This is a genomic window from Stappia sp. TSB10P1A (genome assembly GCF_900185725.1).
Classification (GTDB): domain Bacteria; phylum Pseudomonadota; class Alphaproteobacteria; order Rhizobiales; family Stappiaceae; genus Stappia.
The window spans coordinates 1-56,362 of the sequence record NZ_FYAU01000036.1 but is presented as its reverse complement, the minus strand read 5'-3'; the positions used below and the strand labels follow the sequence as shown (position 1 = coordinate 56,362).

Annotated in this window: 50 protein-coding genes and 1 tRNA gene (1 of these 51 cut by a window edge); 25 read left to right on the top strand and 26 right to left on the bottom strand. The window is 66.9% G+C overall.

Features of this window, described 5'->3' with window-relative positions; genetic code table 11:
• Positions 1–1,782, bottom strand: partial view of a M3 family metallopeptidase gene (locus tag TSB10P1A_RS18915; protein WP_186389509.1) — the 5' portion only. The gene continues 279 nt to the left of window position 1, outside the view; the window shows 1,782 of its 2,061 coding nt (coding positions 1–1,782); its start codon is at positions 1,780–1,782; its stop codon lies beyond the left edge, outside the window.
• Positions 1,783–1,900: 118 nt separating this feature from the next.
• Entirely contained in the window at positions 1,901–2,830 is a 930-nt protein-coding gene (locus TSB10P1A_RS18910; protein ID WP_186389508.1) for an AEC family transporter, read from the bottom strand.
• A 111-nt stretch (positions 2,831–2,941) separates the two neighbouring features.
• On the opposite strand from TSB10P1A_RS18910, the gene TSB10P1A_RS18905 reads away from it, so the two are divergent.
• A complete protein-coding gene (locus tag TSB10P1A_RS18905) occupies positions 2,942–3,274 on the top strand; it encodes a hypothetical protein (RefSeq protein ID WP_186389507.1) in 333 nt (110 codons plus the stop codon).
• 36 nt (positions 3,275–3,310) lie between these two features.
• Here TSB10P1A_RS18905 and TSB10P1A_RS18900 read toward each other — a convergent pair whose 3' ends face one another.
• Entirely contained in the window at positions 3,311–4,321 is a 1,011-nt protein-coding gene (locus TSB10P1A_RS18900; RefSeq protein ID WP_186389506.1) for an NAD-dependent epimerase/dehydratase family protein, read from the bottom strand.
• Positions 4,322–4,329: 8 nt separating this feature from the next.
• On the bottom strand, positions 4,330–5,211 hold the full coding sequence (galU, locus tag TSB10P1A_RS18895; protein ID WP_186389505.1) for a UTP--glucose-1-phosphate uridylyltransferase GalU: 882 nt from the start codon (positions 5,209–5,211) through the stop codon (positions 4,330–4,332).
• Positions 5,212–5,498: 287 nt separating this feature from the next.
• On the opposite strand from galU, the gene kdsA reads away from it, so the two are divergent.
• The 3 genes from kdsA to TSB10P1A_RS18880 all read left to right on the top strand — a co-directional run bounded on the left by kdsA (position 5,499) and on the right by TSB10P1A_RS18880 (position 9,870).
• Complete coding sequence (gene kdsA / locus TSB10P1A_RS18890) at positions 5,499–6,350, top strand: 3-deoxy-8-phosphooctulonate synthase (RefSeq protein ID WP_186389504.1); 852 nt, start codon at positions 5,499–5,501, stop codon at positions 6,348–6,350.
• Between the two features lie 110 nt (positions 6,351–6,460).
• A complete protein-coding gene (gene eno, locus TSB10P1A_RS18885) occupies positions 6,461–7,735 on the top strand; it encodes a phosphopyruvate hydratase (RefSeq protein WP_186389503.1) in 1,275 nt (424 codons plus the stop codon).
• A 410-nt stretch (positions 7,736–8,145) separates the two neighbouring features.
• Positions 8,146–9,870, top strand: coding sequence for an ATP-dependent endonuclease (locus TSB10P1A_RS18880; RefSeq protein WP_186389502.1), 1,725 nt, complete (start codon positions 8,146–8,148; stop codon positions 9,868–9,870).
• A gap of 28 nt (positions 9,871–9,898) precedes the next feature.
• Here the strand turns inward: TSB10P1A_RS18880 and TSB10P1A_RS18875 are convergent, their stop codons facing one another.
• Genes TSB10P1A_RS18875 through TSB10P1A_RS18860 form a run of 4 tightly spaced genes read right to left on the bottom strand, consistent with a single transcriptional unit; the run spans position 9,899 to position 15,355 of the window.
• Positions 9,899–10,609, bottom strand: a complete 711-nt coding sequence (locus TSB10P1A_RS18875; protein WP_186389501.1) for a DsbA family oxidoreductase — start codon at positions 10,607–10,609, stop codon at positions 9,899–9,901.
• Between the two features lie 57 nt (positions 10,610–10,666).
• Positions 10,667–11,854 carry a hypothetical protein gene (locus TSB10P1A_RS18870; RefSeq protein ID WP_186389500.1) on the bottom strand — a complete coding sequence of 396 codons (1,188 nt, stop codon included), beginning with the start codon at positions 11,852–11,854 and terminating at the stop codon, positions 10,667–10,669.
• Complete coding sequence (locus TSB10P1A_RS18865) at positions 11,851–13,473, bottom strand: class I adenylate-forming enzyme family protein (protein WP_186389499.1); 1,623 nt, start codon at positions 13,471–13,473, stop codon at positions 11,851–11,853. Before TSB10P1A_RS18865 ends, TSB10P1A_RS18870 begins: the two co-directional genes overlap by 4 nt.
• A gap of 19 nt (positions 13,474–13,492) precedes the next feature.
• Complete coding sequence (locus TSB10P1A_RS18860) at positions 13,493–15,355, bottom strand: extracellular solute-binding protein (protein WP_244293183.1); 1,863 nt, start codon at positions 15,353–15,355, stop codon at positions 13,493–13,495.
• 205 nt (positions 15,356–15,560) lie between these two features.
• Here TSB10P1A_RS18860 and TSB10P1A_RS18855 point away from each other — a divergent pair, with 205 nt between their 5' ends.
• Positions 15,561–16,325 carry an invasion associated locus B family protein gene (locus TSB10P1A_RS18855; RefSeq protein WP_244293182.1) on the top strand — a complete coding sequence of 255 codons (765 nt, stop codon included), beginning with the start codon at positions 15,561–15,563 and terminating at the stop codon, positions 16,323–16,325.
• 96 nt (positions 16,326–16,421) lie between these two features.
• On the opposite strand, the gene hspQ is transcribed toward TSB10P1A_RS18855, so the two are convergent.
• The 3 genes from hspQ to TSB10P1A_RS18840 all read right to left on the bottom strand — a co-directional run bounded on the left by hspQ (position 16,422) and on the right by TSB10P1A_RS18840 (position 18,923).
• The gene (hspQ, locus tag TSB10P1A_RS18850) at positions 16,422–16,745 is read right to left on the bottom strand and encodes a heat shock protein HspQ (protein ID WP_186389498.1); all 324 of its coding nucleotides are present in this window, start codon (positions 16,743–16,745) and stop codon (positions 16,422–16,424) included.
• 110 nt (positions 16,746–16,855) lie between these two features.
• Entirely contained in the window at positions 16,856–17,899 is a 1,044-nt protein-coding gene (locus TSB10P1A_RS18845; RefSeq protein ID WP_186389497.1) for a CoA ester lyase, read from the bottom strand.
• Positions 17,900–18,017: 118 nt separating this feature from the next.
• Positions 18,018–18,923: a lysophospholipid acyltransferase family protein gene (locus TSB10P1A_RS18840; protein ID WP_186389496.1), complete on the bottom strand. Its 906-nt coding sequence runs from the start codon at positions 18,921–18,923 to the stop codon at positions 18,018–18,020.
• Positions 18,924–19,089: 166 nt separating this feature from the next.
• On the opposite strand from TSB10P1A_RS18840, the gene TSB10P1A_RS18835 reads away from it, so the two are divergent.
• Positions 19,090–20,043, top strand: a complete 954-nt coding sequence (locus TSB10P1A_RS18835; protein ID WP_186389495.1) for an AEC family transporter — start codon at positions 19,090–19,092, stop codon at positions 20,041–20,043.
• A gap of 41 nt (positions 20,044–20,084) precedes the next feature.
• A complete protein-coding gene (locus TSB10P1A_RS18830; RefSeq protein ID WP_186389494.1) occupies positions 20,085–21,167 on the top strand; it encodes a CaiB/BaiF CoA-transferase family protein in 1,083 nt (360 codons plus the stop codon).
• A 13-nt stretch (positions 21,168–21,180) separates the two neighbouring features.
• On the opposite strand, the gene TSB10P1A_RS18825 is transcribed toward TSB10P1A_RS18830, so the two are convergent.
• Positions 21,181–22,416, bottom strand: coding sequence for a UbiH/UbiF family hydroxylase (locus TSB10P1A_RS18825; protein WP_186389493.1), 1,236 nt, complete (start codon positions 22,414–22,416; stop codon positions 21,181–21,183).
• 184 nt (positions 22,417–22,600) lie between these two features.
• Here TSB10P1A_RS18825 and TSB10P1A_RS18820 point away from each other — a divergent pair, with 184 nt between their 5' ends.
• The 17 genes from TSB10P1A_RS18820 (at position 22,601) to TSB10P1A_RS18740 (ending at position 41,701) form a co-directional block, all read left to right on the top strand.
• A complete protein-coding gene (locus tag TSB10P1A_RS18820) occupies positions 22,601–23,572 on the top strand; it encodes a DUF2182 domain-containing protein (protein WP_208987152.1) in 972 nt (323 codons plus the stop codon).
• A 157-nt stretch (positions 23,573–23,729) separates the two neighbouring features.
• On the top strand, positions 23,730–24,455 hold the full coding sequence (locus TSB10P1A_RS18815; RefSeq protein WP_186389491.1) for a phosphatidylcholine/phosphatidylserine synthase: 726 nt from the start codon (positions 23,730–23,732) through the stop codon (positions 24,453–24,455).
• Between the two features lie 132 nt (positions 24,456–24,587).
• Complete coding sequence (locus TSB10P1A_RS18810; RefSeq protein ID WP_186389490.1) at positions 24,588–25,565, top strand: quinone oxidoreductase; 978 nt, start codon at positions 24,588–24,590, stop codon at positions 25,563–25,565.
• 8 nt (positions 25,566–25,573) lie between these two features.
• Positions 25,574–26,515: a LysR family transcriptional regulator gene (locus TSB10P1A_RS18805; protein WP_186389489.1), complete on the top strand. Its 942-nt coding sequence runs from the start codon at positions 25,574–25,576 to the stop codon at positions 26,513–26,515.
• Between the two features lie 112 nt (positions 26,516–26,627).
• Complete coding sequence (gene uraH / locus TSB10P1A_RS18800; RefSeq protein ID WP_186389488.1) at positions 26,628–26,981, top strand: hydroxyisourate hydrolase; 354 nt, start codon at positions 26,628–26,630, stop codon at positions 26,979–26,981.
• Between the two features lie 3 nt (positions 26,982–26,984).
• A complete protein-coding gene (gene xdhA / locus TSB10P1A_RS18795) occupies positions 26,985–28,472 on the top strand; it encodes a xanthine dehydrogenase small subunit (RefSeq protein WP_186389487.1) in 1,488 nt (495 codons plus the stop codon).
• Positions 28,462–30,801, top strand: coding sequence for a xanthine dehydrogenase molybdopterin binding subunit (gene xdhB / locus TSB10P1A_RS18790; RefSeq protein ID WP_186389486.1), 2,340 nt, complete (start codon positions 28,462–28,464; stop codon positions 30,799–30,801). Before xdhA ends, xdhB begins: the two co-directional genes overlap by 11 nt.
• On the top strand, positions 30,801–31,820 hold the full coding sequence (gene xdhC / locus TSB10P1A_RS18785) for a xanthine dehydrogenase accessory protein XdhC (protein ID WP_186389485.1): 1,020 nt from the start codon (positions 30,801–30,803) through the stop codon (positions 31,818–31,820). The genes xdhB and xdhC overlap by 1 nt, the downstream gene beginning before the upstream one ends.
• Positions 31,821–31,839: 19 nt before the next feature.
• Positions 31,840–33,420 carry an ABC transporter ATP-binding protein gene (locus TSB10P1A_RS18780; protein ID WP_186389484.1) on the top strand — a complete coding sequence of 527 codons (1,581 nt, stop codon included), beginning with the start codon at positions 31,840–31,842 and terminating at the stop codon, positions 33,418–33,420.
• Positions 33,410–34,489 (top strand): ABC transporter permease, encoded by a 1,080-nt coding sequence (locus tag TSB10P1A_RS18775; RefSeq protein ID WP_186389483.1) that lies wholly within the window; start codon positions 33,410–33,412, stop codon positions 34,487–34,489. The genes TSB10P1A_RS18780 and TSB10P1A_RS18775 overlap by 11 nt, the downstream gene beginning before the upstream one ends.
• A gap of 1 nt (position 34,490) precedes the next feature.
• Complete coding sequence (locus TSB10P1A_RS18770; RefSeq protein ID WP_186389482.1) at positions 34,491–35,411, top strand: ABC transporter permease; 921 nt, start codon at positions 34,491–34,493, stop codon at positions 35,409–35,411.
• Between the two features lie 104 nt (positions 35,412–35,515).
• Entirely contained in the window at positions 35,516–36,583 is a 1,068-nt protein-coding gene (locus TSB10P1A_RS18765; protein ID WP_186389481.1) for a BMP family ABC transporter substrate-binding protein, read from the top strand.
• A 155-nt stretch (positions 36,584–36,738) separates the two neighbouring features.
• The gene (locus TSB10P1A_RS18760; protein WP_186389480.1) at positions 36,739–37,206 is read left to right on the top strand and encodes an HIT family protein; all 468 of its coding nucleotides are present in this window, start codon (positions 36,739–36,741) and stop codon (positions 37,204–37,206) included.
• Positions 37,207–37,276: 70 nt separating this feature from the next.
• Complete coding sequence (locus tag TSB10P1A_RS18755) at positions 37,277–37,834, top strand: helix-turn-helix domain-containing protein (protein WP_186389479.1); 558 nt, start codon at positions 37,277–37,279, stop codon at positions 37,832–37,834.
• An 11-nt stretch (positions 37,835–37,845) separates the two neighbouring features.
• Positions 37,846–38,388: a GNAT family N-acetyltransferase gene (locus TSB10P1A_RS18750; protein WP_186389478.1), complete on the top strand. Its 543-nt coding sequence runs from the start codon at positions 37,846–37,848 to the stop codon at positions 38,386–38,388.
• 362 nt (positions 38,389–38,750) lie between these two features.
• Positions 38,751–40,691, top strand: coding sequence for a diguanylate cyclase domain-containing protein (locus TSB10P1A_RS18745; RefSeq protein WP_186389477.1), 1,941 nt, complete (start codon positions 38,751–38,753; stop codon positions 40,689–40,691).
• Positions 40,692–40,762: 71 nt separating this feature from the next.
• Positions 40,763–41,701, top strand: coding sequence for a hypothetical protein (locus TSB10P1A_RS18740; RefSeq protein ID WP_186389476.1), 939 nt, complete (start codon positions 40,763–40,765; stop codon positions 41,699–41,701).
• 52 nt (positions 41,702–41,753) lie between these two features.
• On the opposite strand, the gene TSB10P1A_RS18735 is transcribed toward TSB10P1A_RS18740, so the two are convergent.
• From TSB10P1A_RS18735 to TSB10P1A_RS18695, 9 genes are all read right to left on the bottom strand, one after another.
• Positions 41,754–42,290 (bottom strand): regulatory protein RecX, encoded by a 537-nt coding sequence (locus TSB10P1A_RS18735; protein ID WP_186389475.1) that lies wholly within the window; start codon positions 42,288–42,290, stop codon positions 41,754–41,756.
• A complete protein-coding gene (locus TSB10P1A_RS18730; RefSeq protein ID WP_186389474.1) occupies positions 42,287–43,111 on the bottom strand; it encodes an MBL fold metallo-hydrolase in 825 nt (274 codons plus the stop codon). Before TSB10P1A_RS18730 ends, TSB10P1A_RS18735 begins: the two co-directional genes overlap by 4 nt.
• A 5-nt stretch (positions 43,112–43,116) precedes the next feature.
• On the bottom strand, positions 43,117–43,917 hold the full coding sequence (locus tag TSB10P1A_RS18725; RefSeq protein ID WP_186389473.1) for a TatD family hydrolase: 801 nt from the start codon (positions 43,915–43,917) through the stop codon (positions 43,117–43,119).
• A complete protein-coding gene (gene metG, locus TSB10P1A_RS18720; protein WP_186389472.1) occupies positions 43,917–45,482 on the bottom strand; it encodes a methionine--tRNA ligase in 1,566 nt (521 codons plus the stop codon). The genes TSB10P1A_RS18725 and metG overlap by 1 nt, the downstream gene beginning before the upstream one ends.
• Positions 45,483–45,558: 76 nt before the next feature.
• Complete coding sequence (locus tag TSB10P1A_RS18715) at positions 45,559–46,629, bottom strand: DNA polymerase III subunit delta' (RefSeq protein WP_186389471.1); 1,071 nt, start codon at positions 46,627–46,629, stop codon at positions 45,559–45,561.
• Complete coding sequence (tmk, locus tag TSB10P1A_RS18710; protein WP_186389470.1) at positions 46,626–47,321, bottom strand: dTMP kinase; 696 nt, start codon at positions 47,319–47,321, stop codon at positions 46,626–46,628. Before tmk ends, TSB10P1A_RS18715 begins: the two co-directional genes overlap by 4 nt.
• On the bottom strand, positions 47,314–48,552 hold the full coding sequence (locus TSB10P1A_RS18705; RefSeq protein WP_186389469.1) for a D-alanyl-D-alanine carboxypeptidase family protein: 1,239 nt from the start codon (positions 48,550–48,552) through the stop codon (positions 47,314–47,316). The genes tmk and TSB10P1A_RS18705 overlap by 8 nt, the downstream gene beginning before the upstream one ends.
• Positions 48,553–48,642: 90 nt before the next feature.
• A complete protein-coding gene (locus TSB10P1A_RS18700; protein WP_186389468.1) occupies positions 48,643–49,752 on the bottom strand; it encodes a septal ring lytic transglycosylase RlpA family protein in 1,110 nt (369 codons plus the stop codon).
• A gap of 606 nt (positions 49,753–50,358) precedes the next feature.
• On the bottom strand, positions 50,359–50,757 hold the full coding sequence (locus tag TSB10P1A_RS18695) for a hypothetical protein (RefSeq protein ID WP_186389467.1): 399 nt from the start codon (positions 50,755–50,757) through the stop codon (positions 50,359–50,361).
• A gap of 554 nt (positions 50,758–51,311) precedes the next feature.
• Between TSB10P1A_RS18695 and TSB10P1A_RS18690 the strand changes: the two genes are divergently transcribed.
• Positions 51,312–51,401, top strand: a tRNA-Ser gene (locus TSB10P1A_RS18690).
• Positions 51,402–51,583: 182 nt separating this feature from the next.
• On the opposite strand, the gene TSB10P1A_RS18685 is transcribed toward TSB10P1A_RS18690, so the two are convergent.
• The 5 genes from TSB10P1A_RS18685 to TSB10P1A_RS18665 all read right to left on the bottom strand — a co-directional run.
• Positions 51,584–52,291: a site-specific DNA-methyltransferase gene (locus TSB10P1A_RS18685; RefSeq protein ID WP_186389466.1), complete on the bottom strand. Its 708-nt coding sequence runs from the start codon at positions 52,289–52,291 to the stop codon at positions 51,584–51,586.
• Positions 52,291–52,422: a Com family DNA-binding transcriptional regulator gene (locus TSB10P1A_RS24015; protein WP_208987150.1), complete on the bottom strand. Its 132-nt coding sequence runs from the start codon at positions 52,420–52,422 to the stop codon at positions 52,291–52,293. The genes TSB10P1A_RS18685 and TSB10P1A_RS24015 overlap by 1 nt, the downstream gene beginning before the upstream one ends.
• A gap of 186 nt (positions 52,423–52,608) precedes the next feature.
• The gene (locus TSB10P1A_RS18675; protein WP_186389465.1) at positions 52,609–53,238 is read right to left on the bottom strand and encodes a DUF4376 domain-containing protein; all 630 of its coding nucleotides are present in this window, start codon (positions 53,236–53,238) and stop codon (positions 52,609–52,611) included.
• The gene (locus TSB10P1A_RS18670; protein WP_186389464.1) at positions 53,235–54,266 is read right to left on the bottom strand and encodes a hypothetical protein; all 1,032 of its coding nucleotides are present in this window, start codon (positions 54,264–54,266) and stop codon (positions 53,235–53,237) included. The genes TSB10P1A_RS18675 and TSB10P1A_RS18670 overlap by 4 nt, the downstream gene beginning before the upstream one ends.
• The coding region (locus tag TSB10P1A_RS18665; RefSeq protein WP_186389463.1) for a hypothetical protein at positions 54,259–56,362 on the bottom strand (2,104 nt) is incomplete at its 5' end. The genes TSB10P1A_RS18670 and TSB10P1A_RS18665, both read right to left, overlap by 8 nt.

Here is a 56,362-nt window from a genome sequence, read left to right as displayed (position 1 = left end):
TTCCGCCGGCATGCCGATACGGCTGAGCGTCTCATGTTCCAGCGCCTCGATATCGGCCTCGCCGTCCGCCTGGCGAGTGTGGACGTCGAGGTCGAAGAGCGCGGAGGAGAGATACTCGACCGTCGCGAATCCCTGGTTGAAGTTGCGCGCCGCCAGAACCCGCTCCATCAGGTCTGCCGGCATCGGTTCGCCGGTCTCCACATGCACGGCGAAGCGCGAGAGCACTTCCGGCTCGGACAGCCAGTGCTCGTAGAGCTGCGAGGGCAGTTCGACGAAGTCGCGCGCCACGGACGTGCCGGAGATCACCGGATAGGTCACGTCGGAGAGCAGCCCGTGCAGGGCATGGCCGAATTCGTGGAACAGCGTGCGCGCATCGTCAAAGGTCAGCAGCGTCGGCTGCCCCTTGGGCGCCTTGGCGAAGTTCATCACGTTGACGATGATCGGACGGATGTCGGCCGCCAGCTTCTCCTGCCGGCGATAGGCACTCATCCAGGCGCCGCTGCGCTTGGTCGAGCGGTTGAAATAGTCGCCGAGAAACAGGCCGACATGACCGCCATCGGCATCCAGCACCTCGAAGGCGCGCACATCCGGGTGATAGAGCTTCAGCCCGTCGACCTCTCGAAAGATCAGACCGAACAGGCGCCCGGCGGTGTGGAACGCCGCCTCGATCATCTTCTCCAACTGGAAATACGGCTTCAGCTCTGCCTCATCGAGCGCATGGTCGCGCAGGCGCAGCTTCTCCGCGTAGAAGCGCCAGTCCCAGGGGGCAATGGCGATATTGTCCCCCGTCTCGGCGGCGAGCCGCTGCAGAGCCTCCGCTTCCTTGCGGGCCTGCGCCACCGCCGGGCTCCAGACAGTCTCCAGCAGGTCGCGAACCGCATCCGGTGTGCCGGCCATCGTGTCGTCCAGCTTGTAGGCGGCGAAGCTGTCGAAGCCCAGCAGCCTGGCTCGCTCGTCGCGCAGCCTCAGGATCTCGGCGATGACCGCGCGATTGTCCGTGTCGCCGCCGGTCTCGCCGCGCGAGATCCAGGCCTTGAACGCGGTCTCGCGCAGGTCGCGCCGCGTCGAGAACTGCAGGAACGGCTCGATCAGCGAACGCGACAGGGTGATGACGTGCTTGCCCGGGTGACCGCGCTCGCTCGCCGCCTCGGCCGCCGCCTGGCGCAGGAAGCCGGGCAGACCGGCGAGATCCTCCTCGCTCTCCAGCAAAAGGTGATATCCGGCCTCATCGGCCAGCACGTTCTGCGAGAACCGCGTCCCCAGCACGGCAAGCCGCTGCGAGATCTCGGCCATGCGCTGGCGTCCGGCCTCATCGAGGGCCGCGCCGGCGCGAGTGAACATGCGGTGGTAGCGTTCCAGAACGCGCGCCTGTTCCTCGTTGAGGCCGAGGCTGCCACGCGCCTCCCACAGCGCGGCGACGCGGGCGTAGAGCGCCTGGTTGAGCAGGGTTTCGCTGGAATGGCGGGCCAGCTTCGGGGCGATGTCGCGCTCGATGCGCTGCAATTCCTCGGATGTGTGACTGCCGGCGAGATTGAAGAAGACGGAAGCGACGCGCGTCAGTTCCCGGCCTGACAGTTCCATCGCCTCGATCGTGTTGGCGAAAGTCGGCGCCTGCGGGTCGGCGGCAATCCGGTCGATCGCTTGCCGCGCCAGCTTCAATGCCGCCTCGAAGGCCGCCTCGTAGTGCCAGGGCTCGATTTCGCCGAAGGGCGGCAGCCCGAAGGGCGCGGTCCATTCGGCAAGCAGCGGATTGCGGTCGGCGACTGCGGCGGCGTCGGTCATGGGGGTCCTGAAAGATCTCACGAGGAAGGAAGCGGGCCAATTCCCGAGAATCCGGCCCTGTCGCGGACAATATGGGACGGCGAGGCGCTTCTGTCAGCCCCCGTGGAGCGGCCTTTGCTCACAATCCCGCCCACATCAAAGCGAGGGACACGGTGACCACGCCGGCTGTGGTCGACAACAGGATCGCCGCCGACAGTTGCTGGATGAAGATGCCATAGCGCTCGGCAACGACGAAGACATTGCCGGCGATCGGCAGCGATGCAACCACCACCAGCACCGCCGTGCGCGCCGCATCCAGGCCAAACAGTGTCGCAGCGGTAAGGACGGCGAGCGGATGCACAAACAGCTTCATCACGATCATCAGCGAGATCGCCCGTGCCTCGCCCTCGACCCGCCGCGCGGCAAGCTGCACCCCAAGCGAGAAAAGGGCGGTGGCGCCGGCTGCATCCCCAAGGAAGTTGAGCAGGTTCTCTCCCGCCTGCGGCAGTTTCCCTCCCGCCAGCGACAGGAGCGTGCCGCCGACGATGGCGAGCACGAACGGGTTGAAGATCACGCCTTTCGCCACGGTGACGACCAGCCGCCAGCTCGCGCCCTTGCCGGAGGACCATTCCAGCAGCCCGATGCAGAGCGGAATGAAGATCGTCAGGTCCAGCACCAGCACCACCGCCATCGGCGCGGCGGCCCGGTCGCCGAACGCCGCCAGCATCAAGGGCAGACCGAGAAAGCCGATATTGCCGATGGTGGCGGCCTGGCCGCTGACCGCCATTTCGGCGAGGCCACCGCCGCACAGGATGCGCATGGCCAGCATGGCGAGGGCGAAGGTCACGGCTCCGGCCAGGATCCACACCGGCACCATCGGCCCGGTCAGGGCCGCGATGATGTCCTGTCCCGCCAGCGCCCGGATCACCAGCGCCGGCATGGCGAAGTTGAACACGAAGACATTCAGGCTGCGCACCGCTCCGTCCGGCATCCAGCCTCGCTTCGCGGCGAAGAACCCGAAGGCAATGACAGCGAAGAACGGACCGGTAATCGAGAGCGTCAGGAGCATGGCATTGCAATCCTTGGTTGAAATGACACTGGCGGCTTTGGCGCGCCTGGCTCGAATGCGAGGGAATGGACTCAGGATTCGTTAAGAGGGGACGGGGATACTGTGCAGATCATGTCTGCCCTGTCCATCTCCCTTTCAGGCCTACAGGCCGCCGGTCAGCGCTTCGAGGCGTCCGCCCGCCGCATCGTTGCGGCCGGAGCCGAAGCGGGCAATGCGTTGCTCGCCGCGAGCGGCCACGAGACGACGGACGGACAGAGCGCAGACGGCGACCAGTCGCCCGCCACCGGCGCGCCGGCAATCGGTTTCTCGCCCGACATGGTCGGGGCCATCGTCGACATGATGCAGGCGGAAAATGCCTTCAAGGCCAATGCGCGCGTCGCCGGCCGCATCAGCGACATGCAAAAGGCCTATCTCGACATGTTGGGCAATCGGTCCACACGCTGATCGACGCCGGCTTCTGCAGCCGGCCGCCTGCAGGCCTCAGACCTTATAGAAATCCCGATACCACTCGACGAAGGCACGCACGCCGTCCTCCACCGAGGTGCAGGGGCGGAAGCCCGTCGCCTGGGTCAGGTCTTCGACATCCGCCCAGGTGGCCAGAACGTCGCCCGGCTGCAGCGGCATGTAGTTGCGGACCGCCGTGACGCCGCAGGCCGCCTCGATGGCGTCCACATAGCGCAGCAGCTTCACCGGCTCGGAATTGCCGATATTGTGGATCCGATAGGGGGCGGAGCTGGTCGCCGGGTCGGCGGCGGCCGCGTCCCAGTCCTCGTTGACCGCCGGCGGCCGGTCGGCGATGCGCACGATGCCCTCGACGATGTCGTCGACATAGGTGAAGTCGCGCAGCATCTCGCCATTGTTGTAGATGTCGATCGGCTGGCCCGACAGGATCGCCCGGGTAAACTTGTAGAGCGCCATGTCCGGCCGCGCCCAGGGGCCGTAGACGGTGAAGAAGCGCAGGCCGGTGAGCGGAATGCGGAAGAGGTGGGCGTAGCTGTGCGCCATCGCCTCGTTCGCCTTCTTCGTCGCCGCATAGAGCGAGATCGGATGATTGCCGCCGCGATGCGGCGACAGCGGCATCGTCTCGTCCAATCCATAGATCGAGGAGGTGGAGGCGAAGACCACATGGTCGACGGTGTGGGCGCGCGCCGCCTCCAGCACCGTCAGGAAACCGGTGACATTGGCATCCACATAGGCCTGCGGCGCTTCCAGCGAGTAGCGCACGCCCGGCTGCGCCGCGAGATGAATGATCCGTTGCGGCGCGTGCTCGGCCATCAGCGCCATCACCGCCGCGCGGTCCTCCAGCGAGATCCGCGCCTCGATGAACTGGGGATGCTGGCGCAGGATCTCCACCCGCGCTTCCTTCAGCGCCGGATCGTAATAGGGGCTGACGCAGTCGAGGCCGATCACCTGCCATCCGTCGGCGAGCAGGCGGCTTGCCAGGTGAAAACCGATGAACCCGGCCGAGCCCGTGACGAGGATCTTGCGCATCGATGTCCTCAGGCGTCGAGCAGCGAGCGCAGCAGCGGCCGCAGCTCGCGGGCGAGCTCCTCATCCTCCAGCGCGAAGGCGATGTTGGCGGCAAGGAAGCCGGACTTGGAGCCGCAATCGTAGGTCTCGCCTTCGAAGCGCAGGCCGGTGAAGGGCTGCATGCCCATCAGCGAGATCATCGCGTCGGTGAGCTGGATCTCGCCGCCGGCGCCGGTCTCCTGGCTGCCGAGCAGTTGGAAGATCTCCGGCTGCAGGATGTAGCGACCGTTGATGAACAGGTTGGTCGGCGCCGTGCCCGGCGCCGGCTTTTCGACCATGCCGGTGATGGTGAAGGTCCGCGCGCTCGCATCGCCGTCGACCTCGACGATGCCGTAGTTCTGGGTCTGGTCCTCCGGTACGGCCTCGACCGAGATGACGTTGCCGCCGGACGCATTGTAGATCTCCACCATCTGCGACAGGCAGCCCGGCTCGGATTTCATCAGCATGTCCGGCAGCAGGATCGCGAAGGGCTCGTTGCCGATGATGTCGCGGGCGCACCAGATGGCATGGCCGAGGCCCAACGGCTCCTGCTGGCGGGTGAAGCTGGTGGTGCCGGGGGCCGGGCGGATCGCCTCGAGCAGCTTCAGCGCCGCCTGCTTGGAGCGGGCGCGCAGCGTGTCCTCCAGCTCGTAGGCGATGTCGAAATGGTCCTCGATCACATGCTTGTTGCGCCCGGTGACGAAGACGATGTGCTCGATGCCGGCATTGCGCGCCTCGTCGACCACATACTGGATGATCGGCCGGTCGACGATGGTCAGCATCTCCTTCGGCAGGGCCTTCGTCGCGGGCAGGAAACGGGTGCCGAGGCCAGCCACCGGAAGGACTGCCTTGCGGATCTTCTTGTTCTGCATGAAACGCATTTTCCGTGTCTGGTGGAATCGGGAGGCGGCACGGGCCGCAAGGTAACCTGAAAGGATGACGGAACCAAGTTGGCGAAAAGAATGTCGGCGCAACGACTTCGCGCCAATCCGCGCAAGCTTTGTCCCAGGATTGGGGCAAGGATTGGGCAAGGGAACGACCGCCCCAGACCGCCGAGGCGCTTGCGCGCGCGCGCCATGCGGACTACTGACGGGCGGAACGCGCCAGCGGGCGGGCGGCCCATGAGTTGGGGCTGGCCCAGCAGGAGAGACGAGCTGCCATGACCGAGACATGCAATCGAACCGTGACCGTCGGGAACGTCGCCTTCTCGCAGGACGCGCCGCTGTCGCTGATCGCCGGCCCCTGCCAGATGGAGAGCCGGGCGCATGTGCTGGAATGCGCCGCCGCGGTGAAGGAAATCGCCGACAGCCTCGGCATTTCCGTCGTCTTCAAGGCCTCCTTCGACAAGGCCAACCGCACCTCCATCGCCGCCTCGCGCGGCGTCGGCCTCAAGGAAGCGCTGCCGGTCTTCGCCGAGATCCGCGAGACCTTTGGGCTGCCGGTGCTGACCGACATCCACTCCGCCGACCAGTGCGCCCCGGTGGCCGAGGTCGTCGACGTGCTGCAGATCCCCGCCTTCCTCTGCCGCCAGACCGACCTCCTGGTCGCCGCCGCCAGGACCGGCGCGACCATCAACGTCAAGAAGGGCCAGTTCCTCGCCCCCTGGGACATGAAGAACGTGCTCACCAAGATCGTCGAGACCGGCAACCCCAACGTGCTCCTAACCGAGCGCGGCGCCTCCTTCGGCTACAACACCCTGGTGTCCGACATGCGCGCGCTGCCGATCATGGCGCAGACCGGCGCGCCGGTCGTCTTCGACGCGACCCATTCGGTGCAGCAGCCGGGCGGGCAGGGCACCTCCTCGGGCGGCGAGCGCCACATGGTGGCGGTGCTGGCGCGCGCGGCCGTTGCCGTCGGCGTTGCCGGCGTCTTCATCGAGACCCACCCGGACCCGGACAACACCATCTCCTCCGACGGGCCGAACATGATTGCGCTCAAGGACCTGAAGGAGCTGCTCGCCGACCTGATGGCCTTCGACCGCATCGCCAAGTCGCGCCCGCGCGGCATCTGACACGGCCTTTTCCTTGTCGCCCGCCTCGGCTAGGAACAGCCGGACGGCGGCAGGTCCAACCAGCCTTGGCCCACCCACTTTCACAAAGTCCCACCCGCAGGGAGACGAGAATGACCGCAATTGTCGACATCACCGCCCGCGAGATCCTCGACAGCCGGGGCAACCCGACCGTCGAGGTCGACGTGTATCTGGAAGACGGCGCCTTCGGGCGGGCCGCGGTGCCCTCCGGCGCCTCGACCGGCGCGCATGAGGCGGTGGAGCTGCGCGACGGCGGCGCCCGCTACCTCGGCAAGGGCGTGCAGAAGGCGGTCGACGCGGTCAACACCGAGATCTTCGACGCCGTCGGCGGCCTGGATGCGGAAGACCAGATCAAGATCGACGAGGCGATGATCGCGCTCGACGGCACGCCGAACAAGGCGCGCCTTGGCGCCAACGCCATCCTCGGGGTGTCGCTGGCCGTCGCCCGCGCCGCCGCCCAGTCGGCCGGCCTGCCGCTCTACCGCTATGTGGGCGGGGCCGGCGCGCGCCTGCTGCCCGTGCCGATGATGAACATCATCAACGGCGGCGCTCATGCGGACAACCCGATCGATGTGCAGGAATTCATGATCATGCCGGTCGGCGCCGACACGCTGGCGGATGCCGTGCGCATGGGCTCGGAAGTCTTCCACACCCTGAAGAAGGGCCTGAAGGATGCCGGCCACAACACCAATGTCGGGGACGAGGGCGGCTTCGCCCCGAACCTTGCCTCGACCGAGGACGCGCTCGGCTTCATCATGAAGTCCATCGAGAAGGCCGGCTACCGCCCGGGCGAGGACATTTGCCTCGCGCTCGATGCCGCCTCCACGGAGTTCTTCAAGGACGGCAAGTATCACATTTCCGGTGAGGGCAAGGTGCTCGGCCCGGACGAGATGGCCGCCTATCTCGCCGATTTCGTCGGCCGCTATCCGATCATCTCCATCGAGGACGGCATGGCCGAGGACGACTGGGCCGGCTGGAAGGCGCTGACCGATCTGGTCGGCTCCAAGTGCCAGCTCGTCGGCGACGATCTCTTCGTCACCAATTCGGTGCGCCTGCGCGAGGGCATCAAGAAGGGCGTCGCCAACTCGATCCTGGTCAAGGTCAACCAGATCGGCACCCTGACGGAGACGCTCGACGCGGTCGAGACCGCGCACAAAGCGGCCTACACCGCCGTCATGTCACACCGCTCGGGCGAGACCGAGGACAGCACCATCGCCGACCTCGCCGTCGCCACCAATTGCGGACAGATCAAGACCGGTTCGCTGGCGCGCTCCGACCGGCTCGCCAAGTACAACCAGCTCATCCGCATCGAGGAAGAGCTGGGCGAGCAGGCCCGCTACGCCGGCCGCAGCATCCTGAAGGGCTGATCGGCGCCTTACGCCTCAGCGCCTGAAACAACGAAACCCGGTGCGCTCCCCGCGCGCCGGGTTTTTGTTTGGGGAAGGGCGCTCAAGAGCTCGGCAAGCGACTCGAAGCGGCTACAGTGGCACTTGAAATGCGGGAACGTTCGGTATCAGCACCTCTACATGGACGGTGACAATGCGTACTCAATTCGTCTAGGTGACTGTCTGGATCTGGAGGCAGCGGTAGGCACGTGTCCCACAATGTAAAATCTATTGGCAAATTTATCCAAAATCTGCTCCAAATTACCCCTATGGAAACGGTGAATATTTACTCGCGGGGGAAGTCCTGTCGAAGGTCGCCTTCAAAAGATGAATTGTAACGTTGATCTAGATGCAAATTTCCTCGAAAAAAGTAAATTTTTAAGGTGAAAGATATGAGGCTCGTTTCTTTTTCTGTAGAAAATTATAGAAGTATTACGAACGCAAAAAAGATACCGCTTTCGGATTACTCTCTTCTGGTAGGAGCGAACAACGAAGGCAAATCCAATATATTGCACGCATTGGCGCTCGGCATGAATGCCTTGATCGAGTGGCATCGACAAGTACGGAGAACATCCGATGGGCGAGTTGTCAGGCTGCCCTCTAGTTTAATTCGATCACATAGAATCGGCTATGATTGGGACACTGACTTTCCTGTTAGAAAGCAAATCAAACCCAATGCTGGGATTGGGTCGAGCGTCACTCTGGAATTTGCGTTGAATGAAGCGGAGACGGCTGAATTCAAAGATGAAATAAAGAGTAATCTTAACGGAACTCTTCCTATTTTAATTTATTTTACCAAGGGTGATTTCGAGGTAACTGTAAAAAAACCCGGTCGCGGCCAAGCGATGCTCACTCGAAAGAGTACGCGAATTGCCGATTTTGTTTCAAAGAGGATTCGATTTGAATACATTCCTGCCATCCGAACGGCAGAATCGGCGGCGAAAGTTATTTCTCAGCTAGTAGATCGAGAATTACACCGCCTAGAAGGAGATCCAGAGTACGCTGAGGCTATTTCCAAGATTGAAGAGTTGCAGCAGCCTGTTTTTGATGAGCTGGCTGAGGCAATTAAATCAACTGTAGCGCGTTTTCTTCCTAGTGTGACGTCGGTTGAATTAAAGAGTCGGCGTGAGGCTCGCTACAAGTCTTTAAGGCGAGATTTCGAGATAATAGTAGATGACGGCCACTTAACACGCCTCGACAGAAAAGGTGATGGTGTTCAGAGTTTGGCCGCACTTGCCTTGATGCGACACGCTTCGGAACAAGTAGATGCTGACGTTAGCACTGTTATCGCAATTGAGGAGCCTGAATCCCACTTGCATCCGAGAGCGATACACGAACTTCGCGCTGTTATTAGTAATCTAGCATTAAGTAATCAAGTTGTCCTAACTAGCCACTCTCCTCTTTTTGTTAATCCGAACAACCTAAGTAATACGATTATAGTTAAGGGAAGTAAGGCGGCGCCTGCTACGCAGGTCTCGGCTGTGCGCGAAGCCTTGGGGGTTCGATTCTCAGACAATTTGCACAACGCTAGACTTGTGGTGCTAGTTGAAGGGGGGGATGATGTTACCGCTCTTAAGGCTATTACATCTTACATGAGCCCTTCGATCGCGCGGGCGCTAGATGATGGATCTATTTTCTTTGATCATCTAGGTGGGGCAAGTGGATTGAGGCAAAAAGCGTCTTTCTACAAGTCTGGCGCGTGTTTGATCCAGTGCTTTTTAGATGATGATGCAGATGGCCGTAAAGCTATGAAGAGGGCGATAGAAGATAAAGTTATCGAATTGAAAGATATTAATTTGAGCATAGTCCCCCATCTTGACGAGGCGGAAATTGAGGATATCTATGATAAAGCGATTTATGCGGCGGACTTTATAAAGAAATTCGGCGTTGATCCAGCCAAGAAAATAAAGATAAAATCAAAAGTAAAATGGTCTCAACGCATGAATCGAATCTTCTTGGAGGCCGGAAAGCCCTGGAATGATGACGTAAAATTTGAGTTAAAGAATTGGCTAGCGAAATTTGCTTCTGCTAATCCGGGTGTTATACTGAAAAATGAACTGTCAGGGCCTATTAGAAATTTCGTATCGTCGATTGAAGCAAAGTTGCCAGATGAGTAATTCCCCACTCTAGGCGATTTTATAGCCACTACCCCGTCTTCGTCTCATAGGCGTGCTTGATCGCGGCGGCGAGGGTTTCCGGCTTTTCCGCCCCCATGACGATGAAGCGCTCGTCGATGATGAAGGCCGGGACGCCGGTGACGCCGATGCGGTGGGCCTGTTCGACGGCGGCGGTGATCTTGCTGCGGTCGGAATCCGTCGGCAGCAGTTCGGCGACGAGATCGGCCATCATGCCGACTTCGCCGGCCGCCATGACCAGCGTCTGCGGGTCGCTGAGGTCGGCGCCTTCCAGGAAATAGAGGCGGAACAGGCGCTCGGCCATCTCGCTCTGCAGCCCGTCGGCGCGCGACCACAGCAGCAGGCGGTGGCAATCCAGCGTGTTGGGCGAGGTGCGGATGCGCTCGAAGGCGAAGGGGATGCCTTCCTGCAGGCCGGCGGCGGCGATCTGCTCGTGCAGCGCGTCGATGCGCGCCTGGCTGCCGAACTTGTCCATCAGATATTGCTGGCGGTCCTTGCCCTGCGGCGGGATCGTCGCGTCGAGCTGATAGGGCTGCCAGCGCAGGGCAACGGGAATGTCCGGCAGGCTCGCCAGCGCCTTTTCCAGCCGCCGCTTGCCGATATAGCACCAGGGGCAGACCACGTCGGAAATGACGTCGATGGGCATTGCGGCCTGATCGGCGGCGGTCCGGGCGGCTGCCTGCTGCCCGCTCGCGGTGTCGGTCTCCGTCTCGGCGTGCATGGGCAGTCCTTTCGTCGGTTGCGCCAGGAGCGCGAAGGGAGCGCGCCTTGGGACGCGTCAGGCAAAGGCGGTGCTGGCGACGATGGCGCCGATCCGCCGGCGGATGCGCTCCTGCGCCTCCGCATCCCGCAGCACGGCGATATCGCCCAGCCCCTCGACCGTAGCAACAAAATCCTCCTCGCGCGATGCAGCAAGCGTCGCCGAAAGGACGGGGTTGACGGCGGCACCTGCGAAGGGATCGTCATTCGCGGCCATGGAGGTGAGCGGCGGCGGGGCGATCTGCGCCAGTTGCAGGGTCAGCGGCTCTGCCCCGCGCAAGGCGAGCGCTTCGCCGAGCGCCGCCAGATAGCGCTCGAACGCCTCGCGCGGCAGCACCGGCAGGCCCTTGCCCGAACGATGGCGCGGGCGATAGCCGGTCAGCACCCGGTCGGCAAGCGCCCGGCGCGCGCCGGCCCGCAGCAGGCACAGGAGATGCCGGGCGAGGATCTGCGGCGCGGCCTTGCGCGGCACGCAGTCGCTGGCCCCACTCGTCAGCAGGGCTGCCGCCTCCGCCTCGTCGGCGCACAGCGCCAGCACGGGCAGGGCGATATGGCGCGGATCGGTGCGAAGGCGGTTCAGAAGCTCGGCCGCGCGGGGCGCGGGCAGGTCGCTCACCAGCAGCCGGGCAGGGGCCTCGTCCAGCGCGGCGAGCGCGGCCTCCGCCGTGAGGCAGCCGCGCAGGTCGAGCGCGGCAAGGCGACCGGACAGCGCCATGCCGATGCGCGCACTGTCGCCGGCAACCAGCACCGGAATGCCGCGGGCAAGACCGCCGGTCGGCGCCGCTACCAGCGAGGCTCCCGGAGCCAGCGGGCCGAAGGCCGCCCGGCGCAGCCGCGCCTCCTCCATCCGCCGGGCCTGGCGCACGGTCTCGGCCAGCCGCTCCAGCGCCAGCTCCGGCGGGCAGGCGGCGGAGATCATCGCATCCGGCAGGGGCGCTTCAGGGATTTCCGGGGCGGCACACAGCACGAGGCGCGGCACGTGCACGCCCCTTGCGCGCGCCTCGGCCAGGTGCCGGGCAAGGTCTGGGCAGGTGGTGGCGCCGGCAAGGCTCACCACCGCGTCGGGCAGGAGGGATCTCTGGTCGCCGGCCCATGAGAGGTCGGCAAGCTCGCCCCACGCTTCAGCAAGACGCGCGAGCGGATTGTCCGGACGATCCCTCGGCCCGTCCAGCAGCACCGACAGGCGGCGGGCGGCCTCCCGGCTCATGCGACCTGCGAATGGCCGAAGCCGGCGCGGGCGGCCAGCGCCTCGCGATCGACCTTGCCGGCCGCATTGCGCGGCAGGGCGGCGACGGGCAGCACCCGGTGCGGCACCTCGGCAAGGCTGGCGTGCTCGGCCTCCAGATAGGCATAGAAGCCCTCGACATCGAACAGCAGACCCTTCTGCGGCACCATCGCGGCATAGAGCCGGGCGCCGAGAATGCCGTCCTCGACGAGGAAGGCGGCGGCCTCGCGGATGCCGGGGAAGGCGGCATAGAGCGCGTCCAGCGTCGGCAGCGAGCCGACGCCCGGCGCCATCTGGCCGGGAATGCCGAAGCCGGTGATGCCGTTCTCCGTCTGGCGCAGCGGCAGCAAGGTGTCGACGAAGCCGGCCTTGTCGGTCGGCATGCGCACCTTGCAGGCGGGCCAGGCCGAATCCGGCACCATGGCGCCGCGCACCTTCAGCATTGCCGGGCTCGTTTCCGTATCGATGGCGATTTCCAGCAGTGCCGGCGCCTGCGCGGCGGCGGAAGGCGAGCCGATCCGCCCGCTCGGCAGCGGGCGGGGCAGGGCGCTGCCCTCTCGGGTGCGGGCGACCATGGCGAATTCGTCGGCGATATGCAGGTCGACCAGCTCGCGGTTGCTGCCATGCGGGGCAGGGGCGGGCGAATGCGCCTGCCAGACCGGCACGATGCGGCAGTCGGGCCGCTCGATCCGCCGGTCGAGCGCCGGCACCAGGGCGCCGGGGCACAGCACGATATCGGCGTCCGCCGCATCCGCGTGCGCGGCGAGCCGGCGCAGCGAGCCGGGGTGGTGCAGATGCAGCGTGCCGCCCGACAGTAGCCAGGGGATCAGGCCGGCGCCGATGCCGGCCATGCCGGTCAGCGCGTAAGGGAGCAGGACGTTCGGCGCCTGCGGCAGGGAGAGTTCCAGATAGGGCATCAGACCGCAGGCGATCCACTGGTTGTGGCTGCGGGCGATGGGCAGCGGCTCGCCGCTGGTGGAGCGGGTCCAGGTCAGCGTCGCCACATGGTCGGCAGCGTTCTGGTCGCGGCGGATCGGCGCCGGCTCCAGATCGTCGGGCAGTTCGCCAAGGATCTGCTCCACCTCCATCAGGCCGTCGGCGACATCGCGCCCCAGACCGAAGACGAAGCGCAGGGCGAAGAGATCGGCGGCGGTGTCGCGTGCCTCCAGGCCGATGGAGCGCCCGCCGAAGCTCTCGCCGGCGACCAGCGCCTTGGCGCCGGCGCGGGTCAGCGCCTCCAGCACGTTCTTCTGGCGCCAGTGCAGCGGCAGCGGCGCAATGACGAGCCCGGCACGCAAAGCGGCAAGGAACGTGATGACCGCGTCCACCGTGCCGGCGCTCTGCAGGCCGATGACATTGTCGTGCTTCAGACCGACGGCGGCGAAAAAGGCGGCGAGCCGGCTGATCTCGGCATCGGCCTCGCCATAGGTGAGGCGGCGCGGCACCTCGCGAAAGCCGCCGGCATCCTCATCGGCATCGCACAGGGCCAGCCGTTCGGGATGGGCGGTCGCGGTCTTGCGGAACAGCGCATCCAGCGTCACGCGGCCCCAGATGCCGCTCTGCCGGTGTGCCTCGATCGTCTTCAGCGGGGTCAGGATCATCTCGTCATTCCCAAGCCACTCAGCGCCTTGCAGCAGTGGACCACCAGGTTTCGAAGCGCGGTCCGGTGATGGACTGGACCTCGGGGCGGTCGATCGCGGTCCAGCGCGCCACCCATTTTTCAGGAAGATGGAACAGGGGCACCACATAGGCACCCGAAATCAGCGCCCGGTCGAAGGCGCGCACGGCGGCGATGAAGTCCTCCGCCTCGCGCGCGGCCAGCATGGCGTCGATCATCGCATCGACCGCCGGGCTCTTCACCCCGGCATAGTTGAACGACCCTTCCTGTCCGGCGGCCTCGCTGCCCCAGCGATAGCGCTGTTCGTTGCCGGGCGACAGGGAAACCAGCCAGGTGTTCAGCACCACGTCATAGTCGAAGGTCTGGCGGCGACGCTGATATTGGGCGCTGTCGACGGAGCGGATCCGCGCATCGACGCCGACGAGTTTCAGCGCCCGCTGATAGGCGATGGCGAGCCGCTCCTGGTCCTGCGATGCCACGAGGATCTCGAAGGACAGCGGCGCGCCGCCGGGGCCGCGCAGGACGCCTCCGTCGATGCGATAACCGGCTTCGCCGAGCAGTTCGACGGCGGCACGCAGCACCTTGCGGTCGCGCCCCGATCCATCCGCCTCGGTCGGTTGCCAGGTGCCGGCCAGCACGTCCGGAGCGATCTCGTCGGCGAAGGGGGCGAGCAGCGCGCGTTCCGTCTCGCTTGCCGGGCGGCCGAGCGAGGACAGGACGGAATTGTCGAAATAGCCGCCGGTGCGGGCATAGAGCCCGTGATAGAGGGTGCGGTTGACCCATTCGAAGTCGAACAGCATCGCCAGCGCCTGGCGCACCCGCACGTCGGAGACGACCGGGCGGCGGGTGTTGAAGACGAAGCCAAACATGCCGGCCGGGGTGCCGAGGCGGAAGCCTTCCTTGACCACCTTGCCACCGGTGACCGCCGGAAAATCGAGCGAGGTTGTCCAGCGGGCCGGGTCGGCGACGGGAAGCACCTGAACCAGACCTTTCTTGAAGGCCTCGAACAGGGTGTTCTCGTCGCGGTAGTATTCGATGCTCAGTCGATCGAAATTGTAGAGGCCGCGGCGGATCGGCAGGTCCTTCGCCCAGTAGTCGGGATCGCGGCGATAGACGATGCGGGTGCCCGGATCGACGCTGTCGATCACATAGGGCCCGGAGCCGATCGGCGGGACGAGCGTGCTGCGGTCGAAGGTCTCGGGATCGATCGTGTGCTTGGCAAGGATCGGCGACATGCCGACGAGCAGCGGCAGTTCCCGGTCGGCCCCATCGTCGAAGGTGAAGCGAAGGCTGCGGTCGCCGGTCTTTTCCATCGAGGCGATGCGGGCATAGCGGGCGCGAAAATGCGGGCGCCCCTTGTCGCGCAGGATCTCGAAGGAGAAGATCACATCCTCGACCGTGACAGGCGTGCCGTCGGAGAACCGCGCCTTGTCGTTCAGGCGAAACTCGATCCACTCTCGCGTTTCCGGCATGCGCACGGATTCGGCGAGCAGGCCGTAGAGGGTGAAGGGCTCGTCGAGATTGCGCTCCAAGAGGCTCTCGATCACCAGCGCTCCGAAATCCGTGTCGCGGATGCCGCGCGCGGTGGTTGTTCCCCCCTGGACGATGAACTGATTGAGGCTGTCGAACGAGCCCTGGACGCCATGGGTGACGGTGCCGCCGCGCGGCGCGTCGGGATCGGCATAGGGCAGATGAAGGAAATCGGCGGGCAGGGCGGGCTCGCCATGCATGGCGATGCCGTGGCTCCATGGCACACCGGTCTCCTCCGCCACGCCGGCAAGCGGCGCAAGCGCAAGCACGGCCGCCGCGAGAACGGCGGACAGCCTGGCCAGGGAGAGAATCGGGGCGGGTTTCATTTCGGTCATGCTGTCGAATCCTAGCGCCCAATCACTTTGTTATGGTTAACACAGTCTCAACGCCAGCCATGCCTCCGGCAGACCGCCCGGTGGAGCCGGGGACTGCGGCATTCGCGCAACAGCGTGGCAATCCCGCACGAATGAGGCGCCGTTGCGACTGCTCGCACCGCCGACAAACTGGATATTCCCTGCGCCAGACTGTAAAGATGCGCCCGTGATCGCACGGGCCAATGTCTTGCCGCATTCTTTGCGCACAGGTTTGGCAAGCGAGGACAGAGGTTTTCCCGTTGGTGGCGACGACGCGTTTCCATGTGCCCGCCGCAACGAAACAATGGACTTAGGGACGCATTGCATGGCTGAGAGACTGAAGAACCACTTGGCGGGTCTGGCCGTCGGCGTTGCGGCGAGCATCGCTTTCGCAGGCGGCGCCGTTGCGCAGACTGTCGAGCCTTCGGCGGATTCGCCCTGGGTGAAGATCTGCAACACCGACCCGCAGTCCAACAAGGAAATCTGCGTGGTGACGCAGGAACTGCGCACCGACACCGGTCAGTTCCTGGCATCCGTGGCGGTGCGCGAGATCGCCGGCGAGGCCCGCAAGACCCTGCTGATGGCCGTACCGCCGGGCATGCTGATCCAGCCGGGCCTGCGCGTGCAGGTCGACAACGGCAAGCAGACCGAAGCCAAGTACGGCATCTGCTTCCCGAATGCCTGTTACTCGGAACTGGTGATCGAGGATGCCTTCATCAGCTCTCTGAAGGCCGGCGGGAACCTGATTCTGACGACGCTGAACCAGCAGGCCAAGCAGGTTCCGTTCCAGTTGACGCTGACCGGCTTCACCAAGGTTTATGATGGCGCGGCGATTAATCCGGAGGAACTGCAGCAGAAGCAGCAGCAGTTGCAGTCCGAGCTGCAGAAGCGCGCCGAGGAAGCCCGTCAGAAGCTGATCGAGAAGCAGAAGGAAGTGACCGGCTCGAACTGAGCCGCGTTCACCTGCCGGCAGAACAAAAGAAACGCCGCGGCTTCGGGCCGCGGCGTTTTTCGTTGGGCAGGCAAAGGATGCGGGAGAGGCCGGCAGTCAGTGCAGGTCCACGTCGCGCGGCCGGTACGAGCCATCGTCCTGCTGCTCGAAGATCTCGTCGACCTGGGGATGGCGAACGGGCTCGCCCGTGTCGTCCGGCACCAGGTTCTGTTCGGAGACATAGGCGACGTATTCCGTCTCCGCGTTCTCGGCGAGCAGGTGATAGAAGGGCTGGTCACGCTCCGGGCGCACGTCCTCCGGGATCGCTTCCCACCACTCCTCGGTGTTGGAGAAAGTCGGGTCGACATCGAAGATGATCCCGCGGAAGGGATACACCCGGTGCTTGACGACCTGACCGATCATGAATTTCGCAGTGCGCATCTGTTCGGTTTCAGCCAATTTGAACGTAGGTCGGGATCTTCTCCCTTTGGTCAACACTAGCGCATACGCCCTCAACAGGCGGTTTACAAGTCGCGACCGGCTCCGCCGATCTACAGGCCGTAGAGGGCCGCCATGTCCGGATCCTTGGCCGCGACGATGCGGGCAAGGTCGACGATAACCTTCGCCTGTTTCCAGGTCGCATCGTCCTGCATCTTGCCGTCGATCATCACCGCGCCGGTGCCGTCGGGCATCGCCTCCAGGATGCGCAGCGCGAAGGCGACCTCGGCCGGCTCCGGGCTGAACACCCGCTTGGCGATGTCGATCTGGCTCGGATGCAGCGACCAGGCGCCGACGCAGCCCATCAGGAAGGCGTTGCGGAACTGCGCCTCGCAGGCGGCGGGATCGGAGAAGTCGCCGAAGGGACCGTAGAACGCCTTGATGCCGGCCGCCATGCAGGCATCGACCATCTTGGCGACCGTGTAGTGCCACAAATCCTGCTGGAAGACCGCGCGGGGGGCCGCATCCCCTCCGGCATCGGCCAGCACCGTGTAGTCGGGATGGCCGCCGCCGACGCGGGTGGTCTTCATGCCGCGCGAGGCGGCAAGATCGGCGGGACCAAGGCTCATCCCGTGCATGCGCGGGCTGGCGGTGGCGATCGCCTCGACATTCTTGACGCCCTCGGCGGTCTCCAGGATGGCATGGACGAGGATCGGCTTCGACACGCCGGCCCGAGCCTCGAGCTGGGCAAGAAGCTGGTCGATATAGTGGATGTCCCAAGGCCCCTCGACCTTGGGCAGCATGACGACGTCGAGCTTGTCGCCGACCTCGGTGACGATCTCGACGAGATCGTCCAGCACCCAGGGGCTGTTGAGGCAGTTGATGCGGGTCCACAGGCCGGTGGTGCCGAAATCGTTGTCCTGCGCCATACGGATGAAACCGCGACGCGCGTCGGTCTTTGCATCGGCGGGGATCGCGTCCTCCAGATTGCCGAGCACCACATCGACCGACCGAATGAGATCCGGCACCTTCGCGCGCATCTTTTCGACATGCGGCGGCACGAAATGGATCATGCGCTCCAGCCGCACCGGCTGCTCGCGCAGCGGCGCCGGCGCCCCGATGGCCAGCGGCTGATAGAAGGCACGCGGTGTCTTCATGATGGTCTCCTCCCGAACGGCCCGCGTCAGCGCGGTTCCTTACCCGTCATGTTGCATTGCATATAATGGCTTTCGCGTTGCGGCATGCAAGCGGGACCTTCGGGCAAGGCGGAAGGCTTCACAGCCACTTGCGGATGATCCACATCCATTGGGCCGGATATTCGCGGATCCACTGCTCGAACAATGCGTGATAGCGGCGGGTGGCGGCCAGCGCGTCGGCCTTGCGGTCGCCGCTCTGCGGCATTTCGACGATGCGGGCCTCGATGCGGAAGCGATTTCCCGGCAGGCGCACGGTTCGGCTGGCGACGAGGGGCACCCCGGCCGCGCGGGCGATGGAGGCCGGATAGACCGTGGCCCAGGCATCGCGGCCGAAAAAGGGAATCACCGCGCCGCGGGGATCGCGCAGGTCGGCGAGCATGGCGGTGCGGCCGCCCGAGCGGGCAAGGGTCAGCAGCCGCCGCGCCGTCTCGTGGCTCTTGGGATAGAGACCGCCTGGATAGATGCGGGCGCGCAGGTCGTAGACCAGACGGTCGACGAGGGGATTCTTGATCGACTGGTAGACCCCGGCCGGCTGCCATCCGGCGGCGAGGCCGCCCATGGCGGTCATTTCCCAGTTACCGGTATGCAGCGAGACGACCACGGCGCCGCCATCACCCACCGCCTTGCGAACGTCCTCCACGTCATATTCGAAGCGATCCGGCTCGGCGACGATGCGGTCGAGTTGCAGGGTTTCGGCGGCGATGCGGCCGAGATTCTCCCACATGTCGAGCACAAGGCGACGGCGCTCGGCCGGCGCAAGGTCCGGCATCGCCTTTTCGAGATTGCCGAGCGCGCGGCGGTGGCGGCTGTTGAAGCGCGCGAACAGACGCCAGCCCTTGCCCATGGCGGCAGACGCCGCATCCGGCGGCAGCAGCCGCAGCAGCCAGAGGGCAAAGCTCAGCAGCCGCCATTCCAGGCGATAGCGCCAACCGCGTCGCGTCGCCGGCAGGGTGCCGGTTTCGCCGGGGGAGTCCGTCTCCATCATCGCCTGTCGTCGTCTCTACTCACTTATGCGGAGGTCGTTGCCGTTGACCGGTCTCGGCGAACCCGCTAGGCCTGCGGTGATTAACCAAGCGGTCGAGGCTTGGCAACACGCTCCCTGTTGAAGCTCCCTGTTGCGCGGGCGCCCCTCCCGTCCGCCGGAGGCCCTGATGGAAAATGTGATCACGCTGGCCCTTCCGTTTTTCGGACTGATCTTTCTCGGGATCGGTGCCGGCAAGCTGAAGGATATTCCCGCCTCGGGGCTGGCGTGGATGCAGTTTTTCATCATCTATATCGCATTGCCGGCGCTGTTCTTCCGCCTGCTCGCCAAGACGCCGATCGAGGAACTGACGAATGTCGGCTATGTGGCGGCGACAACCTTCGCCACCTACAGCGCCTTTGCCATCGCCTTCTGCATCGGCGTGCTGGCCTCGCGCGGCAGCATTCCCGAAGCGACGATCCAGGCGCTCGCCGGCTCCTATTCCAATGTCGGCTACATGGGGCCGGGGTTGACGCTGGCGGTGCTCGGACCGGCGGCGGCCGTGCCGACGGCGCTCGTGTTCTGCTTCGACAATATCCTGCTGTTCACGCTGACACCGCTGATGATGGCTCTCGGCGGCACCGACAACGAACCGCCGCTGAAGACCATGGTGACGGTGCTGAAGCGCATTTTCACTCATCCCTTCATCCTCGCCACCATTGCCGGCGTGATGGCGGCGGCGGTCGAGTTCCAGCCGCCGCAGGCGATCGACACGCTCTTGACCTTTCTCAGCAACGCGGCCGCCCCTTGCGCGCTTTTCGCCATGGGCGTGACGGTGGCGCAGCAGCCGATGGGGCGGGTGCCGCTGGAACTGCCGGTGATCCTCGCCGTCAAGCTGATCGTGCATCCGTTGATCGTGCTGGTGCTGCTGAACTGGATGGGCGGCGTCGAACCGGCTTGGGTGGCAACGGCGGTGCTGATGGCCTGCCTGCCTCCGGCGGCCAATGTCTTCGTGATCGCCCAGCAATATCATGTCTATGTCCAGCGCGCCTCCAGTGCGATCCTGATCGGCACCATCGCCTCGACGGTCACCGTGTCGGTCTTCATCTATCTGATCACCGAAGGATTGTTGCCGCTTCAGTAGAGGCTGCCCCGCAAGAGCAGCCGTCCGGGAGGAGACAGGACATGACGCAACAGCCGCTTGCCGGCATCACGGTGCTCGATTTCAGCACGCTGCTGCCGGGCCCGCTTGCCAGCTTGATGCTGGCCGAGGCCGGCGCCGCGGTGATCAAGATCGAGCGCCCGGGCGGCGAGGACATGCGCTTCTTTCCGCCAAAGGCAGGACCGGCAAGCGCGCTCTACGCCATGCTCAACCGCGGCAAGACCTGTGTCGAACTCGACCTGAAGGACCCGGCCGCGCGCGAGCGCGTGCTCGAACTCGTCGACGGCGCCGACGTGGTGCTGGAGCAGTTCCGACCCGGCGTGATGGCGCGGCTCGGCCTCGGGCCGCAGGACCTTGCCGCCCGCAACCCGCGCCTGATCTACTGTTCGATCACCGGGTTCGGACAGGGTGGCCCGCGCGCGCCGGACGCCGGGCACGACATCACCTACATGGCGCTGACCGGACTGCTGGCGCTCTCCTGTGGCACCGGAGAGGCGCCTGTTCTGCCCCCCGCGCAGATCGCCGACATTGGGGGCGGCAGCTTTCCGGCGGTGATGAACATTCTGCTGGCCTTGATCGCGCGCGAGCGCAGCGGCAGAGGCGCTGTGCTCGACATTGCCATGTGCGACGCGATGTTCACCTTCGCGCTGTTCGCCCAGGCCAAGCTCACGGCGACCGGCAGGGGGCCGGGCAACGGCGCCGATCTCCTCACCGGTGCCTCGCCGCGCTATCGCATCTATGCGGCCGGCGATGGCGGGCTGATCGCCGTCGGGGCGCTGGAGGAAAAATTCTGGACCGCGCTGTGCGATGTGGTCGGCTTGCCGGAGGCAGCGCGCGACGACCGCCGCGATCCGGACGGGACGGGCAGGGCGCTTGCCGCAGCCTTCGCCGCGCAGGACACCGCCTATTGGGCGCCCCGGCTTGCCGCCGCCGATTGCTGCGCCGCGCCGCTCGCCACCCTCGCGGAGGCCTTTGCCGATCCACATTTCCGCGAGCGCGGCCTGTTCGACTTCGACGTGACGACGGGCGACGTGACGCTGCCGGCGACGGTGGTGCCGATTGCACCGGTCTTTCGCGGCGCCCGCAGCGCCAGGGCGCCGGTATAGCCCCCGTAGAGCGTCAGCCGAGCGGCAGGCCGCGCATCAGGCGCGGGCGGGCCATTAGCGGGGCGATGCCCTCGCGCATCAAGAGCCGGCGCAGCGGCGGCACGCGGCCGGCGAGGTAGAGCCCGATCCCGCGCAGCAGTTGCACGGGCAGAAGCTCGCTCAGCAGCGAGCGGTTGAGCAGGTCGACGGCCGTGGTGCGCGAGATGATGTCGGGCCGGCGCGCGCGCTCATAGGCGGCGAGCACCGACGGCGCGCCGATGTCCTCGCCGCGGCGGCGGGCAGCGACCAGGATCTCGCCGAGCGCGGCAACGTCGCGCAGGCCGAGATTGAGTCCCTGCGCCCCGATCGGCGGAAACACATGGGCGGCCTCGCCGACCAGCGCGCAGCGGTTGGCGGCGACAGTTCTGGCCGTGAGCCCGCCGAGCGGATAGAGCTGCCGCTTGCCCAGAACCCGCATGCGGCCGAGGATCGAGGCGGCGCGCCGCTCGATCTCCAGCGCCAGCGTATCGTCGTCGAGCGCATGCAGGCGCTCGGCCTCGCCCGGTTCCTGAACCCAGACCAGCGAGGACTGGCGCCCCTTGAGCGGCACCAGCGTGAAGGGGCCGGTCGGCGTGTGGAACTCGCTGGAATGGCCGTGATGCGGCACGTCGTGCTCGAGATTGAGCACCAGGGCGCATTGCGGATAGCGCCACTCGCTGACAGCGATCCCCGCCGCCTCCCGCACGGCCGAGCGGCGCCCGTCCGCACCGATGGCAAGCCGGGCGGAGAGGGTGGTGCCGTCCGAAAGCGACAGGGTGACGCCGCTTTCGCCCGGTTCCAGCGCGTCGAGGCGGGCGTCGATCCGCTCCAGCAGCGGCTCGCTCGCGCAGGCTTCGGCCAGTTCGCGGTTCAGATCGGTGTTGCGGATGTTGTAGCCGAAGGCCGGAAGATCGAGTTCTGAGGCGTCGAAGACCACTTCGGGCGCACGAATCAGCCGGCCGGTCGCGTCGATGATGCGCATGTGCTCCAGCGGCGCGGTGTGCGGGGCGATCCGCTCCCACAGCTTCAGCGAGCGCAGCATCTCGACGGAGGACTCCAGCAGCGCCGTGGTACGATCGTCGGCGGCGGCAACGGCCGGAGCGACAAGCGCGGTGCGGAAGCCATGGCGGGCGAGCAGCAGAGCCATGCCCATCCCCGAGGGGCCGGCGCCGACGACGGCGATATCGGCCTGGCGCGGAGTGTTGCCGCTTGCGGTTTTGCGCTTTGTCATTGCCGGAACCCGATCTTTCCTCGAACCTTCAAGGGGAAGATGACGCGGCGGCGGCGTAATGCAAGCCCGGTGGCGACGCATTTGGTCGCATCCGGCGCAGCGCGGATGCCGATCCGCGTCCAAGGACACTATCATGCCGTGCGGATATCCGGGGACGAGCCGGAACGGTAAGCAGGAGCGGGACGTGCCGGCAGGACTGGAGATTTCGGCGAAAGGCACGGGCGGCGGAGAGCCGAGGGGCGGCGGCCTGTGGGGGCTCGCCGCGCGGCATCCGCGCGCCACGGTATTTGCCTGCATCGGCGTGGCGGCACTGGCTGGCTGGGCCTATCTGGCGGCAATGGTGGCCGCGATGGTGCCGGTGATGGATATGGACGAACTCGGCCCCGGCATGGTGCTGTTCAACACGTTCAATATCTTCGCCGGCCTGCCGACAGAGGCCCGCGTGTTGCTGGCAGCGATCTGCCTGCCGGAAGGCGCCTCGACCTTCGGCATGCCGGCCTCGGAACTGTGGTCGGCCCACGACATGCTGCTGGTCTTCGTCATGTGGGCGGCGATGGCGCTGGCGATGATGTTGCCGACGGCAGCTCCGGTGATCGCGAGTTTCGCCGAACGGGCACGGCAGCCGGGCGAGGGCGGTTACGGCCTGCCGGCCGGGTGGGCGACGTTGCTGCTGGCGCTCGGTTATCTCTCGGTGTGGATGGCCTATGCGGTGGTGGCGACGGGCGCCCAGGCGGCGCTGACCGCGTTCGGTGCGCTGACGCCGATGATGGCGCCGGTGACCACCGTTCTGGCGGGCACGACGCTGGTTGCCGCCGGGATCTACCAGTTCACCCCGGCCAAGGCAGCCTGCCTGTGGCGTTGCCGCAATCCGCGGCTGTTCTTTGCCAGCCACCGGCCGAGGTCGCTTGCCGAGACCTTCCGCCTCGGCGTGATGCAGGGCCTGTTCTGTCTCGGCTGCTGCTGGGCGCTGATGACGGTGATGTTCGCCGTCGGCATCATGAACGTCTTGTGGATCGCCCTGCTCGGCCTCCTGATGGGGCTGGAAAAGACCTTCCTCTCGGACCGGCTGCCGCGCCTCGTCGGTGTCTTCCTGCTGCTGTGGGGTGGCTTCCTGCTGATGCTCGCCACCCTCGGCCACACGACCCTGGCCCGTTGAACTGCCCCGAGCCGGGTTTTTGCGACAAAAACATGTCAGTCTTGTTGCAGTTCGCCCCTCTTGCGGGCATAGGAAGGTCAGGGGGAACCATTCTCTCGTCCCTTCCGGCGGGGGAGGTGGACCAGGTTACGAGGTTGAGCCTGTGGCAAAGGGAAAGATGGCGGATCTCGACGCTGGCGTTACGGACAGGCTGAAGAGCGCGCATCCGCTGTTCCTGATCCATGTGCTGACCGCACTCGGCGCCCCCATCGCGCTGCTGGCGCTTCTCGCCGGCTCGCACGGCGACTGGACGATGCTCTTCGTCTGGCTCGGCATTGCGCTCGTCATCGACGGCATCGACGGACCGCTCGCCCGCCGCTTCGACATCGCCCGGCGCATGCCGCAATGGTCCGGCGCCTCGCTCGACTTCGTCATCGACTATGCCACCTATGTTTTCCTGCCGGCCTTCGCACTGGCGGCCAGCGGCATGCTGTCGACCCCGTGGAACTGGATCTGCGGTGGTCTCGTCGTCTTCACCGGCGCGCTCTATTTCGCCGACAACGGCATGAAGCAGCCGGACGGCTCGTTCAAAGGCTTCCCGGCCGGCTGGAACATGGTGGTGTTCGGACTGATGGTGCTGTCCTCGTCGGAGGTCTTCACCGTTCTGTTCGTGGTGGCGCTGTGCGCGCTGACCTTCGCCCCGATCCGCTTCGTGCATCCGGTGCGGGTGACGCGCTGGCGCCCGCTGACGCTGGCCGTGACACTGCTGTGGTTCGTGGCGGCGGGCTTCGCCATTGCCGACGGCATGTCGGCCGACGGGCCGGTCAAGTGGCTGCTCGCCGTCTCCAGCATCTATCTTCTCTCCGTCTCCGCTGTTCAGCAACTGCTGGACAACCTGCGCTGAGCCGATCGCCGCACCCGCTGGCGGCGTTTCTCCAGATCGCACAACGCCTGCCTTGCAAAAGGGGTTGCCCGCTCTGCCCGGCGCCCCCATCATCCGGCTCACGATCGAGACCCATCCCGACGGGAGCAAGACATGGTGAAAGCAATCAGGGTGCATGAGACCGGCGGACCGGACGTCATGCGCTGGGAAGACATCGAACTGGGCAGCCCGGGCAAGGGCGAAGCGCGGATCCGGCACACGGCCATTGGCCTCAACTTCATCGACATCTATTTCCGCTCCGGCCTTTATCCGGCGCCGGCCGGTCTGCCCTTTACCCCGGGCAACGAGGGCGCGGGCACCGTCGTCGCGGTCGGCGAGGGCGTGACCCATGTGGCGCCGGGCGACCGGGTCGCCTATGTCGGTCCGCTCGGCTCCTATGCCGAGGAGCGCCTGATCCCGGCCGACCGTCTGGTCAAGATCCCGGACGGGGTCGACGACAAGACCGCAGCCGGCATGATGCTCAAGGGCATGACCGCCCGCTATCTGCTGCGCAAGACCTACAAAGTGACCTCCGACACCACGCTGCTGTTCCACGCGGCGGCGGGCGGCGTCGGCCTGATTGCCGGCCAGTGGGCGGCAAAGCTCGGGGCAACGGTGATCGGTACGGTCGGCTCCGACGAGAAGGCCGAGCTTGCCAAGGCCAACGGCTACACCCACGTCATCAACTACCGGAGCGAGAATTTCGTCGAGCGGGTGCGCGAGATCACCGGCGGCAAGCTGTGCGACGTGGTGTACGACTCGGTCGGCAAGGACACCTATCCCGGCTCGCTCGACTGCCTGCGCCCGCTTGGCCTGTGGGTGTCGTTCGGTCAGGCGTCCGGACCGATCACCGATTTCAACCTGGGCCTGCTCGGGCCGAAGGGCTCGCTCTATGCCACACGGCCGACGCTCTTCACCTACATCGCCTCGCGCGCCGACCTGGAGGAGACCGCCAACGATCTCTTCGACGTGGTGCGCTCGGGCGACGTCAAGATCCAGGTGAACCAGGAGTACCGGCTTGCCGACGCCGCGAAGGCGCATGAGGACCTGCAGGGGCGCAAGACCACCGGCACCACCGTCCTCGTGCCCTGACAACGCCTGTGGATCGGTCCCGCACTCTCTACGGCCCGGCGCTCCGCTATTTCGCGGCCGTCGCCCGGTCGGGATCGATCCGCTCGGCGGCACGTGAGCTGAACGTCGCCTCAAGCGCCGTCAACCGGCAGATCCTGTGGCTGGAGCAGTCGCTCGGCCACACGCTGTTCGACCGGTTGGCGCGCGGGGTGCAACTGACGCCCGCGGGAGAGATCCTGCGGGCGCATGTCCTGCGAACCTTCGCCGACCTGGAGGCGACGCTGGGCGATCTCGACGCGCTGACCGGCATGCAGCGCGGCACCGTGCGCATCGCCAGCGTCGAGAGCGTCACCGAAAGCCTGTTGCCCGACGTGGTCGCCGCCTTTCGCCGCAGCTATCCCGGCATTCACCTGCACCTGGTCCTGACCGGCTCGGAACAGGTGGTGGAGGCGATCATCGCCGGCGAGGCGGATGTCGGCTTCGCCTTCGAGCCGCCGGACGATCCGCGCCTTGCGGTCGCCTTCCACCGGGATCTCGAAATCGGCGCTCTGGTGCGGCCCGGCCATCCGCTGACGCGGCTCGAGCGCGTGTCGCTGGCCGACTGCTTGGTCCATTCCTTCTGCTTTCCCTCGTCCGACCTGTCGTTGCGCAAGCGGCTCGATATGGCGCTCGCCGACGGAGGCTTTCCGCCCGGCGCCTTTGTCGAGGCGAATTCGCTGAAGCTGATGAAGGAACTGACCCGCAGCGACGACACCGTCGCCTTCCTGACCACGCTCGGCCTGGAACGGGATCTGGTCGAGGGCTCGCTGGTGTTCCTGCCGCTGGCCGAACAGCCCCTGAAGCGGGACCGCTTCACCATCCTGACCTCGGCGCATCGCAGCCTCGGGCATGCGGCACGGGCGTTTTTCGATCATTCGGTGGACGCATTGCGCGCTCGTCTTGCGATGATCGATGCCAATTCGGCATCATAGGGGTCGAAAATATCTTCTGGTCGCATCTGCTCGGCTGCTGCACTCTTTGGAGGCATGCACAATGCGTGACCATATCCGGCAGGGGGGCGATCGCACGCATGGAAGGGGGAGCATGGGACGACTGACGACACATGTGCTGGACACGGCGCTCGGAAAGCCGGCGGCGGGCCTGTCGCTGTCGCTGTGGCGTGAGCGGAACGGCACCTTCGAGCGCATCCGCACCGCCGTGACCAATTCCGACGGACGGGTCGATGCACCGCTGCTGGAGGGCGATGCCTTCCGCGCCGGTGTCTACGAGTTGCGGTTCGAGGCGGGCGCCTATCTCGCGGCCTCTGGCGCGAACCTGCCCGATCCGCCATTTCTTGATATCATCCCGCTGCGTTTCGGGATCGCCGACGAGGCCGGCCACTATCATGTGCCGCTGCTGCTCTCGCCCTTCGGCTATTCCACCTATCGCGGGAGTTGAGCGATGCGCGAAGTCGTCCGTTTCCTGCAAGGAGGCCGTGTCGTCGAACTGGCGGATGTCCGCCCGACCGAGACGGTGCTCGACTATCTGCGCCTGCGCCGCGGTCTTGTCGGCACCAAGGAAGGCTGCGGTGAGGGCGACTGCGGCGCCTGCACGGTTGCGGTCGGACGGCTCGTCGAGGGGCGCCTCGTCTATCAGCCGGTCAATTCCTGCATCCAGTTTCTCGGCATGCTGGACGGCGCCGAACTGGTGACGGTGGAGGATCTCGCCGCGGACGGGCGGCTGCATCCGGTGCAGCAGGCGCTGGTCGACCATCACGGCTCGCAATGCGGTTTCTGCACGCCGGGCTTCGTGATGAGCCTCTTCACGCTCTACCACGCGCCGGAAACACCCGCGACGCGCAAGACCGTCACCGATTGGCTCGCCGGCAACCTGTGCCGCTGCACCGGCTACCGGCCGATCGTCGACGCGGCGATGGCGGCCTGTTTCAGCGAGATCGACGATGCCTTCTCGCGGCGCGCGGCCGAAACCGTCGCGGCGCTCGAGGCCATGGAGCGGGACACCCGCGATGTGGTCATCGCGCAGGAGGGGGGCGGCTTCTTCGCCGTGCCCGCAACGCTGGATGCGCTTGCCGAACTGACGGAACGCCATCCGGACGCCACTCTGGTGGCGGGGGCGACCGATGTCGGCCTATGGGTCACCAAGCAGCTCCGTGAGCTGCCGCAGGTCATCTGGCTCGGCCGGGTGCGCGACCTCGACCGTATCGAGGAGACGCCGGGCGGCGTGCTGATGGGGGCGGGCACGACGTTCGCCGCCGCTCATCCCTACATGGCACGGATCGACCCCGACCTTGGCGAGTTGTGGCGGCGGATCGGCTCGCGGCAGGTGCGCGCCTCCGGCACGGTCTGCGGCAACATCGCCAACGGCTCACCTATCGGCGACAGTCCGCCGGCGCTCATCGCACTCGGCGCGACCATCGAGCTGCGGCGGGGCGAGGCTTCGCGCACGCTGCCGCTGGAATCCTTCTTCATCGGCTACGGCAAGCAGGACCGCGCCCCGGGCGAGATCGTCACGGGGCTCTATGTGCCGCGTCTCGACCCGAACCACGCCTTCCGCTGCTTCAAGATCTCCAAGCGCTTCGACCAGGACATCACATCGGTGCTCTGCGCCCTGCGGGTCACGCTCGCCGACGGCACGGTGACCGAGGCGCGGCTCGCCTATGGCGGCATGGCGGCAACCCCGAAACGGGCGGAAAATGCCGAACTCGCCCTGCTCGGCGCCCGGCCCGACAGGCCGGCGAGCTGGGCGGCGGCGCTGAAGGCGCTGGCCGACGATTTCGCTCCGATTTCCGACATGCGCGCCAGCGAGGCCTATCGCAAGGAGGTGGCACGCGCCTTGCTCGCCAAGGCTTTGGTGGAAATCGGCGGAACGCCGGACGAGCGCACGCGGGTCACCGGATTGCGAGCCGGGGAGGTCATCCATGCGGCATGACGAGGACAGCGGAACACAGGTCGGCGCGGCGCTCGCCAGCGTCGGCCGGCCGCTGCCGCATGACAGCGCCATCCGCCATGTCAGCGGCAGCGCCGTCTATGTGGACGATATCCGCGAGCCGGCCGGCACGCTGCATGTGGTGCCCGGTTGGGCACGTGATGCCACAAGAGGCAGGATCGTCTCGCTGGATCTCGATCCCGTCCGCGCCCATCCCGGCGTCGTGGCGGTGATCGGCCCGGCGGAGATTCCCGGCAAGAACGACGTCTCTCCCGCCCTCGGCGACGAACCGATGTTCGCAGACGAGGAGATCCTGTTCTGGGGCCAGCCGCTCTTTGCCGTGGTGGCGACCACCCGCGAGGCGGCACGCCATGCCGCCCGCAAGGCGCGAATCTCGGTGGAGGAGCTGCCGCCGCTGCTGACCGTCGAGGACGCGCTGGCGGCGGGCGAGACGGTGCTGCCCGACTACCAGTTCCGCAAGGGCTCGCCGGAAACGGGGCTCGCCACCGCCAGCGATCTGTTGGAAGGCTCGCTGCGCATCGGCGGACAGGAGCATTTCTATCTCGAGGGCCAGGTCTCGCTGGCCGTGCCCGGCGAGGACGGCGACATGTTCGTCCACACCTCGTCGCAGCATCCGAGCGAGACGCAGCACATCATCGCCCGGGTGCTCGGCGTGCCGGACGCGGCGGTGACGGTGGAAGTGCGCCGCATGGGCGGCGGCTTCGGCGGCAAGGAGTCCCAGGCAAACCACTGGGCGGCGATCGCGGCGATTGCCGCGCGTGCGACCGGCCGGCCCTGCAAGCTGCGGCTCGACCGCGACGACGACATGATCATGACCGGCAAGCGACACGACTTCCGCGTCGACTGGAAGCTCGGCCACGATGCGCAAGGGCTGTTGCGGGTGGTCGACATGCGGCTCTTCGCCCGCTGCGGCTATTCGGCGGACCTGTCGCTCGGCGTCGTCGATCGGTCGATGTTCCACGCCGATTCCAGCTACTACTATCCCGACGCGATGATCCATTCGCGCCGGCTGAAGACCCATACCTGTTCCAACACCGCCTTTCGCGGCTTTGGCGGCCCGCAGGGCATGCTGGCGGCCGAGCGGATGATGGATGCGCTGGCGATCCGGCTCGGCGTCGATCCGCTGGACCTGCGCAAGCGCAACTTCTACCGCGATGGGCGCGACGTCACGCCTTACGGCATGAAGGTGGAAGAGCACGCGACGCTGCATGCCATCGTCGATGAGCTGGAGCAGAGCTCCGACTATCGCCGGCGGCGGGAGGAGATCGCCGCCTTCAACGCGACCAGCCCGATCCTCAAGAAGGGCCTGGCGCTGACGCCGGTGAAGTTCGGCATCTCCTTCACGCTCAAGCATCTGAACCAGGCCGGCGCCCTGGTGCATCTCTACACCGACGGTTCGATCCACCTGAACCACGGCGGCACCGAAATGGGGCAGGGCCTGTTCCAGAAGGTGGCGCAGATCGTCGCCGAGGAATTCGGCGTCTCGCTCGACACGGTGAAGATCACCGCGACCCATACCGGCAAGGTGCCGAACACCGGTCCGACGGCGGCCTCCTCCGGCACCGATCTCAACGGCATGGCCGCCAAGATCGCCGCCGAGACCATCCGCGGCCGCCTCGTCGCCTTTGCTGCCGAGCGCTACCAGATCGAGCCGGCGGAGATCGTCTTCGCAGACAATCGCGTGCAGCTCGGCGAGCGGAGCATGACGCTCGGCGAACTGGCGCGCGAGGCGCATCTGGCGCGGATCCAACTGTCCGCCGCCGGCTTCTACGCCACGCCCAACATCACCTGGGACCGGCCGAGCGCCTCCGGGCGGCCGTTCTTCTATTTCGCCTATGGCGCGGCCTGTTCCGAGGTCACCGTCGACACGATGACCGGCGAAATGCGGGTCGACCGGGTCGACATCCTCCACGACGTCGGCCACTCGCTCAATCCGGCCATCGACATCGGCCAGATCGAGGGCGGCTTCGTGCAAGGCATGGGCTGGCTGACCACCGAGGAACTGGTCTGGGACGACCGGGGACGCCTGCGCACCCACGCGCCCTCGACCTACAAGATCCCGACCGCCTCCGACGTGCCGGAGGACTTCCGGGTGGAGCTTTACGCTTCGGCCGGCAATCCCTCGCCGACGGTCTACCGCTCCAAGGCGGTGGGCGAGCCGCCGGTGATGCTGGCGATCTCCGTCTTCAGCGCCATCCATGACGCGCTGGCCAGCCTCAATCCCGGCGCGATACCGGACTTGGACGCCCCGGCGACTCCGGAAGCGATCCTGCGGGCGGTGCAATCCATGAAGCGGGGCAGGGCCGGCTGATGCGCAACCCCTGGAGCGCCGTTCGCGATCTGCTGCAACGCCATGGCGGCTGCGCCATGGTCAGCGTGCTGGCGCTGCAGGGCTCGGCCCCGCGCGAGATCGGCGCGCGCATGGTGGTGGCGCCGGACGGGTCCTTCCACGGCACCATCGGCGGCGGCACGCTGGAATACGAGGCCATCGCCATCGCAGCCGCGCAGGCCGGCGACGAGAGTTCGACCGACCTGTTGAAGCTGCGCACCTTCACGCTGGGGCCCGACCTCGGCCAGTGCTGCGGCGGCCGGGTGACGCTGGCGGTGGAGAGCTTTTCGCTCGCCCGGCTCGACGAGGCCCGATGCCTCGCCGAACTCGCCGAACGCGGCGGCTTCGCGACACGGGCTGCCATCGGCGCGCAAGGGGAGGTAGCCCCGCGCGAGATCGTCGCCGGCGAAGACACGGTCGACGCGCCGCTGGCGCTGTCGGCAGGGCTGCTGGAGGAGCGGTTCACCGCCGGAGAGACCCGGCTGATGCTGTTCGGTGCCGGCCATGTCGGACGGGCGGTCGTGCTGGCGCTGGCCAGCCTGCCGTTCCGCATCACCTGGGTCGACAGCCGTGCCAACGCCTTCCCCGCGCACGCACCGCGCAGCGTCGAGGCGCGCCATGTCGCCGATCCGCCATCGATCTTTCGCGAGGTCGCGCAAGCGGACGCGGTGCCGGCCGAAGTCCTGATCATGACCCATGACCACGCGCTTGATCTTGCGATCGCCGACGCGGCGCTGCGGGCGCCCGGCATCGGCGGCGTCGGCATGATCGGCAGCGCCACCAAGGCGGCGCGCATGGTCTCGCGGTTGCGGGCGGCCGGCCATAGCGCGGAGGCGCTCGGTCGCTTCCGCTGCCCCATCGGCATTCCGGGGATCGTCTCGAAGGAGCCGGCTGCCATCGCCGTCTCTGTCGCGGCCGAACTGATGCTGCGCCGGGAGCAGGCGGGAGCTTTCCACAACAAACACGGCGGTAGGCTTGCAGGGGGAATGAGGCTCGTATGATAAGGCGCCGGGGGAAGCGATGACAGCCACGACACCGACAGACCCGCCGGCGATCGGCCGTGACCGGCAGGGCGACATCCTGCTCGAGGCGCGCGGCATCACCAAGCGCTTCGGCGACATCCTTGCCAATGACGACGTCTCGATCGCCCTGCGTGCCGGCGAGATCCACGCCCTGCTCGGCGAGAACGGCGCCGGCAAGTCGACGCTGGTCAAGATCCTCTACGGTGCGCTCGAGCCCAATGGCGGCACGCTGCACTGGCAGGGACGGGAGGTGACCATCGCCTCTCCGGCCGAGGCCCGCAAGCTGGGCATCGGCATGGTGTTTCAGCACTTCTCCCTGTTCGAGGCGCTGACGGTGGCGGAGAACATCGCGTTGGCGCTGCCACGAGGCACGGCGATGCGCGAGTTGTCGGCGCGCATCCGCGAGGTCTCGCGCGACTACGGGTTGACGCTCGATCCGCAGGCGATCGTCGCCGACCTGCCCGTCGGCATCCGTCAGCGCATCGAGATCGTCCGCTGCCTGCTGCAGGAACCGCAACTGATCATCATGGATGAGCCTACCTCGGTGCTGACGCCGCAGGAGGCCGACCAGTTGTTCCTGACGCTGGAGCGCCTGACCCTTGAAGGCTGCGCGATCCTCTACATCTCGCACCGCCTGGAAGAGGTGAAGCGGATCTGCCACCACGCCACCGTGATGCGGCACGGCAAGGTCATCTCCGAATGCGACCCGGCACGGGAGACCGCCGCCTCGCTGGCCCGGATGATGGTGGGTAGCGCGGTGCATGACCTGAAGCGCGGCCCCCGCCCGGATGCCGGTGCCGTGCGGCTGGAGCTGCGGGGGCTTTCCGCGCCGGCGGACGGACCGTTCTCCGTTGCCATCGACACTGTCGACCTGCAGGTCCGCGGCGGCGAGGTGGTGGCGATCGCCGGAATCGCCGGCAATGGGCAGGGCGAACTCTTCGATCTCGTCTCCGGGGAGCGGCTGTCCTCCTCCGGCAGCGTCCAGATCGACGGCCAGGCGGCCGGCCGCAGCGGCATCACCGCGCGTCGGCGGGCGGGAGCCGCCTTCGTGCCGGAGGAGCGGCTCGGGCACGGCGCCGTGCCGGGTTTGCGGCTGTCGGAAAACATCGTCCTGACGCGCCATTCCACCGGCGACGGCCTCGTGCGCGGCGGCTTCGTCGATACGGACAGGGCCGGGGAGCTTGAAAAGCGCATCAAGAACAATTTCGGCGTGCGCATGTCGCATGACGATGCCGAGGCGCGGGCACTCTCCGGCGGCAACTTGCAGAAATTCGTCATCGGCCGCGAACTTGACCGGCAACCTGGCGTGCTGGTGGTGAACCAGCCGACCTGGGGGGTTGATGCCGGCGCGGCGGCACTGATCCGCCAGGAACTGATCGATCTCAGCCGGCAGGGCTCGGCGGTGCTGGTGATCAGCCAGGATCTCGACGAGATCTTCGAGATCGCCGACCGGATCGCCGTCATTTCGCGCGGCCACCTGTCGGAGGCGGAGCCGGCGGAGACCATGACGCGCGAGCGCATCGGCCTGCTGATGGGCGGGATGGAAGACCGGCAGGGAGGCGCGACCCATGCGGCTTGAGCTGGAAAAGCGCGCCGAGCATTCGGCAGCGATGGCGCTGCTGTCGCCGGTGATCGCACTCGCCCTGACGCTGGTCAGCGGCGCGATATTGTTCGCAGCGCTGGGGCAGAATCCGGCGCGCGCCCTCTATGTCTTCTTCATCGATCCGCTGACCGCGTCCTGGTCGCTGCAGGAACTGGTGGTCAAGGCGACGCCGCTGATCCTCATCGGTGTCGGCCTTGCCGTCTGCTACCTCTCCAACACCTGGAACATCGGCGGCGAGGGGCAGTTCACGGCCGGAGCTCTCGCCGGTTCGATCCTGCCGATCCTGTTCGCGGGCTTCGAAAGCCCGCTGACCCTGCCCCTGATGCTGCTGATGGGCGTTGCCGGCGGCATGGCCTGGGCCGCGATCCCGGCCTTTCTCAAGGTGCGCTTCGGCACCAACGAGATCCTCACCAGCCTGATGCTGGTCTATATCGCGCAGCTTCTGCTCGACTGGCTGGTGCGCGGCCCCTGGCGCGATCCGGCCGGTTTCAACTTTCCCGAAAGCCGTATGTTCACCGCTGCGGCGACCCTGCCGGCGCTGGCCGACGGGCGCATGCATGTCGGCGCCATCTTCGCGCTGATCGCGGTGGCGGCCCTTGCCGTGGTGCTGATGAAGACGCGAAAGGGCTTCGAGATCCGCGTCCTCGGTCAGGCGCCGAGGGCAGGGCGCTTCGCCGGGTTCTCGCAGAACCGGATGGTATGGTTCGCCTTCCTGCTGGCGGGCGGCCTTGCCGGCCTTGCCGGCATCAGCGAAGTGTCGGGCTCGATCAACCAGCTCACACCGGTGATTTCCCCCGGTTACGGCTTCACGGCGATCATCGTGGCCTTTCTCGGACGGCTGAACCCGATCGGCATCCTGTTCTCGGGGCTGCTGCTGGCGCTGTCCTATCTGGGCGGCGAGGCGGCCCAGGTGGCGCTCGGCATCTCCGACAAGACCACCCGCGTGTTCCAGGGGATGCTGCTGTTCTACGTGCTGGCCTGCGACACGCTGATACTCTACCGCATCCGGCTCGGCGGGCCGGCGGCGACGGGGAAGGGGGCCTGACATGGGCATGTTCGAAGCCATCCTCCTGACCGTTATCACCGCCGCGACGCCGCTGCTGCTGGCCGCCATCGGCGAGTTGGTGGTGGAGCGCTCGGGTGTCCTCAACCTCGGCGTCGAGGGCATGATGATCCTCGGCGCGGTGATGGGCTTTGCCGCCGCCCAGGCGACCGGCTCTCCCTATGCCGGCGCCCTGTGCGCGATGCTTGCCGGCATGACGCTGGCCCTCCTGTTCGGCTTCCTGACGATCCACCTCGTTGCCAATCAGGTGGCGACGGGTCTGGCGCTGACGCTGCTCGGCCTCGGTCTTGCCGGGATGATCGGCGAGGCCTTTGTCGGCCGGCCGGGCGTCCGGCTGCAGGCGATCGACATTCCGGTGCTGAGCGATCTGCCGGTGGTCGGGCGGATCCTGTTCGGTCAGGACCTCTTGGTCTACATATCCTTGGCGCTTGTCGCCGCCGTCACCTATGTGCTGTTTCACACCCGGGTGGGGCTCGTCATCCGCGCGGTCGGCGACAACCACGGCTCGGCCCATGCGCTCGGGGTCTCGGTACGCAAGGTGCGCTACCTCGCGGTGCTGTTTGGCGGCGCCTGTGCCGGGCTTGCCGGCGGCTATCTGTCGCTGGCCTACACGCCGCAATGGATCGAGGGCATGACAGCCGGGCGCGGCTGGATCGCGCTGGCGCTCGTCGTCTTCGCCACCTGGCGGCCGTTGCGGCTGCTGGCCGGCGCCTATCTGTTCGGCGCGGTCGGAATCATGCAGTTTCATGCGCAGGCGCACGGGTTCGGCATTCCCTCGCAGTTCCTCTCGGCTCTGCCCTATGCTGCGACGATTGCCGTGCTTGTGATCATCTCGCGAAACCGTATCCTGACCCGTATCAACACGCCGGCCTGCCTCGGCAGGCCGTTCGTGCCGGACCGGTGATGCGCTGAACAGCGGGCGCGGGACGGGGCAGCCCCATCCGCCGCCTGCCATATTGACAGCCGGCAAACGTCCGGCGGGGCTGAAACAGGGGACAGGAGCAGGAAATGAAGAAAATACTGGGGTTGGCGGCGGCCGCGCTGCTCGGCTTCGGCGTGATCGGTGCCGAGGCGGCCGACAAGCTGAAGATCGGTTTCATCTATGTCGGCCCGATCGGTGATCATGGCTGGTCCTACCAGCACAACCAGGGCCGTCTCGCCATCGAGAAGGAGTTCGGCGACAAGGTCGAGACCGTCTATATCGAGAACGTTTCGGAAGGTCCGGATGCGGAGCGCGCCATCGAGCGCCTCGCGCGCGACGGGGCAGGGCTCATCTTCACCACGTCCTTCGGCTTCATGAACCCGACGCTGAAGGTCGCCCAGAAGTTCCCGGACGTGAAGTTCGAGCACGCCACCGGCTACAAGCGCGCCGACAACGTCTCCATCTATTCGGCCCGCTTCTATGAAGGCCGTTACGTGATCGGGCAGATGGCGGCGAAGATGTCGAAGACCGGCACCGCCGGCTACATCGCCTCCTTCCCGATCCCGGAAGTGGTGCGCGGCATCAACTCCTTCATGCTCGGCGCGCAGTCGGTGAACCCGGACTTCAAGATCAAGGTCGTCTGGGTCAACACCTGGTATGATCCGGGCAAGGAGGCGGATGCCGCCAAGGCGCTGCTCGACCAGGGCGCGGACGTCATTGCCCAGCACACAGACAGTCCGGCACCGCTGCAGGTGGCCGAGGAGCGCGGCGCGATCGGCTTCGGCCAGGCGTCCGACATGATCGCCTTCGCGCCGAAGGCCCAGCTCACCGCCATCGTCGACGACTGGAGCGCCTATTACATCCGCCGCGTCCAGGCCGTGCTCGACGGCACCTGGACGAGCGAGGATGTCTGGGGCGGTTTTGCCGCCGACATGGTGGTGATGGCGCCCTACACCAACGTGCCGGAGGATGTCGCCAAGGATGCGGCCGAGATGGCCGAGAAGATCCGCTCGGGCGAATTCCATCCCTTCACCGGCCCGATCTACAAGCAGGATGGCAGCGAGGCTGTCGGCGACGGCATCATCCTCGATGATGGCGTCCTGCTCGGCATGAACTGGTACGTCAAGGGTCTGGACGACCAGTTGCCGCAGTAAGGCTGCACTGCGTTTCGCCTTGTGCGAAAGGTGAGGGCCGGGGGCGCAATCCTCCGGCCCTTTTCGTTTGCAGGCACAAGTGCCTTGCTGCGCCAGCGCTCCGCGTCGATAGAATGCGCCTTGGAATTGGAGTTGGCGGGAGGGCGGTGGACCACATGACTCACAAGATATCGGAATGCCTGTTCTGCAAGTTCGCGCGCGGCGATATCCGCCCGCATGTCGTCCACGAAGACGACCGCCTGCTTGCCTTCCTCGACATCGGGCCGATCCGCCGCGGCCATGTGCAGATCATCCCGCGTGCCCACCACGATTATTTCGAGATGCTGCCGGAAGATCTCGCCGCCGGCATTCTCGCGCTCGGCCAGAAGATCGCCCGCGTACAGAAGCGGCTCTATGGCGTTCCGCGCGTGGCGTTCCTGTTTTCCGGCGGCGACATCGCCCATGCCCACGCGCATCTGGTGCCGATGGTGGAGGGGACCGACATTACCTCGCGCCGTTACATCCGCGAGGAGACGCTGAGTTTCGCCGCGATCCCGAGCCCGCCGCCTGCGGAACTGGCCGAGGTTGCACGGGAGATTAGGGGAGCTCTGGAACGGGACGAGGCACAGGGCAGGGAGGCGTGAGACTGGAGGCCCTTCCCGCAGCCGAACAGGAACCATTGACTTTGTCCATATTTGGGATATATTCCCGAATATGGATGGAAACGAACGACAGAACCAAGCCCTGGCCGACCATCTCCGGTCGCTGAGAACGGAGAGGGGCCTGACGCTTCAGGACCTTGCGGACAGCAGTGGGGTCAGCAGGGCGACACTCTCCCGCATCGAGAACGCGGACGTCAGCCCAACGGCGGAGACGCTCGGCCGTCTGGCATCGGCCTTCGGCCTGCCGCTGTCCCAGCTTCTGGCCCCGCTGGAGCCGGAGTTTCCGCCGCTGCTTCGCCGCGCGGAGCAGGGCATCTGGTCGGATCCGGACGGCGGTTTCGTCCGCCGGTCGGTGTCGCCGCCCGCCAGCGGCCTGAAGCTGGAAATGATCGAATGCGAGATCACGCCCAACCAGCGCATCTCCTATGAACGACCGGCTGTTGCAGGGCACGAACACCACCTTGTCCTGCTGGACGGAGCGCTGACGCTCACCGTCGACGGTGAACGGTACGAGCTGCGGCCGGGCGACTGCCTGCGCTACCGGCTGTTCGGGGCGTCAAGCTTCGAAACTGGCAAACACTCCGCGCGCTACCTGATCGCGCTGGCCTGAGGGCTCCCCATATGGAAACGCAGATCCTCGAACTCGATGGCCCCGCCATCGAAGCAAATAGTGCCGCGCTCTCGCGCATTCTCATCGACAGTGTCGCCGACGGGGCGGCCATCAGCTTCATGGCGCCCGTGTCCGCGCACGAGGCCGCCCGGTTCTGGCTGGAGACTGTGCGTCCGGAAGTAGAGGCCGGGCACCGGACGGTTTTCGGTGCGCGGCGCGACGGCGCCCTTATCGGGACCGTGCAGCTTCTCACGGCCATGCCGCCCAATCAGCCGCATCGCTGCGAGATCGCCAAGATGATCGTCCATCCGCAGGCACGACGCCTCGGTATCGGCCGCGCGCTGATGACCCGTGTTCTGGAGCGTGCGCGCGAGCTCGGCAAGACGCTGGTGACGCTCGACACGCGCACCGGCGACGTCGCCGAGCCTCTCTATGCCTCCGTCGGGTTCGAGATCGCCGGCACCATCCCGGACTATGCCTTCGACCCGGACGGACGAGCGCGGCACGCCACGACCTACATGTACCGGCGGCTTGACGAGCGCACGCCGGCCTGAGCTTCGCTGCTGATCGGGCAGCGTCATGGCCGGCAGATTGCCCAGGCGGTTCGTCGGCACGGCAATATCGGCTCGCAACAGCCAGACAGCGCCGAGCCGGGGGAGCGCGAGGCGAGCCTTTGCCCGATCCCAACCCTCACATCGCTAATTCGCATAAGATATATTATGGAATATTTTTTATTGGTGCCGGTAAGGCATGGCGCGCCGTGCGAGCCGATCCCCCCGGCACAGGAAAACGCTGCGTGAATTAATTCGCCGCGATCCCCGCAACTGCCGAGACATCCATGTGCAGTTGTAGTTATGTATCTTCGAAACGAGCGGGTTTCGCGGGGTCTGATCCGTTGGCATTGAACAAGCAGGACATGCCTGGGCGTGCAGGCATCAACACCTATCTCATCGTGTTGATGCTGGTGTGTCTGATCCCCATTCTCGTGATCTCGGGATATGCCGCATGGCGGACCGGCGAGGCCTACAGGGATACGGCAACCGCGCGTCTCGCCGAGACCGCGCTCACCATTCGCAGCGCAATCGAGGCGGAACTGGAGAGCCGTTTCACGGTCCTCAGCACCTTCGCAACGCTTTGGACGCCGGACGACCGCAGTGATCGCCTGAGGCTTCAGGCCAGCCCCTATGCGGGCATCGGTCTCACCGGCGAAGTCCAGATCATCGAGTTCGAGGGCCGGCGCCCGATGGCTTCCGCCTCGGAGCAGGTTCTGGCCATCGCGCGCCTGTCCTTCGACCGCCAGGCTCCGGTCGTTTCCAACCTCGTGCTCGGCTCCAGATTGTCCGACCACCGGATCCATCTGGCGATACCGTCGGCAGCGGAGAGCGACGAGCGCGAACGCGTGTTTGTCCTGTCGCTCTCGCCCTCGCAGCTTATTCGCACTCTCCAATATGGCCGCGAGCGGGTGAGCGGCATTCTGATCGCGGTCGCGGATGGCAATGGCCGGATCCTTGCCCGCTCCCGTGACGCGGAAAATGCCGTTGGCCTCAAGGCTCCGGATTGGGACAAGCTCCAGGCCATTTCCGGCAGCAGCGGCTCTTTCGAAGCGATGACGACCGAGGGCCAGAGCACCGTCATGGTCTTTCAGCGCATCGAGATGACGCCCGGCTGGACTGCCGTGGTCGCCGAACCGCTGGAGGTGTTCAACGCGCGCTGGCATACCCCACTGGTGGGTCTGCTGCTCGGCTCCGTGCTGGCGACCGTCCTGGCGACCGTCGTCGCGATCCATATCGGACAGATGATCCGGCGACCCGTGCAGGCTCTTGCCGCACGCAGCCTGGCGATCGCCAGAAGCGAGGGCCGAGGCGATACGCCGCCTGAGGCCCTGCCGCAATCGACGATCCGCGAGTTCGAGGTCGCGCGCGTCAGCTTCGAGGCGGCGGAAGCGGCCCGCCGCACGCTCGAGCGCCGTCTGCGCACCGCCGCAAACGCCGGTGCGCTGGTGTTCTGGCGCTGGTCAAAGGCCGGCGATCTCCTGTCGCTGGAAGGATGGGAGACGCTGACAGGAAGGGCGGACAGCGAGGCGCTGGGAACCGCCTGGATCGACCAGGTTCACCCGGACGATCGGGATCGGGTGATGACGGCTATCGGCCAGAAGAAAGAGGGCAGGCTCGACTACTTCGACATCGAGTTCCGCCTGCGCGTCGCCAATGGCCGTTGGCTGTGGGTCCGCGATCGCGGCGGCCCGGTGCTCGACGACGCCGGTCAGGTGATCGAGTGGGCAGGCGTGCTTGAGGATATCGACGCGCGCAAGCAGGACGAGGCGAAGATTGCCCATATGGCGACCCATGACGCCTTGACCGGGCTCGGCAATCGGGTGCTGCTGCACGAGCGGCTGCAATTGGCGGCGGCCGCCGCCGGGCGCGGGGTGACCAGCGCCCTCCTCGCGCTCGACCTCGATCTCTTCAAGCAGGTCAACGATACGCTCGGGCATCCGGCCGGCGACGAAGTGCTGCGGCAGGTGGCCAGACGGCTTTCCGGCTGCGTGCGCGAGGTCGATCTGGTGGCGCGGATCGGTGGCGACGAATTCGCCATCCTGCAGCACGGCGCGGCGCAGCCGGCGGCAGCCAGAACCCTGGCGGAACGGCTGATCGCCGCCGTCTGCGCGCCCTATGACGTCCATGGCCAGAGCATCGTCATCGGCATCAGCGTCGGCGTTGCCTTGATCACCAGCGGAACCCATGGGGCGGACGACCATATGTGGCGGGCGGACAAGGCCCTCTACCGGGCAAAGGCGCTGGGGCGCGGTCGCATCGCGGTCTTTGGCGAGGACATTCTCGGCGGCCCGCAGGACGGATAGCACCGGCCGGCGATCTTGTTCCGGATTGCCGGGTGCGGCTACCCTGGGTCGTCACGCTTGGAGGTTCGTTCATGCCTTTGCCGTTTGAGAGGTTTTTCGCGCGGCCAGCGCATGCCCTATCCGTCATCCTCCTGTCGCTTGCCCTGTCTCTTGGAGCTGCCACCGCCCGCACGGAGATCGACGCAGATATCGGCGCGGTCCTGGAGAGGGAGCGCGCCGAGCTCGCGCAGACCTGCGGCCCGCTGCTGGAGTTTCTCGACGGCTTCGCGACCTCGGTCGATGTCGACGGCAATGCCCTGCCCGACATTCTGGTCGATTACGGGCGGCTCTCCTGCGACGGCAGCCGGATGATGTTCTGCGGCTCGGCTGGATGCACCCAGAAGATCTATCTCGGCCGTTCCGGCGGCGCGCCGGAGATGGTCGGCGAGTTTCTCGCTTACGAACTGCGCTTCGATCGCCCCTTGCAGGGCAGCTTTCTCGCCGTGCTGCACGGTGGCTCCTGCGGGCGTGCCGGTGCCGAGACCTGCTTCCGGCGCTATGCGCTGTCCGGCAGCGCGGTTGTTGCGCTGGAGGAAGAACCGCGCGATCGCTGGTTCTTCACCGCGTCCCCCTCGCCCTCCGCCATGCTGGCGACCATCGATGGCGACAGCCTGCGCCTGGTTTGTGACGGCGGTGCGCTGCGCATCGAATACGGACCGACATGGCTGTGGGAGGACGGCGGCTCGGTCAGCGAGCATGCTCGCGACCTTGCAAAGCCTCAAGGGCGGATCGAGATCGACATCGAGGTCGACCGTGGCCAGCCGACGCCGGTTGCCTTCATGATCGAGGAAACAGCACGCGTGCTGCAGTCCCCGACCTTCGCGCCGGATGAGCCGCTCTTCGCGGCGATGATGCGGGGAAGCGGGATGGACTTGCATCTCGGCGGCTCGCTGGAGCATCTGCGCAATGTCACGCTGAAAGGCTCGTCCAGGGCGATCGGCAGCCTGCTGCGGGCTTGCGGGCAGGGCTGACACGGCTGGACAGAGGAGGGGGCAGCCCCCTTCCCTCGCCTGTTGCCGGGCTCTACCCCTGCTCCTCTTGCAACTCGGCGGCATCCCCCGCCTCCACGACCCTGCGCGCGACCGCCAGCGAAAATCCCTGCCGGCACAGCGCCGCCATCTCCTTGCGCAGCCGATCAGGGTCCCCGTCGCCCCGCCGCCAGGGACCGAAGCGCCGCTTGCGCGCGGCAATGCAGGCCGCCGCAAGGTCGTCGCTTTCCTCTTTCGCGATGAGCTGTTCGGCCAGTTCCTGCTCGATACCCTTGGCGGCCAGCACCGCGCCGATCCGCCGGGCCGAGCGGCCCTTGCGGCGTTCGGAGGCGATCCGCGCCTCCGCAAACAGCCGGTCGTCGACCAGGCCCGATGCGGCGCAGCGGGCCACAACCGCCTCGATCATGTCGCTGAACCCGGCCGGATCGAGATCGAGCTCGCGGGCCGCGCGCATCACCTTGCGCTCGAGCACCCGTCTCAGGTTCTCGCGGCTGGAGCCGTAGCGGTCGAGATAGTGGAGCGCCGCCTTCATCAGCCGCTCCTCGGTCGGCGGACGGGCGGCGCGCGTCATGGCGCGGCGTCGAGGCTGGCCGAAAACCGCAGGCCGTCATAGGCCGGGACCACGCCCTCGGGCAGTTCCGCTTCCAGCGTGCGGTAGTCGAGATCGACATGCATGTTGGTGAGGATCGCCTTGCGCGGTTGCAGGCGCGAGATCCAGTCGAGCGCTTCCGACAGGGAGAAATGCGAAGGGTGCGGCGTGCGGCGCAGCGCGTCGATCACCCAGGTGTCGAGCCCCGAGAACCCGGGTTGAACGCTCGGTGGAATATCTTTCGCATCAGGGAGATACGCGACGTTTCCAAACCTGAATCCGAGCGCGGGAATATCGCCGTGCGGCACTTCCAGCGGCAGGAACGGGATTGGCCCGCCCGCCCCGTCGATCACCCCCGCCTCGCCGTCCACGATGCGCATGTCGCGCAGGATCGGCGGATAGCTCGACCCCGGCGGCGTGGCGAAACCGTAGTAGAACAGGTCATGGGCGCGGCGCGAGGTGAAGGCGTCCATATAGACCGGGATCAGCTTGCGATGGGTGATCGCCAGCGGCCGCAGGTCGTCGATGCCGTGCAGGTGGTCGGCATGGGAATGGGTCAGCAGCACTGCGTCGAGATCGGCGACGCGGGCGTCCAGCAATTGCTGGCGCAGGTCCGGCCCGGCATCGACCAGCACGCGGGTGGTACCGTCCGGCCCCTTGCGCTCGACCAGCAGCGCGCAGCGCATGCGCCGGTTGCGCGGCTCGTTCGGGTCGCAGTCGCCCCAGATATTGCCGACGCGCGGCACCCCGGCCGAGGAGCCGCAGCCGAGGATGGTGAAGTCGAGCCTGCCGCCGCCGGCCATCGGTCTCAGCTTTCCGGCAGCAGGTGGCGCGGCACCCGCGAAAACAGGCGGAAGAAGTTCTCCGTGGTCTGGCGGGCCATCTCCGTCTCGCTGACGCCGCGCGTTTCCGCCAGCACCTTGTTGGTATGGGCGACATAGGCCGGCTCGTTGCGCTTGCCGCGCCAGGGCTGCGGCGCAAGATAGGGCGCATCCGTTTCCACCAAGAGCCGGTCGGCCGGCAGCTCGGCGGCGATCGCGCGCAGCTCCTCGGAGCGCTTGAAGGTCAGGATGCCGGAAAACGACACATAGAGCCCCAGCTCGATACCGGTCAGGGCAAGGTCGCGACCCGAAGTGAAGCAGTGCAGCAGGGCCGGAAAGGCCCCCTTCTCCGTCTCGTCCCGCAGGATCGCGGCCATGTCCTCGTCGGCATCGCGCGAATGAATGACCAGCGGCAGACCGGTCTGGCGCGCGGCGGCGATGTGGCGGCGCAGGCCCGCCGCCTGCGCCTCGCGCGGCGCCTTGTCGTAGAAATAGTCGAGCCCGGCCTCGCCGATCGCCACCACCTTCTCATGCGCCGACAGGCGCACCAGATCGTCGGTGGTGACCAGCATCTCGGCCTCCTCCCCCGCATTGTGCGGATGGGTGCCGACCGAGCAGAAGACGGTGTCGTAGCGCTCGGCAAGCGCCCGGATCGTGTCGAACCGGGCGACCCGCGTCGAGATCGTCACCATCAGGCCGACCCCGGCCTCGCCGGCGCGGGCGATGATCGCATCGCGCTCGGCGTCGAAGTCGGGAAAGTCCAGATGGCAATGGCTGTCGACCAGCATCACGCCGCCCCGCCGGCCGGCGCCTCGGCCTCGACATAGCGCGGGAAGACGCCCTCGGGCTTGGGCAGCTCCGCGCCGGCGGCAAGCCGCCCGCTCGCTCCCAGCCGGTCGAAAGCGCGTGCATCCACTGGGACCGCCAAAAGGTCGAGCAGCTTGCCCGCGCTCGTCGGGATGACGGGCTGCGCCAGGATCGCGATCTGGCGGATCACCTCGGCGGTGACATAGAGCACCGTCGCCATGCGCGCCGGGTCGCTCTTCTTCAGCGCCCAGGGCTCCTGCGCGGCGAAATAGCGGTTGGCCTCGGCGACGCAGGCCCACACCACCGACAGCGCCTGATGGATCGCCTGGCGCGACATCGCCTCGCGCGCACCCGCCAGCATCGCATCGGCCTGGCCGACAATCGCCTCGTCCTCGGCCGTGAAGGCGCCCGGCTCCGGCAGGCGGCCCTCGCAGTTCTTGCCGATCATCGACAGCGAGCGCTGCGCCAGGTTGCCGAGGTCGTTGGCAAGGTCGGCGTTGATGCGGTTGACGATGGCCTCGTGGCTGTAGTTGCCGTCCTGGCCGAAGGGCACCTCGCGCAGGAAGAAGTAACGCACCTGATCGAGGCCGTAATGGTCGATCAAGGCGAAGGGGTCGATGACGTTGCCGACCGACTTCGACATCTTCTCGCCCTTGTTGAACAGGAAGCCATGGGCGAAGACCCGCTTCGGCAATTCGATCCCCGCCGACATCAGGAAGGCCGGCCAGTAGACCGCGTGGAAGCGCACGATGTCCTTGCCGATGACATGCAGGTTCGCCGGCCAGTAGCGCCAGCGCGGACTGCTCTCGTCCGGGAAGCCGGCGCCGGTGATGTAGTTGGTCAGCGCGTCGACCCACACATACATCACATGCCGCTCATCGTCCGGCACGCGCACGCCCCAGTCGAAGGTGGTGCGCGAGATCGACAGGTCCTTCAGGCCGCGGCTGACGAAACTCACCACCTCGTTGCGGCGCTCGTCCGGGCCGATGAAGTCCGGATTGGCCTCATAGTGGGCGAGCAGCCGGTCCTGATAGGCCGACAGGCGGAAGAAATAGCTCTCCTCCTCCACCCATTCCACCGGCGAGCCCTGCGGGCCGTAGCGCACGCCGTCGGGGCGCAGTTCCGTCTCGTTTTCCTGGTAATAGGCCTCGTCCCGCACCGAGTACCAGCCGGAATAGCTGTCCTTGTAGATGTCGCCGCTGGCCGCCATCCGGCGCCAGATCTCGCGGCTCGCCTCGTGGTGGCGCGGCTCGGTGGTGCGGATGAAGTCGTCGTTGGAACAGCCGAGCGCCGCCGCCATGTCGCGGAAGCGGGTGGCGTTGCGCTCCGCCAGGTCCTGGACCGGGATGCCTTCCGCACGCGCGGTCTGCAGCATCTTCTGGCCGTGCTCGTCGGTGCCGGTGAGGAAGAACACGTCGCGACCATCGAGGCGCTGGAAGCGCGCGATGGCGTCCGTCGCCATGCTCTCGTAGGCGTGGCCGATATGCGGCGCGCCGTTGGGATACGAGATGGCAGTGGTGACGAAGAAGGGCGATCGATCGGTCATGGCCTGTCAGAGGGTCCGGATTGCGGGTGGGTGGCCCGGATGGGCGCTCCAGAAGTCGAGTGCGAGGCGGCCGGCGTCAAGCCCGCGCGGTTTCGGCAAGATCGCGCAGGGTGTTGAGCGCGATCTGCTTCCTGTCGAGATTGTAGGCATCCGCCTCGCGCGCGGCGCGGCTGGTCTTTTCCCATACCTCGCTCACCCTGACAAGGCGGTGCAGATCGCCTGCCCCCGCCGCGCCCAGCCGGGCGTGCAGGTGATCGGCGACGAGATCCTGGAACAGGCTCCAGGCATCGTCGGCGCCGCTGCGCGACACCTGATCGGCAAGCTCATGCGCCGCCGCCGCATCCAGGCGCGGCAGCCCCGCCATCAGGCCGGCAAAACTGTCGGCAAGCTCGATGGCATCGCCGGCGGCGAGCTTGATCGCCTTGCGCAGGCTTCCCTGCGCCAGCTCCGCCGCCCTCGCCGCCACCCGGTCGGCCGGATCGGCGACGCCGAGATCTCCGAGCCCGGCCAGCACCTCCTCGCGCGACAGTCCCCGCAGGTGGAGCATGCGGCAGCGCGAACGGATCGTCGGCAGCAGCCGGCCCGGCGCATGGGAGAGCACGAGAAACAGCGAACGTTTAGGCGGTTCTTCAAGAACCTTCAACAAGGCATTGGCCGCGTTGACATTCATGTCGTCGGCGGCATCGACGATACAGATCCGCCAGGAGCCTTCCGCGCCGGTCGACCCGAAGAACGGCACCGTGCGGCGGATCTCGTCCACCGTCAGGTCCTGCTTGATCTTGTCCTTCGCCTTGCGCTTGGGGTCATAGGGCCGGCGCAGATGCAGAAGGCCCGGATGGGCGCCGGCCGCGACCTTGCGGAAGTCCGGATGACCGGCCGGCAGCGCGCAATCGGCCGCCTCGGCCACCGCCGCGGAGGCCGGGTCGGGATGGGCGAGCGCGAAGCGGGCGAAGCGAAACGCCAGCGTCGCCTTGCCGATGCCCTTCGGGCCGGCGAGGATCCAGGCATGGTGCATGCGCCGCGAGCGATAGGCGGCCAGCAGTTCCTCCTCCGCCTCGCGATGGCCGATCAGGCTGGCCCGCTCGCGCGGCAGCGGCACATCCTCGATGGCATCGGCTTCCGTCAGCAGCGGATCGAGATCGCTCATCGCCACGCCTCCTCCTCCGCCTGCAGCAGGCGCGCGGAAACCGCCTGCCAGATCTCCTGTTCCACCGCATCCGGCGTCTGCATGCCATCGACCACAAGGAAGCGCTCCGGCTGGCTGGCGGCAAGCTCCAGGAACATCCGTCGGCGCCGGTCCTGCACGTTTTCTCCCTCCGTCTCGAACCGGTCCGGCTGCGGCGCGGCTCCCGCCGAACTGCGCGCCGCCACCCGGGCGATGCCGACATCCGCCGGCACGTCGATCAGCACGGTCAGGTCAGGCCGGCAACCGGCCACCGCCAGCGCCTCCAGCCGGTCGAGAAAGGCCGTATCGACGCCCGCCTCCCCCTGGTAGACGCGGGTGGAGTCGGCGAAGCGGTCGCACAGCACCCAGTCGCCGCGCCTCAGCGTCGGCTCGATCGTCGTGTCGACATGGTCGGCCCGGGCGGCGGCAAACATCATCGCCTCCATTTCCGGCCCGAGTTCCTTGATGCGGCCGCCGAGCAGCAGCCGGCGGATGGTCTCCGCGCCGGGCGATCCGCCCGGCTCGCGCGTCACCACCACATCGACGCCCGCGCCGTGCAGCCGCTTGCGCAACCGCTCGATCTGGGTCGATTTGCCGGCCCCCTCGCCGCCCTCGAAGGTGACGAAATGGCCTCGGCCGGCAGCATGGCCGGCAACGATTGCCGTGTCACTCATTGAGCCACCATCCGAACAGGGTTTCCTTGACCGCATCGGCGGCGCGGCTGGTGAGGGTGCCCTCGCCCGCCTCGGCGCCGGTCAGCAACGGCGCGCGATAGACGATGTCGCTGTCCCTGAGCACCCGCAACTCGCCGACTTCCTCGCCGCGCCTCACCGGCGCCGGCAGCGGACCCTTGTAGATCGCCCGCAGCCGATAGGCATGGCGATTGCCGCGCGGCAGCAGGATCTGGACCGGTTCGCGCACCACCAGCGGCACGGCGCCGATGGAGCCGCCGAACACCCGCGCCTCGGTCACGGTGTCGCCCGGCGAGAACAGCACCACCTCCTCGAAATCCTTCTCCAGACTGTCCAGCAGGCGGCGCAGCGCCTCCTCTCGCCGGTCGGCGCCCGGGTGGCCGGCAACGACGGCGATCAGCCGGCGGCCGCCGCGCTCCGCCGAGGCGACCGCGTTGAACCCCGCCCCTTGCGCGAAGCCGGCGGCCAGCCCGTCGACCCCGGAAACGGCGCCGATCAGCGGGTTCTTGTTGCGCTGGAAGATCCCGTTCCAGGTAAAGTCGGGCGCGCTGAAGAGGGCGTAGCGGTCGCCGTGGCGGGTCAGCACATAGTCGGCGAGCCGCGCCATGTCCCGCGCCGTCACATAGGAGTCGGACGCCTCATAGCCGGTGGGGTTCGCGAATCTGCTGCCGGTCAGGCCGATCTCCGCCGCCTTGTCGTTCATCCGCGCGGCAAAGGCCGCCTCGCTGCCGGCAAGTCCTTCCGCCAGCACGATGGCGGCGTCATTGGCGTTCTGGATGATCAGCCCGTGCAGCAGGTCGATCACCGGCACGGCGCTGCCGAGCTTGGCGAACATGGTGGTGACGCGGGCCGGCGCACCGCCGCTGCGCCAGGCATGTTCGCTGACGGTGAAGGCGGTGTCCTCGCTCACCTCGCCCCTGGCCAGCGCGTCGAAGACGACGGCGGCGGTCATCAGCTTGGCGGTGGAGCCGGGCTGGTAGCGCACCGTCGGGTTGCGGCTCGCCAAAAGAGTGCCGGTGGTGATGTCGAGCAGCAGGGCCGAACTGGTGTCGGGCGCGCTTGCGTCCTGCGCCTTCACCGCCGCCCCGCCGAACCCGAAGCCGGCAACGAGCGCGAGGAGCAGCACCAGCAGCGCGGCGACGGTCCCGGGCGGCAGGCCGTGATGCCGCGCGCCCGCGCCGTCCTGTTTCCGCACTGCAACCGCAGCCGTCATGTCACGCTCTCCCGTCCCGGCCCGATGTCGACGCCATGGCGAAAACATACAGGCTCGGACGGGTCAAGCCTACCTGCGGCGCGAGGTTGTTCAGTCCGACTGGCGTGCGGCGAGTTCGCGCGGCGACAGGCCCTGGCCGATCGCGTCGAAGGCCGCATAGGCTCCCTCGATCCGGGCGCTGGCCCGATAGGACGAGATCGCAGACCCGCGCGCGAAGGTGCTGGGCTGGCCGAGATAGGCCGGTCCCGGCGCCAGCACCGGCTCGCTGGCCACGGCCGGCACGACCGGCAGCGTGTTGCCGTCGTAGCTCATGACCGGTGCGGAAGATGCCGCCGGCGCGACCTCCGTCGGAGTGTCGTTCTCGAAGGTGCTAAGCGAGGCGACCTGCACCGTCGGCGCGCCCGCCTCGAAGGCGATCGCCGGGTCGAAGGCGGCGGTGACCATCTGGCCGAAGCTGCCGGTACCGGCAATAACCGGACCATAAGGCCGGTTGCGCGGCATCGGCGCCGAACCGGAGAGCGTCGCCACCGTAGAGGTTGCCAAAGTGGAGCTTGCCGGCGCGGACGCCGTCGGGCTTGCAGCCGGAATATCGGCCTGGGCCAGCATCGTGCCCGGCATGGTGGCGCCCGGCTCGACCGCGCCCGGACCCCGGTAGGAGGCCATCAGGAAGCTCTGGTCCTGCCCGTCCATGCGGGCCCTGCCGACATATTCGACCTTCACCTTGGCCACGCCCGCGCTCTTGAAGTCGAGCATGCTGGCGACCTTCTCGGACAGATCGATGGTGCGGTTGCCATGGAACGGCCCGCGGTCGTTGACCCGGACGATCATCGAGCGGCCGTTCTTGAGATTGGTCACGCGCGCATAGGAAGGAAGCGGCATCGTCGTATGCGCCGCCGTCGGCGCATTGCGGTCGAAGACCTCGCCATTGGCGGTCATCCGGCCGTGAAAGGTTGGCCCGTACCAGGAGGCGAGACCGACCGAGGTGTAGTTCGGATCTTCCTTCGGGTGATACCACTTGCCGGCGACCTTGTAGGGCTTGCCGACCATCTGGCGACCGCCGCCCTTGGGCACCGGCTGGTTGCCGGAGACGACGCGCGGGCTCGCCGCCACGCCGTATTTCGATTCGGGAAACTTGACCTTCTGGGTCTTCGGGGCGGAGCCGCAGCCGGCAAGGGCGAGACACAAGGAAGAGACCGCCATGATGCCGAGGACGCGCGGAGAAAACCGGCGTTCGCAAACCGGCGCCGTGCCGATTCGATCGGAACTGGGGTTGGTGCTCAGGTGCCGGCGTGCTGTCGCCGGGTCCTTGCCATCATTCATTCTGCCGCCCTACTCGATACCTGACCGGCGGTTTTCGCCTGGGGTTCCGGCCGCAGAGGACATTCTGTCCGCTGGGTCGCTCCTTCGGTCGACATCCCGCTGGCAGGCCGTCGACCGCTCGGGGTCCTCGCCACCTGCGCCAGTGATCACGAAAGGTTGGATAAAGCAACGCCCGTTGAAGGACTTTTGTCCGGGGAGTCGGTCGCTTTCGCCTGCCTTGCGTGCCCTGTCGGTCGGACCCGTCTCGTTGCGATGCTGCCCCCCAAATGGCGCATCACGACACGTGTACCATGCCGTCTCTTACTGCAAGGTGAAGATCGGGTCGACCTGCGCGTCTGTCGCAGGCAGCATTTTTCCACGACCTGTTGCGGAAGGGCCGCAGGTTGGCGGCGGCCCTCATCCGGCGGCCCTTCCGCTCTCGGCTTTCGCGTCTCTCGCACCAGGATGAGCCGTCCCGGCGTCGGCTTCCGGTGTCAGTTGTCGGTGTCAGCGGCCGATTCGGGCGCGGCCCGACATGCCGTCGTCGCGCTGCCAGTAGAGCGTGTCGCCCTCGCCCTTCGACAAGGTGAAGCAGAACTGTTTGCCGTCGTACCAGGACTCCCACTTCTGGCACAGGCGATTGCCGCGCACCCACCAGCGGCCCTGATCCTTGGGCTGCATGAAGCGCCCGAGGCCGACCGCGTCGCCGGAGCCGTTGACCTGACCATCGGTGCGGTAGTGGAGCGGGAATTCGCCGCCGAGCGGCACTTTCAGATAGATCCGCTTGCCGGCAACCGTCTTGCGGATCTCCTGTTCGTTGAGCTGAGGGCGCGCCTGCGCCGGAGTTGCGGCGGCGGCAAGTCCTGCGATCAGCGCGAGAAACGCGCCGGCTGTGCGAAACTGCATGGCTGTCTCCAGATCGGGCATCGGACATCGTCGGGGCGGGTTCCCGCCCGCATCGATACCGGGAGTTACGCCGCAGCTTCGCCGGCGGATCAGGCCGCCCCTCGCGATGCACGCATCTGTGATGCGGGTCACACCATCCGATCGGGGCACCGGCTACAACGAACACATGGCGCGTGCCCCCGCGCCGGACGCCGAACCAACGGCGCAGCCGCCGATCCGGTCCCTGCCTCGACCTTCCGGATCGGCGGCTTTTCTTTTGAAGAGCCCTCACCCACCGCTGCCCCCTCTCCTGCCCCGTGACCGTCTCCGGCCCAAAGCCCCTCTCCCGCCCAAAGCCCCTCTCCCGCCAGGACAGGGTGGACTTGCGTCGCAAAAGTGGACCCTGTCCCGGCGGGCTCTGTCGGGTCATCGTCCCGGATTGGATCGAAGCGGAGCGGATCGCGACAGTGCCGGGCCGGTCCGGCCCCGGCCTTGCCGCGGCGCGCCGCACCTTGCTGTTGCGCGGCGCCTCGCCGCTTGACAAGCCGGGCCGCGAGGGCGAAACGAAGCGCACCGGAAGAGTGGCCGAGTGGTTTAAGGCAGCGGTCTTGAAAACCGCCGTACGGGAGACCGTACCGTGGGTTCGAATCCCACCTCTTCCGCCATTATCTGACTTCGCGCTGTCGCCCTTCGCGCTGTCGCCCTTCGGGCTTCGCTCCAGTCGGGGCCTCGCACAAGCTCGGACGGCCCTTTATAGCGCGCAAAATCGTTTGGCATTTCGCGCAAGAACGGATGACAACAGTTTCACACGCCGTTTAAGCCTTCCTCGCCGCCGCCGTCGCGCGCTTCAAAGCGCCTTCGAAAGCCTTTCGCAGGCGATCTCGTAGTACGCCTCCTCGCGCTCGCATCCGACGAACCGCCGGCCGCTCCTCACGGCCGCCACACCGGTCGTGGCGGAGCCCGCGAACGGATCGAGGACCGTGCCGGGTGGGCACACTTTCACCAGCGCCTCCATCAGCGGCAGCGGCTTGCCCGTTGTGTGCAGCTTTCGCCCTCCTGCATTGACGGCCACCCGGTAGACACCCGGATACGTCGGCCCTGCGTTGTCGTGCCACGGTCCCTTCGAGCCCCAGACTACGAACTCCGACTGCTGTCGGAACCGCCCTTTTTGCGGGCGGTTCGCTTCCGTCTTATCCCAGGCCACCACCCCTCGCCAGACGAAGCCGGCCGCCTGCAGTGCCGTCGTCATGGTCGGCAGTTGCCGCCAATCGGAGAAGAGCAGGACCGGCGCGCCGGCGCGCAGGACACGGTAAGCCTCTGCCAGCCAGAGCGTCGACCAACGCAGATAGGAGAACTGATCGCGGTTCTCGCCTGCGAACTCGGGATAGAGTGTTGGGGTGTTGAGATATTTGTTGTTCGCGCTGTCCTTCACCCGGTCTTTCGCGTGCAACCCGCCGGAGGAGTACGGCGGGTCGGTAACAAGCGCATCGAACGCGGCCGTGGTCTGCTCGCTCAGCCAGGAAAGGGCGTCGACGTTGTGCATATGCCAGTGCATCAAGAGCCTCGTGTCTCGACGCTCTGGCGGCGCTCGGGTTGGGGCTCGGCAGGCCTCAATGCGTTGATCGTCCCGCAGCGCGGGCACTTGACTTCAATCGTACCAGATATCGCTCTGGCGGACGCCCGCATCAAGAGACGCCGGCAGTGTGCGCAGCGGATGGACTCCACTCTCGACCTCAAATAGACAGACCCCGCTGCCGATCGTTCCGGTCAGCAGTAGCGGCGGGGTCGCTGTTGAGGGTTTTTGCAGCGTGTGGGGGACTGGTTGGTGCTAGGCCCCACGGTCCGGAAGTCGCATTCCGGGCTCCCCGCTCCTTACTCTGGATTGATGTCCGGCTCGGGGGCAGGCTCGGGTTCGGGCTCGGGCTCAAGGTCTTCTTCCGGCTCGGGCTCAGGGTCCTCTTCCGGCTCAGGCTCGGGATCGAGCTCGGGCGCCGCGAAGGCCGCTTCCACCGCCTCCCGTGTGACGATCACGCCGGCCTCGATGTCCGCCGCCACGGCCGCCTCCGCGGCGAAGGAGGCGCGCACATGCTCGCGCACGGCGCGGGCGAGGTCCTGGACGTCGGCGTTGGTCAGCTCCCTGAACAGGCCGTCTGCAAATTTCCACGGCTCGCCGTCGAGCCGGCTGCCGCTCGTCACCGCCACGTGCTCGGCCAGGACCTTGGTCTGGCTCTGCCGATCGGTGTGCACGGGCCAGCCGCGCCACTCCATCCCGCCCACTTCCGCACGCCACCTCAGATCGGCCGCAAGCGCGATCAGCTCGGCCGGCAAAGGCGCCGGGGCGGGAGGCCGGCTAAAGCCCGTGTCAGGGTCGTGCAGGTCGCCGATCGCGGCGTCATCGGCATCGGTCAGATAGCCATCACTCACCATGAAATCCGGTCCCGCCATAATGATGTTGACGACGATGCCGCCGACCACATGCGCGCGCGCCATTACTTCGCTCATCCGATCACCCTCACTCTGACTTCGCCGCGTGCGCCCGGCCCTCCGCCGCCGCCGCCACCACCGGGGGGCGATCCGGCCTCGCCGCTGCCGCCCCCGCCCTTGCCGCCGAACAACGAGGTCCCGCCGGGCTGACTGCCGCCGCCAGGACCGGCGCCGCCGCCACCACCACCATAAGCGGCGGCGGCGCCGGCACCGGAGCCCCCCGCGCCGCCGCCGAACGTCACCCCCCACAGCGCTCCGTTGCCGCCATTGGTGCTGGCGGAGCCACTGACCCCTGCCGAGCCCCATCCGCCACCGCCACCGCCACCCTGGGCACCAGAGCCGCCGCTCCAGCCGCCGCCGCCGCCATAGGCGGACAGATGCGAGCCGAAAGAGCTCGTGCCGCCGGTGCCGCCCGGCTGCGTATTTGCCACGCCGCCGGCGCCGACCTGCACGGGCTCGGAGGCGCCCAGCTCGCCGAGGCGCATCCAGCGCCAGACATAGGCGCCGCCGCCGCCGCCGCCGCGATAGGTATTGGAGTTGTTGGAGCCGCCGCCGCCGCCCCAGGCCTCGATCAGTGCCATTGCATCGGCGCTCAGGCCGGTCGGTTTCGTCCAGGTGCCGCTCGCGGTGAAAGGCTGGTAGTCGAGCGTCGCCGATCCGCCGCCGCCGCTACCGCCGACGATCATAAAAGCGCCGGCGATGAACACAGCGAGGTAAACGGTTCCCGCCATGAATTCGGCCTGGGCCAGCGGGCTGCCGTCCGCCTTCGTCAGGTCGTAATACGGGTTGCCTGCGTGGATGCGCAGCCGGGCCGGGCCGGTGTTCGTAGCGCTCGGCCGCAGGTAGAATGCCATGCCGGCGACGACGTCCGCGTCCAGCACCGGGTCCACCTCGGCCGTGTAGTCGTTGCCCGCGCTGGTCAGCGTGACGGGCCGCATCACGCTCGCATCGAACAGCATCCCGATTTTCGACGCTACTGCATTCATGTAGGACGCCCCCGTGACCGGCGGCGGCGAGATTGAGGTAGGCAGTTTGCGATCAGCCATTCAGGGCCTCCCAGATTTGTGGCGCCTCATCCACCGCCGTGATTTGTGCGGTGAGACCTTTGCCGTTGCGGATCTCAGACACGATCATCCGCCGGTACTCGCGGCCGATCGTGCCGACCACCACGAGGCAGCCGGCGTCGATCGCGGGCTGCCCGGCGACGATCACGTTGGGAACGGGAGTGGCGAATGTCAGCGTGTCGGTGGTGCCGGGCGCCGTGGACAGCGCATGCACGCTCGTCGCCCCGTCGCCGCGCCGGATAGCGATGCCCGTGCGCGTCCCCACGTCGAGCATGTCCGGGACAGCCAGCAGGTTTGCGGTCGCCAGCATGTCGGCCGTATTGGCCACCTCGATCGTGCAGTCGAGCACGATGCCGGTCACATTGCCGCCCGACGTGGTGACGCTCACGATCCGGCCGTACTGGCTGTGCCGCGTCAGCACGTCGTGATTGACCGCGATCAGCGATCCTCGGCGACAGCGAATCGCCTCGGCCGGCGCGGTGAAATCGTAGAAGGCGCTGCGGTGCTCCGCCTGCGCCAGGTCGAAGGCGGCGCGACGCCGCACCTTGTCCTCATCGACCAGGCCCTCATAGCTCACCTGCTCGGTGCGCGCGTCGGTGCCTGCCGCGCCGCGCCGATAGACGATCGCCTGCCTCTCGCGGCCAAGGGCGAGCGCGTCCTTCCACGTCACCCTGAGGCCGGCTGGAATGCGCGCGAACGCGCGCGTCCACCGGAACTTCGACATGTTGCGCGGCGAGAAAACCTGAACCGGCGCCTCGGCCGATCTGTCGCGGTCGCGGATCACCCCCCACACTTCCGATTGATAGGGCCGCGCGTAGCCGCAGCTCGCGATGATCCGCAGCAGGTCGGACAGGCTCTCGCCCTCGGCCACCATGTCGCAGGTGTAGTTCTGCGCGTAGCAATCGCTGCGCCATGCCAGGACGCCGTCCAGGTCGACCACGTCGAGCGGGATCGGGTCTGCGTTGAGCCGACCGGTCATCGCTTCCAGCAGCCACGGCGCCGGGTTGCGGCTGGGGGCGAGCACATGCATCGACTGCCGCGACGTGTCGTGCTGCCGCCACCCCGGCCAGACCCGCAGGGAACTCGCGCCGGCCGGGGCCGACCAGTTGACCGGTACGACAGGGATGCCGGCCACCGCCCAGTCGTTTGAGGATGAGGGGCGCAGGTAGCCGCCGGCATCCGCGCCGGCATAGACGTCACCCCATAGCGCGCCTCCGGTGGTATGCGCCTCGCCAATCAGCACCCCGTCGATCCAAAGCCGCATCCGACCGACATTGATCCGGATGTCCCAGGCGACCCTGTGCCGCTCGCCATCGAATGGCAGCATGTCGAGAGGCCGCTTCAGGATCACCGTGTTGAAGTCGCTGGCTACAAGCGCCGGATTTCCGTTGCCGGCCCGCGCGACCAGGCGCCGCGCGTTGTCGACATGAATGGAGGCGCCTACGCCGGTGCCCCCTTCTTCCCACAGCACCGACCACGGCGCCGGATCGGTCGGCAGGAGGACATCGCACTCGAACGCGATGCTCGCGGACTTGTTGAAGAATCCATCCGCAACGGTCGTCACGGGCGCCACCGTCACCGGAGCGACGTGCTGGCGGTCCACCCAGACCCGCAGGCTGCTGGCGCCGGCCCGGTCGCTCCACCACACGCCGCCGGACGCCACGCCCGCGAAACTGCCGTCGCCGGTGGATGGCCGCAGGTACCCGCCCCAATCGCTTCCGGCATAGACCGAGCCCGAAAGCGGTCCCCCGCCCGTCGTGTGCGCTTCGCCGATGAGGACGCCGTCGATCCACAGCCGGACCCGACCGGGGTTGATCCGGATGTCCCAGGCGATCCTGTGCACCTTGCCATCGGCGCCAACAGGCGTTGTGAGGATCGCCGTGTCGGCAGTGCTGGCCTGCACAGAGGGAGAGCCGCTGCCGGCCCGCAGTACCATCTGTCCGGAACTCGTGATGTAGACGGCGGCGCCGATCCCGGTCCCGCCGTCTTCCCACAGCACCGATCGCGCGGCTGGCGCCACCGGCAGGCGGACATCGCACTCGAACGCGATGTTCTTGGTCTTGTCGAACGTTCCGTCC

What these genes read in the sequence shown, in the direction of transcription:
- TSB10P1A_RS18910 (WP_186389508.1), bottom strand. Translation starts at nt 2,830, where the DNA reads ATGCTCCTGACGCTCTCGATTACCGGTCCGTTCTTCGCTGTCATTGCC.
- TSB10P1A_RS18905 (WP_186389507.1), top strand. Translation starts at nt 2,942, where the DNA reads ATGTCTGCCCTGTCCATCTCCCTTTCAGGCCTACAGGCCGCCGGTCAG.
- TSB10P1A_RS18900 (WP_186389506.1), bottom strand. Translation starts at nt 4,321, where the DNA reads ATGCGCAAGATCCTCGTCACGGGCTCGGCCGGGTTCATCGGTTTTCAC.
- galU (WP_186389505.1), bottom strand. Translation starts at nt 5,211, where the DNA reads ATGCAGAACAAGAAGATCCGCAAGGCAGTCCTTCCGGTGGCTGGCCTC.
- kdsA (WP_186389504.1), top strand. Translation starts at nt 5,499, where the DNA reads ATGACCGAGACATGCAATCGAACCGTGACCGTCGGGAACGTCGCCTTC.
- eno (WP_186389503.1), top strand. Translation starts at nt 6,461, where the DNA reads ATGACCGCAATTGTCGACATCACCGCCCGCGAGATCCTCGACAGCCGG.
- TSB10P1A_RS18880 (WP_186389502.1), top strand. Translation starts at nt 8,146, where the DNA reads ATGAGGCTCGTTTCTTTTTCTGTAGAAAATTATAGAAGTATTACGAAC.
- TSB10P1A_RS18875 (WP_186389501.1), bottom strand. Translation starts at nt 10,609, where the DNA reads ATGCACGCCGAGACGGAGACCGACACCGCGAGCGGGCAGCAGGCAGCC.
- TSB10P1A_RS18870 (WP_186389500.1), bottom strand. Translation starts at nt 11,854, where the DNA reads ATGAGCCGGGAGGCCGCCCGCCGCCTGTCGGTGCTGCTGGACGGGCCG.
- TSB10P1A_RS18865 (WP_186389499.1), bottom strand. Translation starts at nt 13,473, where the DNA reads ATGATCCTGACCCCGCTGAAGACGATCGAGGCACACCGGCAGAGCGGC.
- TSB10P1A_RS18860 (WP_244293183.1), bottom strand. Translation starts at nt 15,355, where the DNA reads ATGACCGAAATGAAACCCGCCCCGATTCTCTCCCTGGCCAGGCTGTCC.
- hspQ (WP_186389498.1), bottom strand. Translation starts at nt 16,745, where the DNA reads ATGCGCACTGCGAAATTCATGATCGGTCAGGTCGTCAAGCACCGGGTG.
- TSB10P1A_RS18845 (WP_186389497.1), bottom strand. Translation starts at nt 17,899, where the DNA reads ATGAAGACACCGCGTGCCTTCTATCAGCCGCTGGCCATCGGGGCGCCG.
- TSB10P1A_RS18840 (WP_186389496.1), bottom strand. Translation starts at nt 18,923, where the DNA reads ATGATGGAGACGGACTCCCCCGGCGAAACCGGCACCCTGCCGGCGACG.
- TSB10P1A_RS18835 (WP_186389495.1), top strand. Translation starts at nt 19,090, where the DNA reads ATGGAAAATGTGATCACGCTGGCCCTTCCGTTTTTCGGACTGATCTTT.
- TSB10P1A_RS18830 (WP_186389494.1), top strand. Translation starts at nt 20,085, where the DNA reads ATGACGCAACAGCCGCTTGCCGGCATCACGGTGCTCGATTTCAGCACG.
- TSB10P1A_RS18825 (WP_186389493.1), bottom strand. Translation starts at nt 22,416, where the DNA reads ATGACAAAGCGCAAAACCGCAAGCGGCAACACTCCGCGCCAGGCCGAT.
- TSB10P1A_RS18815 (WP_186389491.1), top strand. Translation starts at nt 23,730, where the DNA reads ATGGCGGATCTCGACGCTGGCGTTACGGACAGGCTGAAGAGCGCGCAT.
- TSB10P1A_RS18810 (WP_186389490.1), top strand. Translation starts at nt 24,588, where the DNA reads ATGGTGAAAGCAATCAGGGTGCATGAGACCGGCGGACCGGACGTCATG.
- uraH (WP_186389488.1), top strand. Translation starts at nt 26,628, where the DNA reads ATGGGACGACTGACGACACATGTGCTGGACACGGCGCTCGGAAAGCCG.
- xdhA (WP_186389487.1), top strand. Translation starts at nt 26,985, where the DNA reads ATGCGCGAAGTCGTCCGTTTCCTGCAAGGAGGCCGTGTCGTCGAACTG.
- xdhB (WP_186389486.1), top strand. Translation starts at nt 28,462, where the DNA reads ATGCGGCATGACGAGGACAGCGGAACACAGGTCGGCGCGGCGCTCGCC.
- xdhC (WP_186389485.1), top strand. Translation starts at nt 30,801, where the DNA reads ATGCGCAACCCCTGGAGCGCCGTTCGCGATCTGCTGCAACGCCATGGC.
- TSB10P1A_RS18780 (WP_186389484.1), top strand. Translation starts at nt 31,840, where the DNA reads ATGACAGCCACGACACCGACAGACCCGCCGGCGATCGGCCGTGACCGG.
- TSB10P1A_RS18775 (WP_186389483.1), top strand. Translation starts at nt 33,410, where the DNA reads ATGCGGCTTGAGCTGGAAAAGCGCGCCGAGCATTCGGCAGCGATGGCG.
- TSB10P1A_RS18770 (WP_186389482.1), top strand. Translation starts at nt 34,491, where the DNA reads ATGGGCATGTTCGAAGCCATCCTCCTGACCGTTATCACCGCCGCGACG.
- TSB10P1A_RS18765 (WP_186389481.1), top strand. Translation starts at nt 35,516, where the DNA reads ATGAAGAAAATACTGGGGTTGGCGGCGGCCGCGCTGCTCGGCTTCGGC.
- TSB10P1A_RS18760 (WP_186389480.1), top strand. Translation starts at nt 36,739, where the DNA reads ATGACTCACAAGATATCGGAATGCCTGTTCTGCAAGTTCGCGCGCGGC.
- TSB10P1A_RS18755 (WP_186389479.1), top strand. Translation starts at nt 37,277, where the DNA reads ATGGATGGAAACGAACGACAGAACCAAGCCCTGGCCGACCATCTCCGG.
- TSB10P1A_RS18750 (WP_186389478.1), top strand. Translation starts at nt 37,846, where the DNA reads ATGGAAACGCAGATCCTCGAACTCGATGGCCCCGCCATCGAAGCAAAT.
- TSB10P1A_RS18745 (WP_186389477.1), top strand. Translation starts at nt 38,751, where the DNA reads ATGCCTGGGCGTGCAGGCATCAACACCTATCTCATCGTGTTGATGCTG.
- TSB10P1A_RS18740 (WP_186389476.1), top strand. Translation starts at nt 40,763, where the DNA reads ATGCCTTTGCCGTTTGAGAGGTTTTTCGCGCGGCCAGCGCATGCCCTA.
- TSB10P1A_RS18735 (WP_186389475.1), bottom strand. Translation starts at nt 42,290, where the DNA reads ATGACGCGCGCCGCCCGTCCGCCGACCGAGGAGCGGCTGATGAAGGCG.
- TSB10P1A_RS18730 (WP_186389474.1), bottom strand. Translation starts at nt 43,111, where the DNA reads ATGGCCGGCGGCGGCAGGCTCGACTTCACCATCCTCGGCTGCGGCTCC.
- TSB10P1A_RS18725 (WP_186389473.1), bottom strand. Translation starts at nt 43,917, where the DNA reads ATGCTGGTCGACAGCCATTGCCATCTGGACTTTCCCGACTTCGACGCC.
- metG (WP_186389472.1), bottom strand. Translation starts at nt 45,482, where the DNA reads ATGACCGATCGATCGCCCTTCTTCGTCACCACTGCCATCTCGTATCCC.
- TSB10P1A_RS18715 (WP_186389471.1), bottom strand. Translation starts at nt 46,629, where the DNA reads ATGAGCGATCTCGATCCGCTGCTGACGGAAGCCGATGCCATCGAGGAT.
- tmk (WP_186389470.1), bottom strand. Translation starts at nt 47,321, where the DNA reads ATGAGTGACACGGCAATCGTTGCCGGCCATGCTGCCGGCCGAGGCCAT.
- TSB10P1A_RS18705 (WP_186389469.1), bottom strand. Translation starts at nt 48,552, where the DNA reads ATGACGGCTGCGGTTGCAGTGCGGAAACAGGACGGCGCGGGCGCGCGG.
- TSB10P1A_RS18700 (WP_186389468.1), bottom strand. Translation starts at nt 49,752, where the DNA reads ATGGCGGTCTCTTCCTTGTGTCTCGCCCTTGCCGGCTGCGGCTCCGCC.
- TSB10P1A_RS18695 (WP_186389467.1), bottom strand. Translation starts at nt 50,757, where the DNA reads ATGCAGTTTCGCACAGCCGGCGCGTTTCTCGCGCTGATCGCAGGACTT.
- TSB10P1A_RS18685 (WP_186389466.1), bottom strand. Translation starts at nt 52,291, where the DNA reads ATGCACTGGCATATGCACAACGTCGACGCCCTTTCCTGGCTGAGCGAG.
- TSB10P1A_RS24015 (WP_208987150.1), bottom strand. Translation starts at nt 52,422, where the DNA reads ATGCGGGCGTCCGCCAGAGCGATATCTGGTACGATTGAAGTCAAGTGC.
- TSB10P1A_RS18675 (WP_186389465.1), bottom strand. Translation starts at nt 53,238, where the DNA reads ATGAGCGAAGTAATGGCGCGCGCGCATGTGGTCGGCGGCATCGTCGTC.
- TSB10P1A_RS18670 (WP_186389464.1), bottom strand. Translation starts at nt 54,266, where the DNA reads ATGGCTGATCGCAAACTGCCTACCTCAATCTCGCCGCCGCCGGTCACG.